Genomic DNA, 57,671 nt, shown 5'->3' on the forward strand with positions numbered 1-57,671 from the left:
AGCTCGCGGGTCGGATCGTAGGACACGTTGAGCAGGCGGGTTTCGGCCGCAGGCGCCGCCGAAGCCAAGGCCAGCGCGACAAGGATGGTCGCCGCGCGAAACACCGGGATCGTGAATTTCATCTTCGCTTATTCTTTCGGCGCGACCCTGGCGGGGGCGGCGCTTCGCCCTGCTCAGGGAATTGATTTTCTCTCGAAATTTCTAGCTTTGCCTATCGAATGGGTCAACTCGCGACCAGCCCCGGCGCGGGCTTGCGGAACAACGATCAGGCCGACGTCGGAGCCGGCGCCTGCCGGCGATCTGGCCCGGCCAGCGGCCGGGCGCGACGAAAAAACCAATACAGCACCCAAAAACCTTGAGGCTCCGAAAAGCGGATTGCAGCCTTTCGCAAACGATCGTGACCGCCCGCCCGGCGTGGAGGCGGAGTGTGGCGCGGTTAAGGTTGGGTGGAGCCTATCTGTTGCCGCCTCTTTCGTCTGCGCCGTGCCCCGCATCGGCCTCAGGCACAAGCAATTCACCGACGCCACCGCAGGCACGATCCGGCTAAAGTTGTTCAAGATCGGCGCGCTGGCGAAAGTGAGCGCGCGGCGGATCAAATTCGCGCTTCCCGCCGCATGCCCCGACGCCAACGAATGGCGCCTGGCCGCCGGCAACATCGCCCGCGCTGCTCCTGTTTGACGCATCGTCGCGAAGCGCGCAAGCGCGGCAACCCGACCCAAACCCCACCGGAGACACCGAAGCCCCCTCCCAGACAATCGATCCGAATTCCCGGGCGAAAAAGGCGCAACGGACGCCCGCGCCTTTACGATTACGGCCCGCCATGAACGGCCAAAGCTGCGGCGTTACCTGTCGGAGTTCGAGAAAGGCGTTCTTGGGATATCGACATCAGGCGACCGATCACGAACAATGAGTTTAGGCCCCTTCCTCGCCTAATTCGCGATAACGTGGCTGAATGCCTTCGTCCCGAACCGGCGCTCCCCCCTGCGCCTCGGCGCTCCAGTCCGACGTCGCGCCAGCGCAGAGCGCGGCGTCCCATGCCAGGAAGGCGCGCGCCACGCGAACGACCATTCCGCGCGCTTCGGTCGGCGCGTCGACTTGGCTCAGCAATCGGAACATCCTTGGCAGGCGTCGCGCGCGGTCGGCGAACGGAACGAGAATTGTCCATGCTCCGAACAGGTCGCGCTCCATGCGCGCTTCGAACTCCTCGCCAAACTCGCGCGTTCTGAACGCCATGCCGAGCAGGGTCTCGCGCGCGATCGCAACCAGTTCGGTCCGGCTCGACGGCTCGGCTTCCAGCCATCGCTTGATCGCCGCTCTCAGCGGCCGATGGAACTCCGTCGTCTCTCCGCGCAACAACAGGATTGTTTCAGCGGGATCCGCCCTGGGGCCGATTTCGACGCGTTCGTCCCGCAGTTCGCTCAGCCGCTTGTTGAAGCTGGCAAGATCTTCGACCCGCTCGAACGGCAGCAAGAGAAGCCGCTGGTTGAAGCCGCCCTCCGCTTCCAGGAGCTTGTTGAAACGCGCCGGCCAATCAGGCTGCGCCACGAACAGCGCCTCGACATTGGGACGGAAAGTTCCCTTGAAGCCAAACAACAAGCGATGCGTCAGATAGGCGCGCACCTGCGTTTCAATGACCCCGCGCGCCTCCAGCCATGCCGGCGGCGTGATCGGGCCGCGCTCGGGCGAGAAGGCTTCCGCAACCGCCAGGATCGAAGGCAGGAGCAGCAAAGGGCCATTTACATTGATCCCGGCGACGGCCTCCTGCAACAGGCGCCGGTGCGGCTCGGACAGGGGTCCGGGTCTGGCGAGCAGCGCAAGCCGCGTCAGCCAGTAGAGGCGCCCGTGGATGATCTGGCGCGCCGCGCGATCCCCCTCGGCGAATTCGATCGCGAGCGCGTCGATCGCCGCCGCGATGTCGACGTCTTCAGCATCCCATTGCGCGTCATCGGCGAGCGCCTGAATGACAAAGGTCGGCGGCAACCCGTCCGGCCGCGTCGGCCGGCGCCGGTAGAGCGCCAACGCCTCCGCCGCGCGCGCGCGCCTGACGAGCCGGCCGCCTTCTCCTTCGGTCTTGCCGTCGCCTTCGAGCCGGAGGCGCCACTGCGCGTCGCTCTCGAAACCCTCGACGCCCTCCGGGCTCGCTTCCGTATTGAAGAGACGCGCGCGCGCCGCTTCGGACAGGTCTTCCAGCGCCGCGCCCAGCGTCGAGGCGGAAAGCGTCCTCCCGTCGCCACGCGGCAGCTTTTCCCCGATCATTTCCGCGTAATAGGAGGCGAGCGTTCGGTCGGCGTCATTCGACTTGCCGTTGTGATAAGCGAGTCCGGCGCGGCGAACCTTTTCGATGAGCGCGGCCTGTTCCGGGTTCGCCCGCATCATCGACAGGATCAGCCGGCGCACTTCGGGATGGAAGGAGATCTGGTCGGTCGACAGGTCGATTCTGGTCAGCCAGCCCGCCGCCGCGAGGCCCGAATAGACAGCTTCGGCGGAAACGGGACCGGGCGCGTCGTCGACCACGGGCGCCACCACCGCGTCGAGGATGTCCCTCGTGACGAAGGGCGGGACGCAGGCCGCGAGCACATAGGGCCGCGCGGCGACCGAGGAGAGATGCCGCACGACGCGTTCGGTCAGGTACCGCGCGGCGACGGCGCCATCGACTTTTCCGCGCGAAATCGCATCGACGAAACCGGGGCGCTCGGCGTCATTCTCCCAGACCCCGGCGGCGATACGCAGCACGAGAGGCGATCGGGGCAGAACCTGCGCGGTCATCGCGGCGATCTTCGGATCGTCGACGCCCAGGGCCTGCAGCATGGCGACCGCATTCCTTTCGTCGAGGTCCGCCAGTTCGATCGGCGGCGAGACGCTCCAAAAATCAGACAGGGACGTCGCCAGCGTCTGAGGGCCAAGCGCGGCGGCGGGCGTGCGTCCGGCGAGAATGACGCGCAAATCCGCGACGCCCATCGACCCGCCGATGGTTTCGAACCAATCGCGGAGCACGGAGACATCCTCGGAACCGCGCGCGAAGATCAACTCCGCCGTGTCGATCAGCAGCACGAGCGGCCGCCCGGATGCGCAGACGCGACGCAACGCGTCGAATACCACCGATTGCAGGACGCTTTGCGTTTCCGTCGCGACGCTTTCGAGGCTCTCGAAGGAAGGCGCGGCCTCGAGCGTCAAGGATCGCCGGGCCGCGAGCTTCGCCGCCTGCCCGCGATGCGCGCCGATGCGCTCGCCAAGACTGACGATGGCGTCCTGCGCGGCGCCAGCGAGTTGGCGGGACCTTTCGCGCAACGTCTTCGCCTCTTCCGGCGACACGACGAGGCTCATCTGGCGGAACAGCGTGGTTACCAGCGCGACCGGATCGGCGGGATCGAATCCCGGCTGATCGCAGTCGATATGAACGAGCAGCGGCGGCGCCGGCAGACCTTGGAAGCGCCTCTCCAGGTGAGCGAAAAGCGTCGATTTTCCGGCGCCGCCGACGCCCCAAACATAGATGTAACGCCTGACGGGGAGACTATTCCCCGCCTCCAGAACCGCCGCCGGCGCCGTGGCGAATTCGACGAGTTGATCGAGTTCGCCTTCGCGCCCGAAAAAGGGCGCGGCCGTGATGCGGGCGATGTCGGCGTCCCGGCGGCGTCGGGCGAGCAGCGCGGCGACGCGTTCGCGCAAAAGTTGCGGATCGCCGTAGCCCTCGAAGTCGGGCGCCCAGGCCAGCGACGCCAGCAGCGCCGACAGACCGTCTTCGTCCAGGCGATCGATGGCGTCGGCCGATGGATCGCGGCGCGCTTTGAGCGCCTTGCGCAGGGGGTCGTCGTCATTGCCCGGCGAAGGTTCCAGCGCCGCTTCGAGTTCCGCCGGCGACGCCGCTTGAAGCGTCCGTCGCCGCACCGCGTCGCGGAGCCGCCATTTTCCGGGATGGACGATATTGGTTTCAACGTCGGGGGCGAGCGCCTCCAGCGTCTCCTCGCTCACCTGTGGCGCGAGGCTGTGCGGATCGGTCCAGCCGCGGACGGCCATGGCAAGGCGCAAATGCTCGGCCGTCGCCGCAGCCGGCGACGTTTCCGCCAAAGAGCCCGCGCTCGCCTCGAACCGCCCGTCGGCGATGCTTTTCAAAATGTTGAGGTAGGCGATCATCCCACCGCCTCCGCTAGGTCGGGGACCAGCATCCCGATGACAAGGAGCGCGGCTTCAGCCGTCGCAATGTTTGGCGCGGCGGCATGCAGCATCGCAGGGCTGTCGAACGCCTGCTCGGCCGCCGCGACCTCCTCGGCGCTGAACGCGGCGCCGTCGAGCCGACCGTTCGTCCGCAGAAAATCGGCGACATCGCGCCCCGTCAGATGACCAAGCGTCGTCAGGTCGATGATCCCGCCCCTGGTGTCGGGATCGGCCTCCAGAGCATCTTCGAGCCTGACCCGGCTGTCGCGCGACAAACCGCAAATGAGCAGGCGCGACCAGGGTGCTTTCGCCAGCGCCAGCGTCAAATGCAGCCAGCCCTCGTCATCATGGACGAAGGCGTCGGCGTTCTCGCCTGCGTCAATGGCTACGAAGAGCGGATGCGCCTGACGATCGTGCGCGCGGTCCCGCTGGCCCCAGCGCGCGAGCGCGGCGACGATATCCTCGACCGTATCGTAGCGAATCTGGCCGTCGCGCGTGCGCGTTGCGTCTTCGGCCCGCAACTGCGCTGCAAGCGCCCTGGCCATGTCAAGCAGGCTCTTGTCCGGCGACATGCCCTCCAGTCTGAGGAGATCGCGCTCGGGGCTCGCGAGCGCGGCCTCGAGCAGATTGATGGAGAAGCTCTTGCCGCAGCCCGGCGGACCTTCGACGGACATGATCCTTTCCGCCAGAGATCCATCCGACGCGGTCGCCGTTTCGAACCATTTGTTGAGATTGCGCCGCGCGATGTCTTTCGCGCCCAGAATCGGGTGGCGTGTGAACGGAACGGTCGCCGCATCGGGGGGGGCGCCGACAATTTTCTCAAAGGCGCGGCTCCAGGCCGACCCGAGGGCCTCGCCGCAAAGCTGCTGGCCTCGCCGTCCCAGGCGCTGCACCAGCGACGCCTTCTGAAGGAGAAGCCGCGGCGCCGCCTTCGCCGCCGCCAGGGCGGCCTGCGCCGCGATGACGTTCTTGATCGCGCACAGAAGAATGGCGCGATTGGCCTGCCCGCCGGGGGCGCCCGCCCAGGGGATGGAGCCTTCATGCAGGCCGATGGGAAGAGCGCCCTCGCCGGAGCAGCAACTCCCGCTCATGCCCGGTACGGCGTTCATGGAATGGATGACGCGAGACCCCCCCGGGATGACCTGCATCAGCGAGTCCGCGTCCATCGCCGGATCGCTGCCGCCGCGATAACCGATCACGAAAGAGAGCGGACCCTTGCTCGGGTTCTGGACGCCGTCGATGGGCACGGGCTTTGCGCCATAAATGGTCCGATCGAGTTTCAGCAATGCGAAGTCGAGATGCTTCTGCGGCTCGTCTTGCGCGTCATAGGTCGAAATCAGATGGTCCTGATTGCTGAAATAGGGTGGCGAGGAGGCGAGGAGGTTCTTGACCGACGCAATCTGTTCGCCGCCCTCCGTTTCTGGAAAAACCAGCTGAAGGTCGCCCGCCAGTCTTGGACCATATTCGACGCGCGCGTCGGTCTCGCGCTTCTCCAGCGCGACATGGGCGCAGGTGAGCGCCTCGTCCTTTCCGACGAGGAAGGCCGTCCCGAGATCACCGCCCGCCGCGCGCCGGACGCGCGCTGTCGCCTTGAAGATCTCGGAGAGCTTGCCCAGGATGCGCGGATTCGCGAGGCCCCTTGCCGAGTTGAGCACCGTATGCGGCGTTCCGCCGCCGCCGATGCGCTCGACGATCGCGTCGGCTTCGGACTTGTCGCGTTGATAATCATCGACCTCGGCATTGGCGACCGCGACGCACAATTCTCCAAGCAGACTCGATTTCCGCGCGGCGACGCAGAGCGCCAGCATCGAGGCGAAAGGCTCGCCGCGCGGATCGGAGGGATGGTCGAGCAAGGCCACTTCGACTGCGGGCATCCCTGCGAAACGCCTTTGCAGCATCCTGTAAATCGCCCGAAAGATCGACAGATCGAGCCGCGTCCACTCGGCGAGAATCCTTGCGTCGTCCCGCATCGCCGCCGCCATTCCGGCATCGATCGTCGAAGCGTCATTCATGAGAACAGGCCACCGAATCCCGGCAGGGCGTCTTTCAGCGCCGGAAACGAAAGCGCGAAATTGCTGTCGCTGTCATAACCCGTGAAATGCAGCCCGAATCCTGGCGTATCCGCGTCCTTGAACGCGAAGAGCAACGATCCGGAAGCGCCCTTCAGCGTCGTGGCGTCGTGGCCGATCGTGTTCTTGAGCGTATCCCGGACGTCCGAGCCGAGCGCCCGGGAGTAGGCGCCCGGCGCCAGCCGCTTCACGCCGAAGCTCCCGCCAAACAGCTGGGACGCAACGAAGCCCCAGTCGATCTTGTCCGAAACGCCTTCGCTGCGCGCCGGCGGACCAGGGAAGCCGATTGTCGCCAGCGTGGGTTTTTCACCGGTTACATATTCCGCCGCTGCCGACAGTTTGGCGCGCGTGTAGGGCGCGGCGGGCCCCCCGGTGGGCAAAGGCTTCCCGTCGACCGAGTCGCCGAGCTTCAGCAGCACCGCGTCGATGAAGCCAAACCCTGGCCCGGCGCGCGTCGGGTACACGGCCTCGACAATCTTGAAGCGACTGAAGTCCGCCCGGCCTGTTTCTCCGAGGAAATCGATTTCGAGTCCGCTCTCGATGGCGGCTCCGCCCGGCTTGTCTACGGCGAGGACGGGGTAACTCCGGCGCGCCATCGCGAGCACGTGGAAATTGGTCAGCACCCAGGGGCCCTGAGCGTCAACCAGCGTTCCCGTCCCGCAGTAACGATTGGCGTGCCCGCCGCTCGGCTGAATCCGACCCACCAGCGCGGCCACGGCCTTCAGTCCGTCGCGGCCCCCGACAAGGTCGTTGCGCCATCCGCGGATCAGCGGGTTCGCTTCGTCGATCCAGTTTTCCTTGATCATGAAGCTCGGCCGCGACCCGTCGGCCTTGATCACGGCCTCCATCGCCGCGACATCGTCGCCGGACAGGACCGCAGCCGGATCGATGACCTTGCGCAGGCCGGCGGCGCCATGCTCGCGCACAATGTCGAGCGCCCGCTCAAAATCCGCGCGGTCGGCGATTTCGCTCTCCGGCATGTCCTTGAATAGCCGCTCGACCGACTTTTCGAATTCGTCCGCGCTCGGCAGATCCTCGCCCGTCGACTCCAGCGCCGCGCGCTCCGCCCGCGCGCCGGACGACAACGCCTTGCCCATGCTGAGCGCGCGCTTCACCGCGTCGATGCGCGCAACGAGGGATGTGTCCTGTTCCGCCCTCGGACGCGGGATGGCCGGCGCGGCGGGAAAAGGCGCGGCGCCGGGTCTGACGATCGGAGGCGCATCGAGCGCCGCGCGGACCGTCGGCGTAAGCGTCGCTTCCAGCTCTTTCGAAAGCGTGACGGGCGCCGTCGGGTCGAGACGGCGCGCCAGCAGCGCCGCGGCAAGTTCGCCGCCATGGGCGAGCAGGGCGTCGTCGGCCATCCCCGGATCGGCGCCGATCGCTTCCGCGACGAAAACGCGCATCTCCTCGGCCGGCGTACGCGGCGTCGCCGCGACGGGCGCCTCGACGCCGCGGCCAAGATCGAAAGGCGCCTCGATCAGAGCCAGTGCGTCGATCACGCCGCCGCCCATATTGACGCCGTCCCAACCCGCCGGTCGTCTGGCGCTGGCGCGCGCTATGCGGCGAAACATGGTCTGAAGCGTCTCGCCCCGGGCCTCGGCCTCATCGATCAGCCTTTCGCGGCCATGATGCGCGATCCAGCAGGCCGCCGCGCCTGCGGCGAGCGCGACGGCGAAACTCGTGCCCTGGCCCTGGCCGACGCCGTCCTTCTCAATCGTCGCGCGATAGACGTTCTGCGCCGGCGCGGCGAATTCGACCTCGGGTCCCGACGAGGAGCCAGGCCATTTCTGGTCCTGCGCATTGACGCCGGCGACCGCGATGCACGCTTCGAGGCGCGCCGGGAATACGACGAGGCCGACGCAATTGCCAGCCGCCGCCATGACGATCACATGACGCTTGACCGCGCGTTCGATCGCCTCTCTCAGGGGCGAAAACGGCAAAGGCGGACCGCCAAGCGACATGGTGATCACCTGCGCGCCGTTCTCAACCGCCTTGTCGATCGCCGCCGCGATGGGAATTTCCTCGTGCAGCCAGACGCTGCGAATGGCGCGGATCGGCAGGTGACGCGCTTTCGGCGCGCTGCCGATAAACGGGTCGCCCGGGCCGGTTCCGCGGCTGACGACGACGCTCGCCGTTCCGGTCCCATGTCCGGGATTGAGCGCGAAACCGGATTGCAGAGGATCGGTGGCGTCGTTCGCCGGGCCGTCGCCCAAAGTGTTGAAAGCGGCGACGACATCGACGCCCGCGAGTTCCGGATGTTTGGTTATCCCCGTGTCCGGTTGCGCGATGATGATTCCTTCGCCGCGCGCCGGCCGCCCGAGCGCCTCGGAACGCGCCCAGGCGGCGAAAAGATTCATGCCTTCGAGCGCCCAGCGCGGCGGAAGCGCCGGCTCCGCCGGACTCCAGCACCCCAGCGGAAAATTGTCGAGGCCTTCGAGATTTTCCTGGCCCGGCTCGCGCGGCGTCTGATCCGGCGCGGCGACGCGCGGCAGATCGGGTTCGACGAAACGCGCTCCCGTCGCCTTGGCCAAAGCGCGGCCCAGTTCATGCGCCTGGTCGGGTCGCTGATAGGCGCGCGCAAGCGAGAAGGCGCGCCCGGAGAATTCCAGCACGCCGATTCCTTGCGGGAGCGCTGTCAGTGCGAAGGGCTCGTTGGGCAAGCGCCGCCTCAGCGCCTCGCGCGCGGCTTCGAGGCCGCCTTCGTTGGAAACGACGAGAAAGCGCGCGGGCGGCGTCCTGGATTGCGCCCCGTCCGCGCGCGGATCCAGTGTGCTGTCTATCAGGCCGCCAAGCTCCAGGGAGTCCGAACCCGTCATCCAGCCACTCCTCAATAAATCAATAAATTAAGGGCGTCTCAACGAAAGAAAAAGCCGGAGATTTACTGAATGTCTCCACCCGAACTAGATATAATGATGGCCCAATATGACGCTCCTGACAAGCGGCAAGGCGGATACTGTCGATAGCGAATCAAATTGGCCGGATTTGGTGGCGCCTCAAATATCCGAGAACGGGCTTATGGAAACTGGATAGATCGATAATTGGCTTTTCTGTTGCGCAGGCGAAGCTAGCGTGATCCTGCCGGCGCAAGTACGGCCGGCTAACCGGGATGATTCACAGCGTGTGATTTTTGGGGTGGCGGACATAGCTTAAGGCCATGATACCGCGTAGGATTCGGGCGCCTAAGCCAACCCTTCACGCGTTTCACGCCAGCCACGCCCGCCATGATCGAAAATACGATTCTGCCCTTCTCGTTTCCAGCCGTCGCGCGCAAGAAAGTCACAACTGATTTCGACGGCGGTCGGCTCACCTAGGCAATCAATTCAATTTTACTAAAAAGATCTGAATTACCTATGGTCATTCACCACAGGCGTCATCGACACGCAACGTTGCGGCTGATTTACAAAATCAAGCCATATTCCGCGCCGGGGCTTTCGCCAGAGCTTCGACCAGCGCCGCGTCGAGTTTGACGGCGTCGATTTCCTCGACGCGCGGTCCGGAAGTGTAGACCAGAAAGCAGCGGATGTTGCGGCCCGGATAAAGCAGCGCTGCGGCGGCGCGATAGAGCGCCATTTGCGCGACATGGGCCGCGGATTGGGCCGGCGGCGTGGATTGGGCCGCGCCGGTCTTGAAATCGGCGAGCCAGACCGCGTCGCCCTGTTCGGCCAGCCGGTCGATGGCGCCGGCGATCTCGACAAAGCCGCCGCCGGGCTTTTGCAACCGCGCCGCGATGCGCGCCTCGGCGACGGCGTTTTCGCCAAACAAAGGCGCGAGGCGCGGATCGTCGAGCACGCGAAAGACCTGGGTTGCCAAAAGCGCCGCCCGGTCCGGCTCGATTTTTTGCGCCGCCAGATCGCGCAAAACCGCATCGCGGCGCAAAGCCGGCGCCAACGCCGGAACGAACTGGAACAGGCGGTGCAATTGCCGCCCCTCTTCGAGCGCCCGCAGACGGGTCGCCGCCATGGCGCCGCCCTCGGCAAAATCCTCCTCCGCGCCATCGAGCGCGCCGGAGGGACGCAAGGGGGGGGCGGCGGAAACTTCCGCCGGCGCGGGCGCGAAAAGCCAGGAGGGCGGCGCGGGCGGCGCGCCGGCCGGCGCGGGCGCCACGGCGGGATCGGGCGGTTGGGGCAGGAATTCCGGCCCAAAGCGCAACACCTTGTCGTCGCCGCCCCAAGGCGCCGGCGCGACAAAACTCTCATTGGCCAGCGCCGTCGCGATCATCGCCCGCCAGCTTTCCGGCGAAAGCTCCTTCTTGCCGCGATGTCCCGCGATATAGAGCCGTTCCTCGGCGCGCGTCATGGCGACATAGAGCAGGCGGCGATATTCCTGCGCCGCCGCCTCGCGTCGCCCCTCCCGCGCCCGCGCGACGACCGCGCAATCGCTCGCCCGGTTGGGCGACCACAGCGGAAAAATCCGGCCGTCCAGGGCCGTCGCGGCAAAAAGCTTGCCGTCATGATGGCCGCCCGGCGCGGCGCAGGTGTCGGGCAGAAAAACGATCTTGGCTTCGAGCCCCTTGGCGGCATGGACGGTCATCACCCGCACGTAACGCTCCGACAGGTCCATATCGCGCTTGATCGAGACGTCGAGCGCTTCGACCTCGGCGAGAAAAGCCCCGAGCGAAGGCGCGCGTTCGCGCTCATGCGCCAAAGCGAGGTTGAGGAATTCGTCGAGCGCGTCGCCGGCCTCCGGCCCCAGCCGGGCGAGAAAGGCCCGCCTGCCGCCGCGCGGGCCGAGCAGGCGCGCAAAAAAGGCGAAAGGCGGCAAGGCGCGGCCCATGTCGCGCAACAGATCGAGCCTGGCGCAGGCCGCCTGAACCTTGAGATCGCCGGACGCCAGCATCGCCTCGTGCAGCGAGCCGGCGCGCCTTGGCGCGATGGCGATGAGATCGTCGTCGTCGAAGCCAAACAAAGGGGTTTTCAACACGGTCGCCAGATTGAGATCGTCGGCCGGCATCAAAGCCGCGCGGCCGATGGCGACAAGATCCATCACCGCGATATGTTCGGCAAGTTTCAGACGATCGGCGCCGGCGACGGGGACGTTTTTTTCCTTGAGCGCCCGGATCATCGCCTCGAAAAACGCATCGCGCCGGCGCACCAGAATCATGATGTCGCCGGGACGGACCGGGCGGCGCTTGCCCTCCGCCAGCACGGTCTCGCCGGAGCCGGGTTCGAGCCAGCGGCGGATGGTTTCAGCGATTCTCCGCGCGCTCGCCACGGGAGGGTCGGCCTCGTCGGAATAATCGAGCGGCAGTTTCCAGTCGCGCGGCTCCTCCTGCTCCGCCCGCGCGAGCACGTCCCAGATTTCGACGCGCGACGGCGCATCGCGCTTGAGCGCCTCATGGACGGTGTTGACATGATCGGCCTGCGCCGACAGGCCGCGATAATTTTCAGGATAGGAGAATACCTTGTCCACCGCCGCCAGCACGCCGGGCGCCGAGCGGAACGACAGGGTCAGTTCGACCGGCTCGAAACGCTTGCCGGCGTGCGTCGCGCGGCGCTGGAAATCCCCTTTCATCCGCGCGAAAAGATCCGGCGCCGCGCCCTGGAAGGAAAAGATCGACTGTTTCTCGTCGCCCACCGCGAAAAAGCTGCGATTGGCCCGGCTCTGCCCGGCGCCCGCGAAAAAATCCTCGCAGATGCGGGTGAGGATTTTCCATTGCGCGGCGCTGGTGTCCTGCGCTTCATCGACCAATATGTGATCGATGCCGGCGTCGAGTTTCTTTAACACCCATTGCGCCGAGGAACGGTCGAGCAGGCGCTGGGTGAAGGCGATGAGATCGTCGAAGTCGAGATATTGCCGCTCGGCCTTGAGCCTCTCGTAACGATCGAGAATGGCGTTGACGATCAGGCTCAGGCTCAGCGTGCGCTCCGCCGTTTCCGCCGCCTTCATCTTTTCGCGCATCCGGATCAGCCGGACCTGTTCGTCCTCGAGTTCGCGCAGCAACCCGGGGTGAGACTCGGCCAGCTTCTTGTTGAGAAGCGTTTTCGCCGGCTCGCCTTGCTGGGTGAAAAAGATGGCGGTGATTTTATCGAGCGCCTCGTCGAAATTCTTGCCGAGCCAGTCCGCATAGGCTTGCGAAAACAGCACGGCCTTCTTGGCGTCCGTGCTGGTTCCGCCGACCAGCACGCTGGCCAGATCGGGCCAGCGCGCCGGCGCCAGACCGCCTTCGAGCGTGTCGCGCAGGACCGTTTCGGGCGTGTCGTCGGGGCCAAGCCCCAGCGTCAGTCTCAGTGCCCTGTCAGCGTCCGATGAAGCGGCGGCGCGAAACATCGGCCTTTGGCGCAATGCCTCTTCGAGCAGCTTTGCGAAGACCAGTCCGGCGTCCTCGGCGATCCGCTCCAGCGCCGCCGCCATTTTCCCGTCATGGCGCGCCCGCGCCAGCACGTCCTGCCTGGCGCGGGCGATCAATTGCGCCTGTTCGACCTCCTCGACGATCGAAAATCCCGCCGCGACATTGGCCTCGAAAGGCGCGGCGTGCAGCACGCTTTCGCAGAAGGCGTGCAACGTCTGGATCTTTAAACCGCCCGGCGTCTCGACGGCGCGAGCGAAAAGTTTGCGCGCAGAATCGAGCTGGCTTTTTTCATCGGGCCGTCTGGCGCCGGTCGCCTCGATGGCGCTCGCCAGCCTTTCGTCATCGAGCGACGTCCATTCGCCCAGAGTCTTGAACACCCGCTCGGCCATATTGGCCGCCGCCGCCTTGGTGAAAGTCAGGCACAAGATTCGCCCCGGCGCGAAATCCGCCAGCAGCAGGCGCACCACCCTTTGCGCCAGCACATGGGTCTTGCCCGAGCCGGCATTGGCCGAGACCCAGGCAGACAGATCGGGATCGGAAGCCATGGCTTGAAGCGCCAGCGTCGATGACGGAATTTTCGGCGCTTTCATCCCTCGTCTCCGCCGGTCGCGTCCGCGCCCGAAGCCGACCATTCGCGGGTGCGCGCCAGATGATCGAAATCATTGTAGCGCGCGGCAAATTGCGGGTAGGGCCGCGCCGGATAGCCCTTGCTCAAAATGCGGAAGTCGTTCAGCAGGCCGATCAGCTGGGCGAAATGCCCGGCGATCAGATCGGCGAAGGTCCCCTTTTTCGGTTCGTCGAGATTTTGCGGTCTGGTCTTGTCGCCGCCGAGCGGCAGGTAAAAGGCCGTCTCGACCTTGCGTGGGCCAAGGCCGCGAAAGGCCCCGCGCTCCATCATCGCCGCCTCCAGCGTCAATTGCGGCGCCCAGCCGGCGCGCACCTCCTTGTTGGAGGGCGGCTTGCCGGTCTTGTAATCGACGATGACCGCGCCGCCGTTGTTCAGCAATTCGATGCGATCGGCTTCGGCGGTGAGCGAGAATGTCGAGCCGTCGGCGAGCAGCAGCGACAAATTGCCGCCAATCTCGACGACGATTCTTTCGATGTACGGACGCCGCCTGGCCTCGAAGGCCAGATAGGCCTCGAGCCCGCGCACCAGACGCGGCCAGCGAAAGCTCAGGAACTCCGCGTCGCTTTCGAATTCCGCAAGCTTTTCCCTTGCGGCGACGAGGAGAATTTCGCGGGCGCGCTCCGGCAAGACGCCGCTCTCATGCGCGCGCACGAATTCTTCCAGCACTTCATGAATGGCTTCACCGATTTCGCGCGGTCCCGGATTGGCGTCGAGCCCGGGCATGGGCTTCAATTTCAGGATATGTTCGGCATAGATCGCATAGGGGTCGCGGCGCAGCATTTCGATGCGCGTCACCGAAAGCCTTTGCGGACGCAATTCGAGCGGCGGCCGGGGCTCGGGACGGGCCAAAGGTTTTTCCGCCGGCGCGGCGTCGATTTCTTGCGCCAGATCGAGCCAGCGCGCGCCACGCTCCCGAAGCCCGGAGAAGATCTCGGGGCCGGCCAGAGCCTCGATGCGCAGCAGAAAGCGCGAGGACGTCGTCGGCGATCCGCCGCGCTTTTTCGCGCGGGTCAGAATCACTTCGGGAGCGCCGAACGCCTGCGCGAAATCATGCGCCGTCTGGCCGATGCGCCGGTCGGGCGAAGACAGGCCGAGCGCCGCGCGAAATTGCCGGTTGAGGAAGGAATCGGTCTCGCCGCGTGGCGGCCAGACGGTCTCGTCCAGTCCCGCCAGCACCATCAGGTCGGCGCCGATCAGGCGCGCTTCGAGCAGGCCGAGAATTTTCAGACGCGGATGGGCGCGCGCCGGGCCGCGCAGGATGCGCTCGCCGATCAGCGCGTCGAAAAACACCGCATAGCTTTCGCCGTGAAAGGTGAAAGCCTGATTGGCGGCGGCGGCCAGCTCCTCGAACATCGCAGCCAAAGCCTCGCCGTCGGCGCCGCCGGGAAAGGCCTGCTCGTCGCCGGCGACGATCAGGCCCAGCGTCTTTCGATGGGCGTCGAGCCAGGGTTTGAGGTCCGTCTCGCCGGCTTGCGCCAGAACCCGAAGCGACGCGAAAGCCATGTCAAGGCTCCGCGCGAAATCTTCCAGCGCCGACCAGTCGGCGTCGGAAATTTCCCTTTGGCGCGGATGGGCGTGGCGGTCGGCCGCCGCAGCGCGGGCGGGCGCGACGCAATCGGCGAAAGGCGGCGCCTGAAAGCCGGAGCGCAGCACCCCGATTTCGAACAGGGCGCAAAGCCTTTGCGCCCGCGGCCCGAACCCGAGCGAAAAATCGGGATGGGCGAGCAAAGGCGCCCAGTCGTCGGCGCCGCCGCACAGCGCGGCGAGCGCCAGCCGCGCCAGCACGCCGGCGCGCGAAGCGCCGAGCGGCGAGCCGCCGGAATCGTCGATCTCGACGTTCCAGCGCAACAATTCCGCGCGCACGCGCTCCCCCAGCCCCCGATCCGGCGTCACCAGCGCCGCTGTGCGGCCCGGCGTCTCCAGCGCCTCGCGTAGCGCAATCGCGATCGCCAGCGCCTCCTCGCGCTCGCCGTCGGCCTCGATCAGGGCGACCTCGGCCAGGGCCGCCGACACTTCCCTTGCGTCATTTCTGGCCCGCCAGAGCGGCCAGAGGTCGGTGCTGTCGGCGGGCCGGAAAGCCTCGCAGAGGAATATTTCGCGCGCCGCCAGCCGGGGCGCCCTTTCGCCAAGCGCCACGACATTTTCGCGCGCGACGCCGATGGTTTCGATCAGGCGCGCGAGAAAAGCCTGCGGATGGGTGGCGCAGGGCTCCTTGGCGTCCCGGATCGCAGCGAAGGATGGGTCGTCGAGAGTCTGGTCGAGACCGGGCAGCACCACGGCGCCGTTTTGCGCATGGGCGATGGCGGCGAGCAGCCGCGCGGTGACGATGTTCGAACCGGTCGAACCGATGGCGACGACCGGCGTGGAATCGCGCCCGACCGCCTCGATGGCCCGGGCGATCAGCGCCTGCTGGCGCGCCGCCGGATCGACAAAGCCGCGCTCGCTCTGGATTTGCGGCCAGCTGGCGATGGCGATGTCGAGAAAGCGCAAGGTGATGCGCCAGTAATCGTCGAAATCGCCGCCGAGCGCCTCCAGCCCGCGCCAGGCGACATTCTCGACGATCATTTCGTCGATCAGCGCCGCCAGTTCGCCGGACAGGTTCCAGGCGTCGGCGGGATGCGTGGCAACAAGCAGGCTTTCCTCGGCGTAGCGCGCCTCCCCATTTGCGTCGATGGAGACGATGGCTTGCCGGAGGCTGCGCCCCCATTTCAGAATCAGTTCGCCCAAAATCATCCGGCGCTCCATGTCTCCCACGGCGCGCGGAAAATCGGGGTCGAGCGGATTGTCGAAACCGGCCTCCCCGCTCTCGCCGTCGAGCGCGCCAAGGGCCAGGATGTTGGGCAGCAGCATGGCCGGGGCTCCGGCGCAGCGCGCCAGTTCCGCCGCCAGCGCCCGGCCGGCGCGCCGCGTCGGCACATAGATTTTTGCCCGGGCCAGCGCCAGCGGGCCGGAAGCCCGGTCGAGACCGGGAACGATGTTTCCATCGAGAAATGCCTCAGCGAAAGTCGCCAGAAAGGGCGCGCCCGGAGCAATGGTGAAAACACGCGGCGTCACGGGCAATTCCTCGTCGGGTCAACACACGAAACGATGGCTTTGGCGCCCCGCCTCACACGGCGACGGCGCTGGCGTAAATCCTTTCCGCTTCGCCGATCGCTTCGGGGTCGCCGACATGCAGCCAGCGGCCTTCGAGCGGCAGGCCGAACAGGCGCCCCTGTTCCGCCGCCGCGAAGAAAAACGGCGCGAGACGGAAGGGCGCGAGCGGACAATCGACGAACAGCGAACTCTTGATGATCCCGACGCCGGAATAGACAAAAGGCGCCGTCTCGCCCGGACCCGGCCGTCGCAGCCGGCCTTGCGCGTCGGCGAAAAAATCGCCGCGCCAATCGACGCCGACGCTGGTTCCGGTTTCGGCGAGCAGCAGCAGCACGTCCATCTTGTCGCCGTCCCAGGCGCACGCCAGACGCGCGAGCTGCGATCTCGGCTCTTCGATCCACAAGGCGTCGGTATTGCAGATGAAAAACGGCCGGCCGTGAAATTCGTCCAATACCTTGACGATGCCGCCGCCCTGGTCGAGCAGCGTCTCGCGCTCGTCCGAAATCTTGATGCGCGGCGCCGTTCGGTCGCGCAAATGATCCTCGATCTGGTCGGCCAGCCAGTGGACATTGACGATGGCCTCAGCGATTCCCGCCTCGTCGAGCCGGTCGAGCATGTGATCGAGCATGGCCCTGCCGCCGACGCGCACCAGAGGCTTCGGGACGGTCAAGGTGATCGGGCGCATCCGCGTGCCGAGCCCGGCGGCGAAGACCAGCGCCTTTTCCGGACGCGCGCTCAAGTGGCCGCCTCCTGGTCCTCATTGGCGAAAATCTGCGGCATCGCGGCGTCGAACCAGTTCTTCAGATCGGCCATGACCGGATGGCCGAGGTTTTTTCGCAGGTAATTTTTCACCCGGGGAATATGGGCGAGATAGTTCGGCTTGCCGTCCCGCTTGTCGAGCCGGGCGAAAATGCCGAGAATCTTGCTTGAGCGCTGCGCGCCCATCAGCGCATAGGCGCAAGCGAAGGCCGCCATGTCGAATTCCGGCTGCGCCTGTTTGCGCGCCCGGGCATAATGGCCGAGCAGCTTCAATTCCAGATCGTCGGGCACATCGACCCGCGCGTCCTGCAAAAGCGAAACCACGTCATAGGCGGGCGGTCCCAGGACGCAATCCTGAAAATCCAGCAGGCCGATCCGGCGCGCGCCCTCGCGCTCTGGCAGCCAGAGCAGATTGGGCGAATGAAAATCGCGCAGGCTCCAGGTCCGCGCCTCGGCGAGCAGCGGCGCCAGCAGGCCGCGCCAGATGTTTTCATATTGCGCCCGCGCGCCCGACGCGATGTGCCTGCCGCCAAGATGCGGCGCATACCATTAGGGCAGCAGATCGGCCTCGATCAGCAGCGCGTCGAGATCGTAGGGCGGGATTTTATAGGTTCCCCCGTCTATCGGCAGGCTTTCGGGCAGGTCGCGGGCGTGCAATTGCGCCAGCAGCGCCGCCGCCTGCGCGTAGCGCTCGAAGTTCGGCCCGTCGGGTCCTGCCACGCCCTCGGTTCCGAAATATTCGAGTACGGCGAAGCCGGTCTCGAGATCGGAGGCGTAGATTTCGGGCGCCGACAGATCTTGCGCGCGCAGGGCTTCGTCCACGGCGACAAAGGGAAGGATGTTTTCGGCGAGACGGGCGATGGCGCTATAGGGCTTGCCGAAGCGCACCGGCGGCCCGTCGGGGCGCGGCGGCGAAATCATCAAAAGGGCCTTTTCGCCGCTCGCCTTGGTCAAAAGCTCATAGGCGCGCGAAGAGGCGTCGCCCTGCAAATGTTCGCGTTCGGCCTCGTCCCAGCCCGAGCGCTCGAGCACCGATTGGGCGCCGCGCTTGGACAGGAGTCTTGCCGCCATGGCGCCGTGGCCGGTGATTTCGGCGCGGCGATAGTCCGCGCCGCGCCGCGCGTCGGTGAACAGCGCGATGTCGAGCCGGTCGCCGGTCAGCGCCGCGCCGGCGCGCTCGGCCCATTCGACCAGCACCAGCGCGCCCTCCGCCGCCTCGTCCCAACCGAGTTCCGCCAGTTCGGACGGGTCCTTGACCCGATAGAGATCGGCGTGAACGATGGGAAAGGCCGGCGTATCGTAAATCTGCAGCAGGGTGAAGGTCGGGCTTGGCGTCTCGAGTTCCGGGTCGCCGGTCAGGCGGCGGATCAGCGCCCGCGCGAAAGTGGTCTTGCCGGCGCCAAGCTCCCCGGACAGGGTCACCAGATCGTCGGCGCCGACCAGCGCCGCCACCTCGCGCGCCAGACCTTGCGTCGCCGCCTCTGTGGGCAATTCGGCGCGCCACACCGGCGCGATGACGGAATTCATGCCTCTTCCCTCGCCTCGTCCATTGTCGGCGGGCGCCTCTCCGCTCCGGCCTCCGCCAGAGGGAACAGACAGGTCACCACCGTTCCTTCGCCCGGCGCCGAATCGATCAGCACCTTGCCGCCATGGCGCTCGACAAAGGCGCGCACGATCGACAGGCCGAGGCCGACGCCGCGATGACGCGATTGCAGCGTGTGGCTCTCGAAGCGGTCGAACACCTTGTCGAGCAGTTCCGGCGGAATGCCCCGCCCCTGATCGGAAACCTTGAACACGATTTCCCCCTCGCGACGCAAGGCGGCGAGGGTCACCGTCTGACCCGGCTCGGAAAAGCCGATGGCGTTGGACAGAAGATTGAACAGGATCTGGCGGATGCGCTTGCCGTCGGCCCGGAAGGCGCCGATGCCCTTGCCGGCGACCACGCACAGTTCGACCTGCGATTCGGCCAGCCGGTCCTGCACGCCCGCCGTCGCCTCTTCGATCGTGCGCGCGATATCGACGTCGCCAAGCTGCAATTCCATGGCGTCGCGGTCGATGGTGGCGAGGTCGAGAATATCGTTGATGATCGCCAGCAGCGCCGCCGAGGATTTCATCACATAGCCGGCATATTCGCGCTGCTTTTCATTGAGCGGGCCGACGCCCTGGTCGCCGAGCAGCTGGATGAAGCCGATGATATTGGTCAAAGGCGAGCGCAACTCGTAGGACACATGGTGGACGAAATCGTTGCGCAATTGTTCGGCGGCGAGCAAAGCCGCATTCCGTTCGGTCAGCGCGCGCTCGACATTGACCCCGTCGGTCACGTCGATGAAGGTGAGCAGCGTGCCGCCGTCCGGCAGCGGCGCCGCGGCGCAATCGACGATCGAGCCGTCGGTGCGCGCCATCCGCCGCTGGAACCCCGTGCGCGCGTCATGGAGGCCCGCCACCGCCGAGCGCAGGTCGGCCCAGGCGCCCTCGTCCGGCAGCAGCGCCTTGCAGTCCGCCGTCACCGTGTCGATATGCGGTTTGGCGGCGAGTTGCGCCACCGGCAGGCGCCAGATCTTGCCGAAGGCCGGATTGTAGAATTTGAGCCGCCCGTCGGCGCCGAAAACCGCTACCCCTTCCTGCAGCGCGTCGAGCGTCTCGCTCTGCACCCGCGCCAGGGCGTTATATTGCGATTCGAGATTGAAGCGTTCGGTGACGTCGTCGAACAGATAGGTGACGCCGCCCTGCGGGTTGGCGTCGAAACCGACCCGAAGCGTTTTCCCGTCCGGCAGGTGCCAGACCTGCGGGGCCGGCTCCAGACTGTGATAGATTTCCAGCAGCGCGCTTTTCCAGGCGCGGTAGTCGGCCTGTTCGGGCAGCCGGCGGGCGGCGCGCAGGCGGTCGAGGATTTCCGAATCGCTCGGCCCCTGGTCGAGAAAGGCCTGGTCGAGCGACCATAATTGCCGATAGGCGGCATTGGCGAAGACCAGTTTTTTCGCGCGGTCGAAAATGGCGACGGCGGTGGCGAGCTGGTCGAGGGTGCGGATATGCGATTCCATCTGCCGCGCATGATCGACGCGTAAAGTTTCGAGCTCGGACAGATCGTCGGCCATGCCGGCGGCGCCATTGGGCAAGGGCGCCTCGATCACGTCCATCAGCCGCCTTTCGCCAGCCGCGACCACCGGCAGGCGCTGGCGGAAGACGTCACCCGCTTCGCGCGCGCGAACCGCCGCATCGCGCGCGCCGCGGTCCAGAAGTTCGAGATCGCGATCGATGGCCTCCTGGGCGGTCCGGGCGTCCACGGCGCGGGCATAGGCCCGATTGACCCAGTTCAGCCGCCGGTCCGTCCCGCGCGTCCAGACGAGATGCGGCGAGAGGTCGAGCAGTCCGCGCAGCATTTCGAGCTGCGCCTTCTGTTCGGCCTGGATCTCGCGCAGCCGCACCAGTTCGAGCCGCTCCCCGGAAACGTCGCGCACCCGCATCACCACGCGACTGCCGATGGCGCGGCCTTCGGCTTCGAGATGGCGCCCGTTGAGCCCGATCAGATTCTGGCAGAACCCCTGGCCTCGTTCGCGCAGCCGCGCGACATTGGCCTCCAGCGCCTGCGCCTGTTCGGGCGGCAGCCAGGCGCCGAAGCCAAGCGCGCGGCGCGGCGCCGGCGTGTCGAGCACCAAAGTCACGTCGCCCTCGATGTCGGGTTCGCCGCGCGCGCCGCCCCAGACCACGACGAATTGCGTCTCGGCGGCGAGAAAGGCGCGCGAGCGCTCGGCCTGCTGGCGCAAATGCTCGGCCCCGGCGAGCAGTTCCGCCTCGCGCCGGCTCCAGTTTTTCCGCCCGGCGAGCAGCAAGAGGGCGGCGCCGGCGGCGAAAACCACCAGTCCGGCCCCGAGCGAAAGCCGGGCCAGACCATTGGCGCCGTCGAATTGCGCCAGCGAAGCCAAAGCCTGGGCGCGGACGCCGGACGCAAGCAGGACCGGCGATACGGCGAAACAGGCCGCGAGACGCAGGCGCGCCGGTCGGCGCGCGATCTGGCTTTCTCGCTCGGACATGGACTCAGGGTTCCTCCATCCGCCGGACGCGCGCGCCTCAAACGAATCACCCCAATTTACCCCCTCGATTCGCCTCAGAGAAAGGGGAACGAATAGGAAAACGCCTCCGTGAAGGGTCACGGAGGCGCAGTATTTTTCCCGGCGCGTGTTTCGCGCGGCGAAAGCCTGAGCGAAACCGGCTCAGTAGCGGTAGGTTTCGGGCTTGAACGGACCTTCCGCCGGCACCGACAGATAGGCGGACTGGGCCGGGGTCAGCGTGGTCAGCTTCACGCCGATCTTGTCGAGATGCAGCCGGGCGACCTTTTCGTCGAGATGTTTGGGCAAGGTGGTGACGGTCTTGCCGTAATGGCCCTGCTTGGTCCAGAGCTCGATCTGCGCCAAGGTCTGGTTGGTGAAGGAGGCCGACATGACGAAGGACGGATGTCCCGTGGCGTTGCCGAGATTGACCAGACGGCCTTCCGACAACAGGATGATGCGCTTGCCGTCGGGGAATTCGACCTCGTCGACCTGCGGCTTCACATTGTGCCACTTGTAGTTCTTGAGGCCAGCGACCTGAATCTCCGAGTCGAAATGGCCGATGTTGCAGACGATGGCGCGATCCTTCATCGCCCGCATGTGATCGAGGGTGATGACGTCGATGTTGCCGGTGGTGGTGACGAAAATGTCGGCTCGAGCGGCCGCGTCCTCCATGGTGGTGACTTCGTAGCCTTCCATCGCCGCCTGCAGGGCGCAGATCGGATCGACTTCCGAGACCAGCACGCGGCAGCCGGCGTTGCGCAAGCTAGCCGCCGAACCCTTGCCGACGTCGCCGAAGCCCGCGATCATGCCGACCTTGCCGGCCATCATCACGTCGGTGCCGCGGCGGATGCCGTCAACCAGCGATTCGCGGCAGCCGTAAAGATTGTCGAATTTCGACTTGGTCACGCTGTCGTTGACATTGATCGCCGGCCACAGCAGCTTGCCTTCCTTCTCCATGATATAGAGACGGTGGACGCCGGTGGTGGTCTCCTCGGTCACCCCCTTGATGGCGAGGGCGTTGCGCGTATAAAAACCGGGATTGCTCTTGAGCCGCTTCCTGATCGCGGCATAGAGCACTTCCTCTTCCTCGTTCGAGGCGGTATCGAGAAACGCGACATCGCCCTGCTCGGCGCGCAGGCCCAGATGGATCAGCAGGGTGGCGTCGCCGCCGTCGTCGAGGATCATGTTCGGCTGGCCGCCGTCGCCCCATTCGAAGATGCGATGGGTATAGTCCCAATATTCCTCAAGGCTCTCGCCCTTGATGGCGAAGACCGGCGTGCCGGCGGCGGCGATGGCGGCGGCGGCATGGTCCTGGGTCGAATAAATGTTGCACGACGCCCAGCGCACGTCGGCGCCGAGCGCCTTGAGCGTCTCGATCAGCACCGCCGTCTGGATCGTCATGTGCAGCGAACCGGCGACGCGGGCGCCCTTGAGCGGCTGGGTCGGGCCATATTCGGCGCGGGTCGCCATCAGGCCGGGCATTTCGGTCTCGGCGATGGCGATTTCCTTGCGGCCCCAATCGGCGAGGCCGATGTCGGCGATGACGTAATCATGCGGAAGGTGGCTGCTGGTCATGGTTTTTTGGTTCCCGTGAATTTCGCGTTCTATAGCAGGCGCGCGCGACACAGACAATAAAGATATAAGCAACTCTTTATATGGTTTCGCAAAGCGGACCTCAATCTTTTGGCCGCCGCGCCTGCATCGCCCGGAAATCCAGCGCCTTGTCGCCGATGTTGAGGCCCATCTGGAAACTTTCGGCGATGCGCCGGGCGCGGGCGATGAAGAAAGCCGCGCCTTCGGGCGGCAGAACCTCGCGCGCCGTCGCCTCGAACAGGCCGAGCCAGGCCTCGAAATGCGCCGGTTCGAGTCCCATCCCGAAATGGGCGGGCAGCGGCCGGCCGCTGTAGCGCCCGCTGCGCAGGCCGATCTGCGACCAGAAATCGGTCAGCTTGGCGATATGCTCTTCCCAGTGGCCGGCAAGCCTTTCCTCGAAAATCGGCCCGAGCACGGGGTGCTTCCGCCCGGCCCCGTAAAAGGCGCGCACCAGATTCTCCATCATCGCTTCGGTGAGGCCGGCGGGCGGCTCGGCGTCGGGGGCGCGGTCGGCGGGCGGATGGACCATGATTTCTCCCTTTCGCAGCGGCCCCGGTCCCTGGCGCGACGGCGCAAGTCCGGGGCATGTTCGCGGCTTATAAGGGCCCAGGAAAAAATTGTCTTGGTTCCGCGACACACAACTTGCTACATGAAGGGGCGTCGCGCGGCCTTCCCGCAAGCCTTTCGCGGCGCTCCCGAAGGCTCTCGGGCTGGCGCGCGGAAAACGCCCCGCCCCGCAAGACCGGGGAATTTCAAAATGCAATCAAGGGTGCGCCAGTGAATTCGGGTCCGAACGAAACGCAATCCATGACCAGCGAAATCATCGACGTGATCGCCACAGAGGGCATGATCCCGCGCGAAAAACTCGAGGACGACGCCACGATCGAAAGCCTCGGCTTGAAATCGATCGACATCGTGATGATCCTCACCGCCATCGAGGAAAAGTTCGACGTCTATATCCCGATGGACGGCTCTTTTCAGGAAGCCAAGGATCTCAAGGGACTGGTCGATGCGATCAGCGCGCATATCCTGCGCGAAAAAGCCGCCAAATGAGTCAAAGACGCGTCGTGGTCACCGGCATGGGCGCGGTGTCGGCCGCCGGAATCGGGGCGCAACTGCTGTGGCGCGCCGCCCGCGACGGCAAGCCCTGCATCGGCCCGGTGCAGGTGCGCCAACCCTATGGCGGCCGCATCAAGATTACCGCCCAGGTGCGCGATTTCGACATCGAAGCGCTGCTCGGTCCTAAAATCACGCCCTTTTGCGATCCCTTCGCCGCCTATGCGCTGGTCGCCGCCGACGAAGCGGTCGCACAGGCCGGACTCGACCCGGAAGTGCGCCAGGGCGCGCGCTGCGCCGCCCTGCTCGGCACCGGAATCGGCGGCATGAACACCATCGACGACGGTATTTTCAACGTCTATTTCGCCGACAAGCGCCCCGAGGCGCTGACCGTCCCGCGACTCATTCCGAGCGCCGGGCCGTCGCAACTCTCGATGCGCTATGGCGCCACCGGACCCTGTTTCGCCGTCGCCAGCGCCTGTTCCTCCGGCAGCCAGGCGGTGGGCCTCGCGTTCCAGATGATCCGCGCCGGCATGATCGACCGCGCCATCGTTGGCGGCTCCGAAGCCTGCGTCACCAATGGTTCGATGCGCGCCTGGGAATCGCTGCGGGTGCTGACGCCAGACTTTTGCCGGCCCTTCGCCAAGAACCGCAACGGCATGGTGCTCGGCGAGGGCGCGGCGATGTTCGTGATCGAAGCCGAGGAGGTTGCGCTGGCGCGCGGCGCGAAACCGCTCGCCGTGCTGGCGGGCTACGGCACCAACGCCGACGCGCTCGATCCGGTGCGTCCCGACGCCGCCAGCGCCAGCGCCTGCATGGACATGGCGCTCGACGACGCCGGCCTGACGCCGCGCGACATCGACTATGTCAACGCCCATGGCACCGCGACGGTGATGAACGACGTCACCGAGGCGGAGGCGCTGAACCGCAGTTTCGGGGACCATATCGCAAAGCTGCTGGTCTCCTCGACCAAGCCGGTGCATGGCCATGCGCTCGGCGCCGGCGGCGCGCTCGAACTGCTGATTTCGATCCAGGCGCTGCGGGAAAACATCGCCCCGCCAAATCTCAATGTCGAAATCCAGGACCCCGCCTGCGCGATCCGGCTGGTCGGGCTGCAGGCCATCGAGGCGCCGATGCGCGCCGTGCTCTCCAATTCCTTCGCTTTCGGCGGGATCAACGCTTCGCTGATCGTCACCCCCGCCGCACCGGCCTGACGGGATGGACAGCGCCGCGCCCCCGATCCAGCGCGCCGGGCCATTGCGCGTCTCGGCCTCGCCCGACGCGGTGCGCCGGTTTCGCCGCGAGACCGGCTGGAGCGAGGCCGACGGCCCGCCGCCCGCCAGCTTTCCCGTGGTGTGGATGCGCCTGCCGGAAATCGGCGAGCCGATCAGGGCGGCGGCGCAAGAAGTCGGCCTGCCGGTGCACGAAGCCCAGCATTTCGACTATGCGCGGCCGCTGGAAACCGGCCGCGATTACGATCTGATGCTGGAATTGCGCCGCGAGGCGCATCCGGCCCGGCTCATCGCCACGGCCGAGGTCTTAGACCTCGACGGCGCCTTCGTCGCGCGCATCGTCTCGATTTTGCGGCTCATCGATCCGAAATCCGTTCCCGCGCCGGCGGCAAAGTCATGAGCGCCGATGTTGCCGCGCCGCTGCCCGGCGAAAAACTGTCTTCCCTGCCGATCGGTCCGTTTCGCGCCGCCGATCTCGCCTCTTACGCCGAGGCTTCGGGCGACGACAATCCGCTGCACCTCGACCTCGCTTTCGCCCAAAGCTTCGGCTTTCCGTCCCGGCCTGCCCATGGCATGAGGCTGTTGGCGGCGTTCGAGCCGCTGCTCAGCGACTGGCGCCCCGATCTGATGCTGATCGGACTGCGCGGCCATTTCCTGACGCCGGTGTTCGAAGAGGAGATCGCCACCCTGAGCGGCCGCGTCGCCAAGATCGAACCGACCGAAACCGGGTATATCGCCATTTTGCGGCTGATGGCGCATACAGGCAGCGGCGCCCCGGCGCTGATGGGCGAGGCGCGGCTGACGCCCGCCGCCAGGTAAAACCGGATCGTCAAAACTTTGCCGAAGAGTCGGATGGACGCGCGGCCCCGTTTTGACTAAGCAACAAGCCGCGCGCGCTCGAATCGAAAGCCCTGCCGATGACCGAATTTCTCGAACCCACCGATCGCATCATCACTGTTTTCGGCGGCTCCGGGTTCATCGGCCGCCATCTGGTGCGGGCGCTGGCGCGCGACGGCTGGCGCGTGCGCGTCGCCACCCGGCGTCCGGATCTGGCCTTTTATCTCCAGCCGCTCGGCGAAGTCGGTCAGGTTCATGCGGTCCAGGCCAATCTCCGCTATCCCGACTCGCTGGCGCAGGCTTTGCGCGGCGCCGTCGCCGCCGTCAATCTGGTCGGTATTCTCGCTCCCTCGGGCGCCCAGACTTTCGACGCCGTGCAGGCCGAGGGCGCCGGGGCCGTTGCGCAAGCCGCGCAGGCGGCGGGGATCCCCAATTTCATCCATTTTTCAGCCATCGGCGCCGACGCCAACTCCGCTTCGGCCTATGCGCGCAGCAAGGCGGCCGGCGAAGCGGCGGTCCTCGCCGCCGTTCCCTCGGCCAAGATCCTGCGTCCCTCGGTGGTGTTTGGCCCGGAAGACCAGTTTTTCAACCGTTTCGCCGCCATGGCGCAGAAAATGCCGGCGCTGCCGCTGATCGGCGGCGGCGCAACCAGGCTGCAACCGGTCTACGTCGGCGACGTCGCCGAAACCGCCGCGCGGCTGTTGAACGGCGCGGGCGCGGCGGGCGCGGTCTATGAACTGGGCGGCCCCTCGATCAAGACCCTGCGCGAAATCTTCGAATTCGTGCTGGCGACGACCCACCGCGCGCGCCCCCTGGTCGCGCTGCCGTTCGGCGTCGCCGGCGCCATCGGCGCGGTCTCCGAAACCTTGAACAAATGGCTGCTCGGCCTGATCCCGGCGGAATTTTCCGTCACCCGCGACCAGGTGGAGCTGTTGCGCCACGACAATATCGTCTCGGAAAAAGCCATCGCCGAGGGCCGCACTCTGGCCGGCCTCGGATTGACGCCGGAATCGGTCGAGGCGATCGTCCCCGCCTATCTCTACCGCTATCGCAAGAGCGGCCAGTTCGCCGACGAGCGCGCGGTATAAGGTTTTCCCCTTCGACGCGCCCTCCTTCGGGCATGGCGCCGTTTGGGCCGGGCGCACGTTCGCCGGCGGCTATTGCGCCACGGCGCCGATGATCTTGACGGGCGCGCCGAGCAATGTGACCAGCGAATTCGTCGCCACCGCCGCAGCGCCGGGGCCGCGACCCGCTTTGACTCCCGTGGCGAGAACAGAGCGCAGCTGCGGTCCGATCGTGGCGAGTTCCATGAACTTGCCGTGATTGACCGGATCGTTCGCCTGGACGTCGCTCAGATCGATGACCGTCGCGCCGAGCGCCGTCAGTTCGGCGGCGTTGGTCGCGTTGCCGACCCTTGTTTGGCCGCCGGCGATGAAACTCGAAATCCCCAGCGCCTTGTCGTCGCGGGAAAGGATCACATAGAACGGGTGGTTGATTTTGCCGAAGCTGCGCAACTGCGATTTGAACACGTCGAAATCGAGGTCGGGCGCCGCCAGCAGGATCACGCCGATCTTGGACTTGTCCTTGACGCCGTTGGTCAATTTCAATTGCCGGAACGCCTCGACCGTCGCCCAGTTTCCCATCGAATGGGCGAGGATGTTGATCTTCTCGGCGTTGCTGGCCAGCAGCAGCTTCAGCGTGTGGACGAGGTTGTCGCGCGCCACGGTGGCGCTGTTGTTGTCGTAGACATATTGGAAAGGATCGCCGCGCGACGCCCAGGTGAAGACCACGGGCACCGAGACCGTGGCGGAATCGTGCACCACCTGCGCCTGGGTATAGGCCGCCTCGGCGAATAAAGTGTTGAATCCGTGAATGAAAAGGAAGATATCGCGCTTGCCTTTCGGGCGCTGCGCGAGTTGCGCGTTCAGCGCCTGCAGGAACGCCCTGTCGCCGTCGAGAATTTCCGCGCTGCGCGCCACGAACTCGGTGTTGGGGTCGCCCGGCGCCGCTCTTGCAAATTCGACCGCGCCGGGAACATGGGTGGGCGGGACCGAAACCGTCAGTTCGGCGAAACTGAGCGTGGGCGACCTTTCGCCGTTGAACAGCGTCCCCGGCGTGGCGTCGCGCTGACGAGTCGTGGCGACGAATAAAGTGTGTTCGGTCGCGCCTTGCACCTGCGTCGCCACGGGAGCGAGAAACCCGCTTACCGGTCGCGGCGGCGCGCAGGCGGCCAAAGTCCCCGCGACCAGCAGCACGGCGACGACGGTCCGCGACCGGCGCAGCGCGGCGAAAGCAACGACAAAGCGCGTCCGTCGATCGGATTTTCGAACCAAATTCGTCTCCTGGACATGCACGCCGCTACCGACAAACCGAAACTTTCTCGCCAATACCATCAAATATGTCCACAAAAATCGTCGGGCGCCCGGCGGATCGTGCGAAGTTCGAACGGCGGCCGAAGTCCGGAAAGCCGAGGCGCGCCGCCGTTGACCCCGCCAGTTTAATTTCCTATCGCATTAGAAGGATGGATGATTGCAGCGAGGGCGACCATGGTCGAAACCGGGAACAGCCGCAAGCCGGACACAGCCTCGGCCGCGCCAGGCGTGAACCCGCCCTCGGCGCCCTCCGTCGCCAGGGCGCCCGCCGCCATCCTGACCATCGTCATTGCTTCGATTGTCGGGCTGTCGATGTGGTATCTGATGCGGCCGCAGCCGATCCTCATCCAGGGCGAGGTTGACGCGACCCGCATCGACATTGCCGGGCGGGTCAATGGCCGCGTCGGCAAACTTCCCGTGGCGCGCGGAGAGAATGTCGCCAAGGGCCAGCTGCTGGTCGAAATCGACAATCCGGAATTGATGACCAAACTGCGCGCCGCGACGGCGGCGCTCGGCGTGGCGAAGGCCAATCTGGCCAATATCGAAGCCGGCGTGCGGCCGGAACAGATCGCCCAGAAAAAGGCCGCGACGGACATCGCCAACGCCAATCTGCTGCTGTCCGACAAGACCTACAAGCGCGTCAACGAACTCGCCGCCGGCGGCAACGCGCCGCTGCAACGTCTCGACGAGGCCAGCAACGCGCTTCAGGTCGCCCAGCGCAGCGCCGAACAGGCGAAACTGGCCCATGAGGAGGCCGTAGCCGGCGCCACCGCCGAACAGAAGGCGATTGCGCGGGCGAATGTCGCGCAGGCCGAGGCGTCGATCGATACGGTGCAGGCGCAGGTCGACGAACTCGTCGTGCGGGCGCCGATCGCCGCGCAGGTCTATCAGGTCGGGGCCGAACTCGGAGAATTCGTTTCTCCGGGAGCGCCGCTCTTGTCCCTGGTCGATCTCAACGACGTCTATATCCGCTTCGATCTGCGCGAGGATCTGGTCCGGGGACTGAAGGTCGGCGACGAGATCGCGATGCAGGCGCCGGCCCTCAGCGACCGCGCCTTCAAGGCAAAGGTCAAGACCATCGCCGCGCGCGGCGAATATGCCGGCTGGCGCGCGACCCGCGCGACCGGCGATTTCGACCTCAGAACCTTCGAGGTGCGGCTCAGCCCCACGCCGGCCGTTCCCGAACTGCGGCCCGGAATGAGCGTCTACGCCGAAGCGCCCTCGCGCAAATGAAGCGGCCGCCCCGCCCCGGCCTCCTGCTCGTGATGGCGCGCGAAGCGCGCTGGATGCGCCGCGACAAGCATGCGCTGCTGCTGACGCTGGCCGTGCCGCTGCTGGCCTTCGCGCTGCTGGCCTATACGTTCAGCGGCGCCGTGATCCGCAATCTCGGCGTCGCCGTGGTGGACGCCGACCGCACGCCGACGTCGATCGAATATGTTCAGAAGATCGACTCCGCGCCCGGCGTCCAGGTGACTTTGCGCGCCGACGACCTGTCGGCCGCGATGGAGGCGGTGCGCAGCGGCGGCGCCCTTGCGGCAGTCTATATTCCCCGAAACTTCGAACGCGATCTGATGGCCAGCCGCCGGCCGCAGATCGTCTCGTTCTACAACCGGCAATTCTTCACGCCCGGCAACAACGCGTCGAGCGCGATCTCCGGCGCCATCGGCGCGGCGACGGCGGCGCTGCCATCCTTTGCGCCGCCGCAAGGGGGCGGCGCTCGAATCGGCGCCATCGCAATCGAAAAATATGTTCTCACCAATCCGGAGCTAAATTACGCCCAGTTCCTGCTTCGCGCGATCCTGCCGACCGTGCTGCACGTGATCGCGGCGATCGCCGGCGGTTACGCCGTCGGGTCCGAATTCGCCTCCCGCAGCATGGGGGCCTGGCTGCGCACGGCGGGCGGCAGCCCGCTTACGGCGCTGGTCGGCAAACTCGCGCCGCTGTTTGGCATTCTGGTTCTGATGATGGTGGTCGTCGCCGCGATCATCCACGGCGTGTTCGCCGTTCCATTCCGGGGCGACGCGATCCTCATGGGCGCGTCGGCCTGCCTGATGCTCATCTCCTATCTGGCGATGGGCGCCTTGTTCCAGCTGCTGGTCAGGAAGCTCGCGCTCGGCTTGAGCCTCACCGCCATCATTTGTTCGCCGGCTTTCGGCTTCGCCGGCATCGGCTTCCCGATCCTCGCGATGAACGGTTTCTCCAGGGCCTGGGGCGCGGCGCTGCCGCTGCGCTGGTACATGCAGGTGCTGTTCGATCAGGCGGTCCGGGGCTTGCCGGCCTCGGTATCGGTCGCGCCCTTCGCCATTCTCGGGGCGATCGCAACGATTCTGTTCGGGCTGGCGTGGCTGCGTCTCGCCGCCATTGCCGGTTCGCCCGCCAAGGCGGCGGCGCAGCCGGCGCGAGCGGTCGTAAAGGGCTACGGCGTCGCGAGCGCGATGATGGCGGAATTGCGCGCCGCGCTCAACGATTCCGGGGCGTTCGGCCTGATCGTGATCGCGCCCCTCGTCTATGGCGTCCTCTATCCGCAGCCCTATCTTGGACAATTGCTGCGCAACCTGCCCATCGCGGTCGTCGATCAGGACCAGACCGAAGTCAGCCGCCAACTCATCCAGGCGCTCGACAGCGACGAAGCGCTCAGCGTCGTCGCACGCGCCGGCGCCCTGGCCGAGGCGCAGGCGATCCTGGCGCGACGGGACGTCTTCGCCATCGTCGCCATTCCCAAGGGGACCGAACGCGACATTCTCAAGGGCGCCAGGGCGCGGGTGGCGGCCTATGTCGATTCCGCCTATTTCCTGCTCTACAATCGCACGCTTCAGGGAATTCTGGAGGCGACCGCCGCCGCCAACCGGGATTTATCGGCCGGCGCCGCCCGGGCCGACGGCAGCCTCGCCCGCGCGGCTCTCGTCAGGGCCTCGCCGGTCGAATTCGTGAACGAACCTTTGTTCAACCCGACGGGCGGCTATGCGAGCTATGTCGTGCCGGCTGCGTTCATTCTGATCGTTCAGCAAACTTTGCTGATGGGGGCGGCGACGCTCGGCGCGGTCGGTTTCGAGCAAGGCGGCGCCGCGGCGCGACGGCGGCGCGGCGGTTTCCGGGCGATGCTCGGCCAGGCTTTCGCCCACGCCAGCCTCGCCCTGCCCGGCCTCTTGCTCTATCTGATCGTGCTGCCGCGGGTTTATGGATTTTCCACTCTGGGACGGCCGCTGGATATGCTCCTGTTCGCCGTTCCGTTCCTTTTGTCGGCGAGTTTCCTCGGACAATTCGTCAGCCTGGGGTTCAAGCGGCGCGAGCGGGCGGTTCTGGTGTTCATCGCCACGAGCCTGCCGCTGTTCTTCATGGTCGGCGTGGCCTGGCCGATCGAGGCCCTTCCGGAAACCTTGCGCGTTTTCAGCCGCGCCTTCCCGAGCACCTCGGCCATCGACGGACTGGTGCGCATCAACCAGATGGGCGCGACGCTGGAGGACGTCCGGCGCGACTGGATCAATCTCTGGATCCTGACCGGCGCCTACGCGGGCCTCGGCGCAGCCGCCGCATGGCTGATGAACCGGGCGGAGACCACAGATGCAGGCTAGAATCGCGCGTCGGCTCATTTTTTTGCTGGCCCTGCTGGCGGCGGGCGGCGGGCTCGCCTGGAACGCCCTGGAACGGCGGCGCGCCGGCGCGAACGCGTCCGAAATAATCGGCGTCGTGCGCGAGACGGAGATCCGCATCGCCGCCGAAAAAGGCGGGCGGCTCGGCTCCATCGCGGTCGCGCCGGGACAAGGAGTCCGGACGGGCGATCTCCTCGCCGTCCTCGACAGCCCCGAACTGGCGGCTTCGGTGGAAGAGACGCGAGCGGCCGAGAAACAGGCGCGCGCCGACCGCGACAACGTCCTCGCCGGCGTGCGAAACGAGCAGATCGACACCGCCGAGCATAATGTGCGCATCGCCGAGGCGAATATCGGCCTCGGACGCAAGGAGTATGAGCGGACGCGCGTCCTTGCCGGCAAGAATGTCGCAAGCCAGCAAAAGCTCGATGAGGCGACGGCGTCGCTGCGCCGGGCCGACGCCAGTCTCGAACAGGCGCAGGCGTTTTATCGCCAGCTGGTCGCCGGCGCGACGGCTGAGGAACGCGCAAAGGCCGAAGCCGAATTCGCCCTCGCCAGGGCGAAGACCGCCGACATCGAAGCGGTTTTTGCAAAAACCCGCGTCCTCTCCCCCGTGGACGGCGTCGTCGGGGTCCTTGTCGCGACGCCGGGCGAAGTCGTATCGCCGGGCCAGGCGATCATGACGCTCAATGCGCCCGCGCGCCGATGGTTTTCCTTCACCGTGCGCGAGGATCGGCTCGGCGGCCTCGCCATCGGTTCGAAGACGACGGTCGCCGTTGCAGGCCACAGCGTGGCGGGCCGCGTCACGGAACTGCGCCCGCTTGGCGAGTTCGCGACCTGGCGCGCCGCGCGGGCGGTCGGCGACCATGACCTCAACAGTTTTCTGGTTCGCGTCGATCCGGAAACGCCGGACGATTCCATCGAACCCGGAATGACCGTCCGCCTCGCGCCCGCCGGATCACGTTAAAGCCTGTTCGACGAATTGCGTCGCGAGGATTGTGGGAGCGCCTTTACGGCGAGGATCGAACCGATTGCGGCGCTCTCCCTCGCGACAATGAATATTGGCGGCTGCTTTGGCAGGTCAGCGGTTTCGTCCGCGCTGAAACCGCCGCATGCTTCTGCTTTTGTGTTGCGCCAAAGTCGCGGCCGCCGGGTTTTTTCCGCGAATGCGCCGCCGCCGGCTTGACGCTTGTCGCAAGCCGGCGGACCAGGCCGCAGAAGAAAGCGACGACAGGATTGGGGAGAATCGGTCATTCCGGATCGTTTCGACACAGCGCCGGGGATTGATGCGAGGATTTGCTGTTCCGTTGCGTAACTCTTTAAATTCAGTTGGTTATAAAACTCTGCAAACGCTTCGAAATTCCGTCGAAGCCGGAGTCTATGCAGGCGACGATCCCGTTCTATCCATCAACGACTTATTTCAAAATGCGGAATTGCCAAAACTTCCTGCGCCTTTTTACCCGCACCGGACAGGTCAACTCTGCCCATAATTCCATTAAGTGCTTGTAGTTGCTTTATCATCGAGCCTAGCATGTCCTCCATTGTTTTCGAGGGAGACGCGCCATGAGACGTTCGTTGGCGCATTTGTGGCTTTCAGCAGGCGTCGCATCGATGGCGACAGCGCTTTGCATTGAAGCGGCGTGGGCGGAATCCCTCAACGATGAGGCGGCGCTCGCGGCCGGCGGCATCGGCAAATACTATGACGACGCCGCAGTCTACGCCCGAGTGCTGAATGGGCAGCCAGCCGGCGGCGTCGCCGCCTATTTTGTCGACGGAAACGCCTTCTCGGACGTGGTTGCGCTAACAAACAAAATTGAGGACAAGAAAAACCCTGGCCCTGACTGCACCGGGACTTTGATCGATGCTCGAACGATCCTGACGGCGGCGCACTGCAAGTTCGACCCGGCGACCGACGTGATCGTCACCACGTCGAAGGGCGTCTCCCAGAAAGTCCTCGTAACAAGCGTCTACTCCCACACGGGCTACCGCTCGGAGAGCGGGGCCGCCGACATCGCCTTGCTATCGCTCGCCAAGCCGGTGACCGGGATCACGCCCGCGACTTTGGTGACGTCGCTGGATTCGCCGCCGAGTTCAAAGTCGCTCGTCGGCAGACAGTTCGTCAGCGTCGGGTTTGGCATGATCGGCACGGGAACGAAGTCGCCCGGCAACAACACCGAATACTACCGGCTCGCGACGACCGGGACGATTGGCGCCTACGCGCCCGGGAACACTTTTATAAAAGTGGCGACCTACAACCCCAATCCGCCGGAAACCTGCTCGAACAAGGTAGGCACGCCAGACTGTATATGGGGACATTCAGCCCAATATTATTTTGCAGCTCAGTTCCAGAATCTCAATTCCAACAATCCTGCTCCCACTCCAAATCCAAATTATTTCGGTCGGACAAAAAGCTCAAAGCCGGGTTACTATACGTTCGAAGGCGCCGTCGCGGGCGGCGACAGCGGTGGCCCGCTTTTTGTCGTCATCGATGGCCGTCTGGTCGAAATCGGCATCGTTGGAGGGGGAAGCAATCCAGTCGGTAAAGACGGCCAGTATGGCGACGTCAATCTCTGGACGCCGCTCAGCCGGTTCTCCAGGTGGCTGGCGCGCAACAACCCATTGCGCACCGTCACCGCCGTTGCTGGGTCCCACGACTGGAGCGATGCCGCCGCCTGGAAGGACAACGCCACGGACCGTATCTATGGAAAGAAAGGCGTGGCGCCCGACAATACCGATTCGGCAAATGAAACGAACGTCGCCCGCTATTACAACGTCGAGTTGAGGAACGATGGGACCATCACACTCGACAGGAATGTGACCATCGACAAGCTGACCGTGTCCGGAATGGAATCGGTTTTGGTCCTGCAGACCGGAACCTCGCTGACAACGGTGCTGAACACGAGCCTCTCGGCGGGAAAACTCAGTTTCACTGGCGGCGCCCTGGTGTCTCCGGAAGTCGGCGTCACCGGCGGCGTCGTGACCGGAAACGGGACGATCGTGGCGACGGGCGGCAATACCGGGGTTTGCCCCACCGGCGTCTGCAACACCGGCGGCGTATTCGCGCCCGTCGGCACGTTGAAGATCGAGGGCAATTATACCCAGGGTCCGAAGGGGACACTCTCGGTTGTCTTCGGTTCCGCCGGGCCGGACAAACTGGACGTGAGCGGGGATGTCACCCTGGGCGGCGCGCTGCAGGTCAAGCTTGGCCCGTTGACCAGTCCGGTCAAGAGCGGCGTGACCTCTACAATTGTGGATCCGAAATCGGTGACCGGGAACTTCTCTTCGGTCACAACCAACCTGTCGGAGTTCATCAGCGACAAGGTCTCCTATGAGCAGAAAGACGTAAAGCTGTCGTTGATTCGCAGCGCCAGCTACGCCTCCGTGGCCGACCGGAAAAATCAGAAAGACTTCGCCAACGGCCTGAGCGCCGGCCTCGCCACCGAAACCCTGACGCCGGACATGAACGGCATCCTCGGCAGGCTCGACGGCGCCCAGACCGCCGACGAAGCCAGACATTTCTTCGATCAGGCGGACGCGGACGGGGGCGAGGAAGACGTCGTTGGCAACCAGCTGCTGGCGAACCTCGCGGCGAACCGCGTCGTCGGCGCCGCGCTCGACCGCCACCTCGAAGTGATGAGCGACGACGACGCGCTCGAAGCGCGCCGCGCGGCCGGTCTGCACGGTCTCAGCTTCGACTATGGCCGCGCCACCGGACTCGGACTGACCCCATCAGCCAGCGATCCCGCCCCCGGCGACGCCGCGCTCCCGGCGGCCAAAGGCCCGTCGCCGGCGCCGGCGCCCGGCGTCGGCGGATGGGCGCAGGCGATCGGCGGCTGGCAGAACCTCAGCGGCGACAACAACGCCTATGGCCTGTCGCAGACCCTCGGCGGGTTTGTCGGCGGCGTCGACATCAACCCGTTCGGCGGTTGGGACCCGAACTTCAAGGGCGGCGTCGCCTTCAGCTATCTGCATGGGTCGCTCGGCAGGGGCTCGGAAACCGGCTCGACCAACGCCTACAGCGGGTACGTCTATGCGACGCAGCCGTTCGGGCGGGCCTACGTCGAAGGGCGCGCGGGCTTCGGCATGACGCAAATGTCGACGATCCGGCGAATCACCGCGCTCGGCCTCGATCGAACGGCTTATGGCTCCGCATCCGGAAACGACTGGTCGGCCGCGCTCGGCGCCGGCTATCGCTTCAGCCAGCACCTTTTCAACATCGAGCCCTCGCTTCATGTCGCCTGGGATCAGGTCGGGCGCCGCGCCTATACCGAAACCGGCGCCGGCGCCCTGAACCTCGCGATCGAAAACAATATGCTCAACGCCCTGCAGTTTTCCGCCGGACTGCGGATCAACGCCAATTTCGCCCTCGGCAACGGACTCGCGGCCCAACCGGAACTGCGCGTCCGCTATGCCTACGACGCGCTCAATCTCGTCCCGGCCACCACGGCAAGCCTGGTGGGCATGCCGGGCATCCCATTCACGTTCGAAGGGGTGAACGTCGGACGCAGCGCCGCCGTGCTCGGCGCCAGCCTGACCGTCGTCCGCCGCAACTCCGTGGCCGTTTTCGCCGACTATAATGCGGAGTTGCGCCAGCACGAGACCGCGCAGGTTGTCATGGGCGGCGTGCGGATCGTCTGGTGAACCGCCATCGCGGAACCGCGGCGTGAAACGCAAAACGTCGCCGCCAACCGTTCGCCATCATATTCCCGATCGTCGCACCCGCGCGAATTGCGGCCGCGCGTCGAGATCGGGTTCAAAGATCTGTTGCTCCGCCCGCCTCGGGTTGCGGACCGGAGGGCTTCGATTCGTCGGCGTCGAGCCAGGTTGAAATCAGCTCCCAGGTCACGGCGAGGACGATCGGGCCCAGAAAGAGCCCGGTGACGCCGTAGGAGAGCGTCCCGCCGATGACGCCGAACAGGATGACGATCAGCGGGGTCGAGATCCCTCGAGTCATGACCAGCGGTTTTAGAATATTGTCGATGACATTGACCGGGAGCATGTAGAGCGTGAACAGCAATGCCGATTTTGTGTCCAACGCCATCCACGCCCAGCCCATCACCGGGAGTATGATCACCGCCCCCCCGATCTGCACGATCCCCAGCACCAGCACCGCCGTGGTCAGCAACGTCGCGCCGGGAACGCCGGCTACCGTGAACCCGATGCCGGCGAGTGTCGCCTGCAACGCGGATACGCCGACCACACCGCGCGCGACGGTGCGGATCGTGGCGCCGGTCATGCTGACGAATTTGTCGCCCCGCTCGGGCGAGAGCCGCCGGGCGACCGACCGGACCGATTCCACCATTTTGGGCGCCGGCGCGAACAAGAACCCGGCAACGCAGATGGCGGCGAACAGCCGCAGCGCGCCGGCCCCCGCGCCGGCGGCGATGGCGAGCAGTCCCGACGCGGCCGAATGCAGCTGCGGAGCGACCTTCGCCGCCGCCGCCTTCAGGTTGGTCGACGCCAGCATCCAGAATTCATAGAGCGGCCCGCCGATCAGCGGCCATGACTTGATCTCGGCCGGCGGCGGCGAAAAGATTTTGGGATCGACCCAGTCCGAAAGCAGCCGAAGCGAATCGACCAGCCCCCCGATCAGCCACAACGCCGGCCCGACGACAACCACGAGGCAAATGAAGGTCAGCAGGGCGGCGGCCAACTTCCTGCGTCCTCCGAGCGCGGAGGCGAGCCTTTCATAGGCGGGATAAAGCGCGACGGCGAGAATCACGCTCCAGGCGACGATCGTCAGAAAGGGCTGAACCAGCGTGAACGACCAATAGGCGAAGGCGCCGATGGCGCAAAACCTGAGAATCCAGTCGATGGAGACGGGTGGAGCGCTTTTCGACGCGCTATCCCGACGATTGGCTTGATAAGACATGCGCGCCCCCGAAACCCGCAAAAGATGAGCTTAACAAGCTCAACCCCTTATGCCGACGCGCAGACCGGGCGACGGGCGTTCCTGCAACACTTCGCGGCGGAAGCGGAACAGCGCCGCCGGGCGCCCGCCGGTGGCGTGCGACATTTCACCGGTCGCCTCGACCACGGCGGCGGCTTCGACGAGACGGCGGAAATTCTGCTTGTGCAGATGGCGCCCCGATATGGCCTCGACCGTGGTTTGCAGCGCGGTCAGGGTGAAACTTTCCGGCATGAGTTCGAAAATCACCGGGCGATATTTCATCTTGGCGCGCAGCCGGCCCATGGCGGTGGCGAGGATGCGGCGATGGTCGGCCTGCATGGACTCCCCCAGCGGCGGCCAGTTGGCGACGCCCGGCGCCGGTTCGCGCCCGTCGCGCGCGCTTTCCTCGACCAGTCCGGCCTCGTAGAGCAATTCATAGCGGTCGAGCACGTTGTCCTCGTCGAAACGGTCGCCCTCCTCGCCGAATAATTGCCGCATCCGCTCGATCCGGGTCAGACCGCGCCGGTGCGTCGAGGCGCCGGCGTCGCGCCCGCGCTCGACGAAAGCGCGCAAGCCCGGCATGATGGTCGAGTCGATCAAGGCGGGGCGGCCGTTGCGCCAGTCCTCCCAGGGGAAGAAGCGATACCATTCGCGAAAGCCCGCGCCCGGCGCCGTGGCGAGATCCTCGCGCAAAAGCCGGGTCAGCGCCAGATAGCCGACCGATACTTCATGCGGATCGCGGCTGCCGGCGCGGCTTTGGCGGCCCCGGTCGCCGAATGTATAAAGCTGTTCGACATAGCCGACCGGCACGCCGGTCTGTTCGGCCACCCAGGCGCGCAGGCCCATCTCGAAAGTGCGGTGATGGAGCGGATCGAAGGGACCGGATGGCAAGGCCGCGCCGGCGCCGCGCAAATCCCTGCCGTCGGCGCCGCGCGCCACCAGAATCAGCGGCGTGTCGCCGCGCACCGCGACAATGGCCGCCGTCAGGCCGATTTCGACGGCGATCGAAGGATGGGGTAAGTCTTTCATGCCGTCTCCATCCAGAAAACCTCGCCCTCGAAACAATCCGCGCCGCGCCCGATCGACTCGATCGCGGCCACCATCCGGCCATCGCGCGACAATAGCGCGTCGGCGAGTTCCACCAGCCGCTTGTTTGGCGTGGCGGACGGCGAAAGCCGTCGCAAATTGCGCGCGATCTCGATTTCCGGCGCAGCTTCGAGCGCGCAGAGCCCGATGAAAGCCGCCGCCGGCGAACGGCTGACCCCGGCATAGCAATGCACGACCAGCGGCCGGGCGCGGTCCCAGTTTTGGAAAAAGGCGATCAGGCTTTCGACATGCCGGCTTTCGGGCAGCACCTGCCCGGCCATTGGCGCAACGATGTCGGACAGGCCGATCGCCAGATGGCGGTCGCGCGCGATCGCCGCCAGCCGGGGCGCCCGATAGGGCGGGCTGAGCAGCGACACCAGCGAATCGGCCCCGCATTGCGCGACCACCTGCTCGACCCGGCTCAAAGGGCAGACATAGACGAGGCCCATTCACCGCCCCCCGTCGAAATCTTGGAAGCGGCGCAGAAAAATCGCCTGCGCCGCTTCCGGCGGCATTGGCGCCAGCAGGGTTTTCAGACGATTCGGCTCGATGTCCGGGGCGCCGAACAGCCGCGCCGCCTCGTCGGCGTCGAATCCGGCGTAAAGCGTGGCCTCGAAATAGGCCGAAATGCGGTCGGCCCGTTTGGTCAGGCGGCGCAGCGCCGGCGCGGGCTCGGGATTGAGCGAGAACCGCAGCAGGATGGCGCGCTCCAGCCGCGCCTCGAACTCGCGGTAGGCCTCGCCGAGCGCCGCCTTGAACGGCGAGATCATGTCGCCGATGACATATTCCGGCGCATCGTGCAGCAGCGCGAACAGCCGCCAGCGCGCAGGGGCGGCGGGATCGAGCAGGCCGAGCACTTCCGCGACCAGCACGGAATGCTGCGCCACCGAGAAAATCACCCCGCCCCGCGTCTGGCCGTTCCAGCGCGCGACGCGGGCGAGGCCATGGGCGATATCCTCGATCTCCACGTCGAGCGGCGACGGATTCAAGATGTCGAGCCGACGCCCGGAGAGCATCCGTTGCCAGGCGCGCGGGCTTTTGCCGTTCATCCGCGCCCCGTCTTTTGGTAAGCGAGCTGACAGGCCTCATGTCTATGGCAATCGACGAGGTGGTCGTTGACCATGCCGACCGCCTGCATGAAGGCGTAGACGATGGTCGGGCCGCAGAATTTGAAGCCGCGCTGCTTGAGATCGCGCGCCATTTTTTGGGAGGTTTCGGTCAGGGCCGGGACTTCCTCCATCGCGCGAAAGGCGTTGACGATGGGCCGCCCCTCGACAAAATCCCAGATATAGCCGGAAAAACCCCGGTCGGCCTCGATGTCGAGATAAAGCCGCGCCGCGCCGACGGCGCCGAGGATCTTGGCGCGGTTGCGGACGATGCCGGCGTCCTGCATCAGAAGCGCGATTTTGGCTTCGTCATAGGCGGCGATTTTCCGCGCGTCGAAACCATCGAAGGCGGCGCGGAAATTGTCGCGCTTGCGCAGGATGGAAATCCACGACAGGCCGGCCTGAAACCCATCGAGCAGCAGCTTTTCGAACAAGGCGCGCGAGTCGAATTCGGCCACGCCCCATTCCTCGTCATGATAGGCAAGGTAGGCCGGATCGCAGCCCGGCCAGGGGCAGCGATGCAGCCCGTCGGGATGTTCCCGAACGATTCGTTTCGGCGCGTCGGTCATGCGCCAGATTTAGCCAATCCGGAGGGTTCCGCCAATGGCGCCCTGCGGCGCGCCAGCGCGTCGAGCGACTTTCGGGCCAGAAAATCGCCGCCCGATCACATCAGCCGCAGCCGCGTCTCGCCGCTGACCAGGACCTGGCCGGTCTGCGCCGCTTCTTCGGCGCGGTCGAGGCGCAACAGCGCCAGGCCGCGCGCGCCGGCGCTCGATCCCATCACGCCGACACGCAGATCGCCAGCCATGACGGCGGCGCCGGGCGTCGCCGGGGCGCCTTCGAGAGTGACCTTGATCACCCGGTTGCGGGTCAAGCCGCGATATTGCATCCGCGCCACCACTTCCTGCCCGACGAAACAGCCTTTCTTGAAATCGACGCCATTGAGCTGGTCCATGTCGGCCTCATGCGGAAAGGCGTCGCCATAGACGAAATCGACGCCGCCCTCGGGAACGCCAAGCGCAATGCGATGCGCGTCATAAGCGGCGATTCCGGCGTCGCCGCCAAAGGTCAGCATCACCGCTGCGATGTCGGCAGCCGGCGCGACGAGGCGCGCGCCCATGTCGGGATGGCGGCTGTCCTGCGCGCCCTCGGCGACGACGCCGCCATAAAGCGCGATCACGCCAAGCGACTCGCTGAGGTCGGCGATCTCGACCTTCGCCCGCAATTTATACATCGACAGGCGCTTGACCAGTTCCGGGATTTTCTCGCGCTTGACGTCGAGCAGAATGGCGTCGGGCCCATTGGCGCAAGAATTGGCGGTCATCAGAAAATCGAACAGGATCTTGCCCTGTGGCGTCAACAGCGCCGCCCAGCGCGCCTCGTCGGCGCCGAGCGTCACGACATTGCCGGTGACCAGCCCTTGCAGGAAGGCGCGCGCTTCCGCTCCGCCGACGCGAACGATACCACGATCCGACAAATAAGACGCTTTCATGCCATTCCCCGTCGTCCGCCGGCCCGACGAGGTCCTGCCTCCGGCCTGTTCCGCCCCTGTTCCAGCCAATCCGCCCATTGTTTCATGGCGAAAGCCGTTATGATAACGCATGCATGCAAGCTTCGGTCCGTAGCCGCGGCAAAATTTCCGGAAAAAGCCTCCATGACTGCGAAAAATTTCGATTTCATCCTGCGCGGCGGCCTGGTGGTCAATCACGACGGCGTCGGCCCGCGCGACATCGGCATTCGGGCTGAAACCATCGCCGCCATCGGCGACCTGTCGCTGGCGAGCGCCGGAACGACCATCGATTGCGACGGCCTGCATATCCTGCCGGGCGTCATCGACACCCAGGTGCATTTCCGCGAGCCGGGGCCCACCCACAAGGAAGATCTCGAAACCGGCTCGCGCGCCGCCGTGCTTGGCGGCGTCGTCGGCGTGTTCGAAATGCCCAATACCAATCCTTTGACCACGACGCCGGAAGCGCTGGCCGATAAAGTGGCCCGGGCGACCGGGCGGATGCACTGCGATTTCGCCTTCTATGTTGGCGGCACCCATGAAAACGCCAAAGATATCGCGGAGCTGGAGCGCCTGCCCGGCGCCGCCGGCATCAAGGTCTTCATGGGGTCGTCCACCGGTTCGCTGCTGGTCGCCGACGACGCCGGCGTGACCGAAATCCTGCGTCATGCGCGCCGCCGCGCCGCCTTCCACAGCGAGGACGAATTTCGCCTGATCGAACGCATGGGCGAGCGCGTCCCCGGCGATCCCGCCTCGCATCCGGTCTGGCGCGACGTCGAGACCGCGATGGCCTGCACCCGGCGTCTCATCGCCATCGCCCGCGCGCAGCGCGCGCGCATCCACGTGCTGCATGTCTCGACCGGCGAAGAGATCGAGTTATTGAGCCGGCACAAGGACATAGCCAGCGTCGAGGTGACGCCGCACCACCTCACCCTGTCGGCGGACGACTACGCGACTTTGGGGACGAAAATCCAGATGAACCCGCCGGTGCGCGACAAGAGCCATCGCGAGATCCTCTGGCGGGGGCTCGACCAGGGCGTCGTCGATGTGATCGGCTCCGACCATGCGCCGCATACGCTGGAGGAAAAGGCGAGAGCCTATCCCGACAGCCCCTCCGGCATGACCGGGGCGCAGACGCTTGTGCCGATCATGCTCGACCATGTCGCGGCGGGGCGGCTGACGCTGCAACGCTTCGTCGATCTGACCAGCGCCGGCCCGGCCCGGCTGTTCCAGATCGCGCGCAAGGGGCGCATCGCGGTCGGCTTCGACGCCGACCTGACCATCGTCGATCTGAAGCGGCGCGAAACCATAAGAAACAGCTGGATCGCCTCGCGCTGCGGCTGGACCCCCTATCACGGCAAGCAAGTGACAGGCTGGCCGGTGGGGACCTTCGTGCGCGGCGCCCGGGTAATGTGGGAGGGCGAGGTCTTGGCGCCCTCGACGGGCCAGCCGATCCGCTTTCTGGAGGCTTTGTGACGCCGCCGCCCGGCGTCAGTCCTTTGGCGGCTTGCGGCATACCCGCAGGTAGGGGTGCTGGAAATCCCAGGTGCTGATCGGGACGCGTTTCCTGAAGACGCAGTTCTGCTTGCCGGCATGATCGGCATAGACCGTCATTTCATGCAACTGGTCGGCGTCGCGCCAGTTTCTCTCCAGATAGCCGTTTGGATCGTATTTATACAGACCCGAGGTCCAGTAGGAACCGGGGTCAATGGGGCCGGGATCGACATCCCAATAGGCCGTGCCATTGGCGTAGCGCATTTTTTGCGCCTGCGCCGGCGATGTCAACGCCCAGCTTGCGAAGACGGCGAGCGCCACAACGCCGGCCAACTGAATTTTCAAAAGCCAAGCCTGATGATTCATGCGATCGGCTCCTTGTCGCCGCGCCCGCCGACGGCGCCATGCCCGCATCCATTGCATATAGGCAAAAATTGCGGCGGCGCGAGACCCGATCGAAGAACAACGCTTCAGAATTTTTGTCCGAACAGCTGTTCGAAAAAATTGCCGCTTTCCGCGGCCGGACGCGGGCGGCGGCCCGGCGGCGAATTGGGAATGTTTTCCGGCGGCGTCGGCTCGTCGTCGCGTTCGGGCGCATCGGCCACGACCCGGCCGGGACCATTGATCGCCATCGGCGCGCCGGGATTTGACGTGTCCATATGGACGGCGGCCAGACGCGGCGGCGCGGCGGGCGGCGGCGTCGGCTGCGGCCAAAGCGACGCCGCCAGCCCCGCCGCCAGACTTTCGCTGCGCCAGCCCCCCGTCGGCAGGCCGGCGACGACCATTCCCTTCAACGCCTCGCGCATGTAGCGCGACCAGATTTCGACCGGCAGATTGGCGCCCGAGGCTTTTTTGGTCGGCGCATTATCGTCGTTGCCGAGCCAGACGCCGGTGACGAGCTGGCTGGTGTAGCCGACGAACCAGGCGTCGCGGTAATCCTGGCTGGTGCCGGTTTTCCCCGCCGCCTCCCAGCCCGGCAGGTCGGCTTTCTTGCCGGTGCCGATGGTCAGGGTCTGCTCCAGCATGGCGTTCATCATCGCCACATATTGCGGATCGACGACGCGCCCGTTGCTTGAGCCTTTTCGCGCGTAAAGCAGCTTGCCGTCCGCCGTCCGCACCTTGGTGACGATGTGCGGCTGCACGCCGATGCCGCCATTGGCGAAGGGGACGTAGGACGAAACCAGCTCCAGCGGCGTGACCTCGGAAGTGCCGAGCGCGATCGAGGCGTTGGGCTGCATTTCCGAGACGATTCCGAGCCGATGCGCGGTCTGGATCACCGCGCGCGGACCGACCTCCCGCCCCAGCCGCACCGACACCGTATTGAGCGAGAGAGCCAGCGCCGTGGTGAGGTTGACCGGGCCCAGGTATTTATGGGTGGAATTTTCCGGCCGCCAGCCGTTCACATCGATGGGCGCGTCGTCGCGCACACTGTCGGGCGTCAGGCCATGTTCGAGCGCGGTCAGGTAGACGAAGGGCTTGAAGGCGGAGCCGGGCTGGCGCCGCGCCGAGACCGCGCGGTCAAACTGGCTGTCCTCGTAATCGCGCCCGCCGATCAGCGCGCGGATGGCGCCGGCGCTGTCGAGCGAGACCAGCGCGCCTTGCGCCACGCCATATTTCCCGCCCTGCCGGTTGAGCACATCGACGAGCGCGCGTTCGGCGGCGGCCTGCATCGCCGGATCGATGGTCGAGGTCACGACAATATCCTCGTCGATGGCGCCGATGGTGTCGTCGAGCACGTCCATGACGTAGTCGGCGGCGTAATTGAGCGAGCCGCCGGCTTTCGCGCGCACCGCATGGGCCGGGTGGGACAAGGCCACCTGCGCCATGGCCTCGGTGATATGGCCCTCCTGCGCCATGGCGGCGACGACCTGGTTGGCGCGCTCGACCGCCGCAGGCTCATTATGATTGGGCGCTAGCTTGCTCGGCGCCTTCATCAGGCCGGCCAGCATCGCCGACTCGGGCAGGGTGGCGAGCCTGGCCGAATGGCCGAAATATTTCTGCGCCGCCGCATCGACGCCATAGGCGCCCGAGCCGAAATAGACGCGGTTGAGGTAGAGTTCGAGAATCTGGTCCTTGGAATAGCGATGCTCCAGCCAGAGCGCCAGAATGGCCTCCTGAATCTTGCGCGAGACCGTGCGCTCCTGAGTCAGGAACAGGTTTTTCGCCAATTGCTGGGTCAGGGTCGAGCCGCCCTGGACGCCGCCCCGCCCGAGCGCGTTGCGAAACAGGGCGCGGACAACCCCGACCGGATCGAGGCCCCAGTGGCTGTAGAAGCGGCGGTCCTCGATGGCGACGAAGGCTTTCGGCAGATAGGGGGGCAGGTCCTGCAGGCGGATCGCCGCCCCGCCGGTGTCGCCGCGATTGGCGAGCAGGGAGCCGTCGACGCCGAGCACGGCGATATTGGGCGGGCGCTTGGGCACTGCGAGATGGTCGATATGGGGCAGTTGCGAACCGTAATAAATGACCATCCCGCCGGCTCCGATCAGGCCCCAGACGGCAAGGACGAAGCCCCAATAGACCAGCCGGCCGAGGCCGAAACCCTTTTTGCCGCGCGCCGGCTTTTCGGTTCTTTGGGCTCGTCTCGGACCGCGCGGCTCCGCCTCGACGCGCGGCGCGCGGCCGGAATCGGCTCGGGCGGCAAAGCCAGGCTCGATTCGCTCGCCGCCCGATTTCTTTCGCGCCATGATGCCGCTGTCCGAGTCTGTAAGGTGAGGAGCATGGAGAAGTGAAAGGCGTGTTTTCAATTTAAAGGGGGCGAATTAAGGGCCGGTTAAGTGTTTTGCCGCCGCGCTCGATTTGGGGCTGGGCGCCGCATCGGCTAAAATCTTGGGCTCACGTCCTTGCTTTGGCGGCGCAGCCGCTGCAAAGTTGCGCCCCCGTAAAACCTCCGGTTTTTTCTGCATTCGGATTGCCGCCCCATGAAAGTCACGCTCGAGAGATCGGCTCTCCTCAAATCGCTCGGCCATGTGCATCGCGTCGTCGAGCGGCGCACGACCATTCCGATCCTCTCCAATGTCCTGCTCAGCGCCGGCGGCGGCGGATTGCAGCTCAAGGCCACCGATCTCGATCTCGAAGTCACCGAAACCGTCCCCGCCGATGTCGGCAAGGCCGGCGCCACTACCTTGCCGGCCCATGTTCTCTACGAAATCGTCCGCAAATTGCCCGATGGCGCCCAGGTGTCGCTGGAGTCGGGGACCGACGGCGGCCAGCTGCAACTGCGTTCGGGCCGCTCGCGCTTCAACCTGCAATCCCTGCCGGAAAGCGATTTTCCCGACCTCGCCGCCGGCGACATGAGCCATAAGTTCAAGCTCCCCGCGGGCGAACTCAAGCGGCTGATCGACAAGACCCAATTCGCCATCTCCAACGAGGAAACCCGCTATTACCTCAACGGCGTCTTCATGCACGTCGCCGAGGCCGACGGCGTGTCGGTGCTGCGCGCGGTGGCGACCGACGGCCACCGTCTCGCGCGGCTGGAGACGCCGGCCCCCGCAGGCGCCGCCGGAATGCCGGGCGTCATCGTGCCGCGCAAGGCGGTGGCGGAAGTGCAGAAACTGATCGAAGAGCCGGATCTGGAAGTCGGCGTCGAGCTTTCCGCGACCAAGATCCGCTTTACGCTTGGCGAAGTGGTGCTGACCTCGAAACTGATCGACGGCTCCTTCCCCGATTACGGGCGGGTCATTCCGGCGCATAACGACAAGTTTCTGACCGTCGAGCGCAAGGATTTCGCCGATGCGGTCGATCGCGTCTCGACCATTTCCTCGGAGCGCGGACGCGCCGTCAAACTCGCGGTTTCCGAAGGCAAGCTGGTGCTCTCCGTCACCAATCCGGATTCAGGGTCGGCGGTGGAGGAGCTGGAGGTCGATTACAACGCCAGCCCGCTGGAGATCGGGTTCAACGCCCGCTACCTGATCGATATCGCCAACCAGCTCGACGGCGACACGGCTTTGTTCAAGCTCAACGATTCCGGCTCGCCGACCATCGTGCAGGACCGCGAAGGCGCGAGCGCGCTTTATGTCTTGATGCCGATGCGGGTGTGAACGGCGCCGCTTGTGCCGGCAATGCCCCAATTCCCTATGCACCTGACTTTCCGGCCCGATATCAATGGATTGCGCGCCATCGCGGTGGTCAGCGTGGTCGCCTTTCATGTCGAGCGGCGGCTGGCGCCGGGCGGCTTCGTCGGCGTCGATATTTTTTTCGTCATTTCCGGCTATCTGATTTCGCGGATCATTTTTTCCGAAATTTCGGTGGGCCAATTCAGCTTGCGGCGGTTTTACGCGCGCAGGGTGCGCCGCATTTTCCCGGCTTTGGCGCTGGTGCTCGGCGCCGTCTGGCTTGGCGGCCTGTTATGGCTGCCGCCGCCGGCCCTGACCGTGCTCGGCCAGCATCAGCTCGAAGCCGCCGCCTATATCCTCAATTTCAGTCTGGCGGCGGAGGTCAATTATTTCGCCCCCTCGGCGCAAGGCAATCCGCTCCTGCATTTGTGGTCGCTGAGCATCGAGGAGCAATTCTACATCGTCTGGCCGGCGCTGCTGATTCTGGGCCTCCGCCTAAGGCTGCCTACCGCCGCGCTGATCCTTGCCGTCACGGCGCTGTCATTCGGGTTCAATCTCTATTCCACGCCTCGCGATCCCACCGCCGCCTTTTATCTCCCCTGGGGTCGCGTCTGGGAGCTGGCGCTGGGCGCCGCCGTAGCGCGCTTCGAGCTTTCGCGCGGACCGCCGCCGGGCGGCGCACGGCGAGGAGGACTGGCGCTCGCCGGAATCGCGCTGATGGCGGCGGCCATCGTGCTGTTCGACGAAAACCAGGCTTTTCCGGGCTGGCGCGCGGTGGTTCCGACGCTGGGCTGCGCCATGGTCATCGCCTTTCCGGGCCGCTGGAGCGAAAAACTCCTTTGCGCGGCGCCGATGCAATTTTTCGGCAATCTGTCCTATCCCTTCTATCTCTGGCACTGGCCTTTGCTGGCTTTCGCCTTTCTGCGCTGGGGCGCGCTGGCGCCGCCGGGCCTGCGGCCGGCGCTGGCGGCGCTGGCGCTGATTCTCGCGGCGCTGACCAATCGCTTCGTCGAGCGGCCGATCTTCGCTTTTTCCGTTCGGCGTCCATGGAAAACCGTCGCGGCGCTGGCGGCGGCGCTGGCGGCGCTCGGGCTGATCGGAATGCTGACGCGCGCCGAAAAAGGCTTCCCCGGCCGCTATCCCGCGCAGGTCGCGGCGATATTCGCCTTCCCGCCGCATGGATTCGAGCAGCAAGCCTATCGCGCCGGCCTTTGTTACGACGACCGGCGCGACGAACACCTGACGCCTGAGACGGTAGCGCAGGCCTTTGCGCCCCAATGCCTGCAAAAGGCCGATCCCGCCAAACCCACCCTCCTGCTGCTCGGCGATTCGCATGGGGCGCATCTTTATGCGGGGCTTAGCGCCGTATTCGGCGACAGGGCCAATATCCTGCAACTCAACGCCAGCTATTGCGCGCCGCTGATCGAAAACATCGAACCGGAAGCGGGGAGCAAGTCGGCGACGCCACGCTGCCGCGCCATCAATGACCATGTGTTCGCCCAGGTCGAAGCGCTGAAGCCCGATATTGTGGTTGTAGGCGCCTATTTTGGCGTCTTTCTGGACACGCCGGGCTGGGCCACGCGCGATTTTCTCCAGAATTTCCGCGCCGGCGCCCAGGCCTTGCGGGCGCGCGGCGTCGGCCGGGTGATCGTCGCCGGACAGATTCCGACCTGGACGCCGAGCCTGCCGCAGCTGGCGGCGAACGAGATTTTGCGCGACGGGAGGACGCCGGTCTTTTCCTCGAATGGTCTCAATCGCCAGAGTCTTGACGTTGACGCCGCCTTGCGCCGGCAGGATTTTGGCCCGGGCGTGTCTCTTATATCGTTGGCCGAGAAGCTCTGCGACGACAGAGGCTGCCGCCGCCGCCTTGGCGACGATCTGCCCGAAGATCTGATGGCCATCGATTACGGCCATTTTTCAACGCGCGGATCGGCTTATGTCGCGCGCGAAATTCTGGGCCCGGCGATCGAGCAAGCGCTCGCCGGCGTCAAACGCTGAAACACTTCACAGCGCCTTGCTCAAAAAGGTCCGCTCGGCGCCGGGCGGGAAATTCTCGATCCGCCCGGAGATTGCAAAACCGCATTTGCAGTAAAAATCCAGCGGACCCGCTTCGAACGTGTCGAGATAAAGCCCGACGCAGGCGGTTTCGCGGGCGAAATTTTCGACTTCGGCGAGGAGGGCGCGGCCAAGCCCGTTGCGGCGCCAATCCGGCGCCAGATAGAACTGGCTGATATAAAGCCAGCGCCAGTGGATCACGCCATTGACGCCGCCGATCCACTCGCCTCGTTGATCGCGCGCCGCCAGCGTGAAGGTTTTTTCATTGCGCGGGCCGTGGCTCCCGGCGATTTCCCGTCCCAGACGCGCCGAAACCAGTTTTGAAGCCTCGCTCCCGGCGACTTCCCTTGCGATATGAAAGGGCTTGGTCGGGACCTGTTTTTTTGTCATGGATCCGCGCATGAAAAAAGTTCTGGGTTTTCTCGCCGCACTCTGGCCGCTCGCCGGCATCGGCGCAAGGGCCGAGCCCGATTGCGCTTCCCCTGCCAGAATCGAGGCGCCGATTGGCGGACCGCTGCAACGGCTGCATCGCGTGGAAGATTACCAGGCGATCCTGCAAAGCTGCACAAACGCCGACAAGGAGCGGTTGGCCATCCGCGCCATGCGCGTCGGCGGCGAGGAATTCTTGCTGACCGTGGACTCGAAAAGTCTCGACACGAGCATCGAGCGCCGCACTTGCTGGACCTGCCGCGAACCGAAGGGGACGAGCCGCTTCCAGCAATTGGTCGCGCAATTCGCCGACGATCCGGGGAACAGGCTCAAACCCGGCGCTACATGGCTCGACAATGCGGGGCTGAAACATGGACACGGCGAAGGCGCCTTCCTCACCGCCGACCTCTGTCCGTCACGAAAATCGCTCGACCGCGACTTCCTGCAAAAGCTCGAAAAGGCCGGCCCCGCGACGCAGATCGCCCTGTCGGTCTCCGGCCTCTGGATCGCCCATCACCCCGAGGATTTCGACTGGCTGCGGCGGGAAAAGGCGGAAGGCCGGCTGGCCATCACCTTCGTCAATCACTCTTACACCCATCCCTACCGCCCCGGCCTGCCGACAGGGCAGAATTTCCTGCTCGCGCCCGGCCTCGACAAGGACCGCGAGATTTTCGACGTCGAAAGGCTGCTGATCGCCAATGGCGAGACGCCTTCGGTGTTTTTCCGTTTTCCCGGCCTGATTTCCGACGCCGGCTGGATGCAGGCGCTAAAGGACGACCATCTGATACCGCTCGGCGCCGACGCCTGGCTGGCGCTGGAGCAAAAGCCGCGCGAGGGCGCCATTATTCTGGTCCACGTCAATGGCAACGAGCCGCTGGGACTGAGCAAATTTCAGGATCTAAGCCTCCGGGGCGCTCTGCCGACGCCGTTCCTCCCGCTCACCCGGGCGCCTTGAGCGCCGTCTCGATAAAGGCGATGGCGTCGTCGAGGACCGGCGCGCGCCAGCGGAACGGACGCGAAAGGGTCAGCACCAGCCCGACGTGGCCAAGTCCCGGATAGATCCTGTTCTCGACGAAAACGCCGTTTTCCTCCAGAGCCTTCGCCATGTCGTCGGCGTTGAAGTCGGCGACCACGCCGTCCTTGTCGCCGCGCGCCAACAGCATGGGCGGCGCTTTCGCCGAGGCGAAGGCCAGGGGCCGCGCGCTTTCCGGATTTTGCGCGGCGGCGGCGAAAATTTTCTGGGTGCGCGGCCAGGTGGTCGGATCGAAGGCATAGGGACCGGCGAGACCGACCACGGCGGCGGGCGGCGGCGCGCCCATGGCGGCCTCGTCCAGATAATGCGGGTCGAGCGCCAGCAGCGCGGCGATATGGGCGCCTGCGGAATGGCCCATCAGCACGATGCGGCGCCTTTCCCTGGGCGTGGCGACATGGCGCTGCACCCAGGCATAGCTGAGCGCCGCATCCTCCATGAAATCGGGGAAGGCCGACTGCGGGAACAGACGGTAATCGGGAATCACCGCCGTATAGCCCCGCGCCGCCAGAGCCGCGCCGACGAAACGATAGACGGCGCGTTCGCCCCGCCGCCAGCCGCCGCCATAAAAGAAAATCACGATCGCCTTGCGGTCGATTTCCGGCGCCGGGCGGTAAATATCGAGCTTCTGGCGCGCCAACGGGCCATAGGCGAGGCCTCGGGCGACGGCGCCGTGCTTTTCCGCGACGATGGCGTTGAACAGGACGCCCGGCAGGCGCCATTCGGTGTCGGCGCGCGCGCCGGCCTCCGCATAGGCCGCGATCGCGCCCATCAGGGCGACGCTGACAGCCAGAGTTTTCTTCGACATTCCCGTTACGTTTCCTTCTGATAGGCGTTGCTCTTTGTTGCATACTGTCAGCCGCCGAAAAAGTTTCATCGGCCCGCAACCGCGCCGGCGACACGGCGCGGTTGTCACCGCAGACAGGAGGCTTGCTCGAAGCGCGCTCTCGACAAGGCATTTTGTTCGAAAGACTCTCGTTTCAAGCCATCCCGGCCCAAAGCATCTTGGCCGGCGGCGAACGCCATGCGAACTTGTCGGCCAAGACCAATCCGGGCGGGTCGGACGGATCCGATGAAACATGTCGACAAGCGTTTTCTTGCCTATCATGTGCTGCTGGCGGCCGCCGCCGGCGCGGTATTGCTATGGATTTCGCTGCGGGCCGCCGAATATGGCAAGGCGGTCCAGCAGGATTTCAAATTATCGGAGAGCGTCGGCCGGGCCGAGCGCGCGCTCGGCGACCTGATGGAGACCCTGCTCCAGTCCGAATCCGGGGTGCGGCGTTTCCTGCTGACTCCCGAGGACAAGTGGCTGGCGGACCCGGCCGGCGCCAAAGCCAGGGCATTGGCGGATGTCGAGAATTATCGGGCCGAACGCATGGCGGGCGATGGGGCGCCGGCCGTCGAGACCCTGCTGCGTCAGGAGGTCGAGGCGAAATTCGAGCATTGGTCGCGCATGGTCGAACTGGCGCGCGCCGAGGGCGCCGAGGCCGCGCTGCGGGTCGCCGCCGACGAGCCGGGCGCCGCTTCGATGCGCCGCATCGGCGACGCCGTGGCCGAGGCGCGCAACAACACTGGAATCCTTCGCCAGAAACGTCATGACGAAACCTCGCGGACGCTGCAAAGCCTGCGGCGGACCACCTGGGAGGGGATGGTCGCCATTCTCGCCTTGTCGGGCGCCGCCATTTTCGCCATCGCCACCCGCACCAGCCAGTTGATCCGCGCGCGGCACGACTTGCGCGAGGCCAACCGGCAGCTGGAATCGCGCGTGCGCGAACGAACCCGCGAACTCCAGCGCTCGAACGAGGACATCCAGCGTTACGCCCATGTCGTCGGCCACGATCTGCGGGCGCCGCTGGTCAATATCATGGGATTCACCCGCGAACTGGAAAACGCCGCCGAAGTGCTCAAGGCCTATGTCGACTCGATGCGCGCCGGCGCGCCTTTCGCGCGGATGGACGAGGTTTACGCCGCCGTCGACGAGGAGGCGCCGGAAGCCTTGCGCTTCATTCAATCCTCGCTCAAGCGCATGGACTCGCTGATTGCCGGCATTTTGCAATTGTCGCGGCTCGGGCGCGCGCCGCTGCATCCCCAGCGCATCGACATGGGCGAGTTGCTCGAAGACTGTTTGTCGCAGATCCGCAAGCAGCTGGTGGAGAGCGGCGGCGAGGCGAGCGTCGTCAAGCCGCTGCCCGACATTGTCAGCGACGCCAATGCGGTGAAGCAGATCTTCACCAACCTTCTCGACAACGCCGTCAAATATTTCGCTCCCGGCCGCGCCGGAAAAATCGCGATCAGCGGAGAGGCGCGCGGGGCGATGGCCTATTTCGAAATCCGCGACAATGGCCGGGGCGTCGCGGCCAAGGACCGCGAGCGCGTTTTCGACCTGTTTCGCCGCGCGGGTCCTCAGGACCGGCCGGGCGAAGGCGTCGGCCTCGCCCATGTGCGCAGTCTGACGCGGCGGCTCGGCGGCGAAATCCAGGTCGAGTCCGATGGCGTCACCGGTTCGGTGTTTCGCTTCTCGCTGGCGCGCAATCTCGACCGAATCGTGCAAGAGAACTAAAGGGCGAAAATTGAAGGCCGGAGAATGGAATGGCGGAGACCGTGAACACCAGCGACGCCAAGCCCGTCCTGATCGTCATGATCGAGGACGACGAAGGCCATGCCCGGCTGATCGAGAAACATATCCGCCGCGCCGGCGTCACCAATGACATCGTCGGCTTCCGCGATGGCGCCAGCGCGCTGGATTTTCTGCTCGGCGACGGCCCCGACCGGATGAAACCCGGCGCGCCCTGCCTGATTCTGCTCGATCTGAACCTGCCGGACATGACCGGGATCGACATTCTCGCCAGAATCAAGGGCGACGCCCAATTGCGCCGTTCCCCGGCGATCGTGCTGACCACCGCCGACGACCAGCGCGAAATCCAGCGCTGCTACGATCTCGGCGCCAATGTCTATATCACCAAGCCCCTGATTTACGAGCACTTCGCCAACACCATCCGGCAACTCGGCCTGTTCCTTTCGGTGATGCAGATCCCGGAGGTCGATTGACATGACGCAGGCGGCCGAGGGAAGGCATCCCATCCGAGTGCTCTATATCGACGACGATCCGGCCTTCGCCGCCCTGACGCGCAAGGCGCTGTCGCGGCGCGGGCACGAGGTCGCGCATGTCAAGAGCGGCGCCGAGGGGCTAAGTCTGCTCGCCGAAGGTAAAATCGACGTGATCGCGCTCGACCACATGCTCGAAGGCGAGACCGGCTTCGACGTGCTGCGCCGCCTCGGACCGCGCGAAAGCCGCCCGCCGGTGGTCTATGTCACGGCGGCGATCGACGCCCAAACCGCGATCCAGGCGATCCGCGCCGGCGCCGACGAATATGTCGTCAAGGATTCAGCCGAGGCCTTTTTCGATTTGCTGGTCGTCGCCATGGAACAGGTACTAGAACGCTGGCGCCTCAGGGAGGTGCAGGAGCGCAACGAACGCGAAGTGCGCGTCGCGCGCGACCGCGCCGAAACCCTGTTGCGCGAGGTCAATCACCGCATCGCCAATAGTCTGGCGCTCGCCGCCGCCATGGTGCGGATGCAGGCCGGCGCGCTGACGGACCCCGCCGCCGTCGCCGCCCTGAACGAGACGCGGCGGCGCATCATCGCCATCGCCGGCGTGCATCGCCGCCTTTACGTATCGGACAAGGTCGGCCAGGTCGAAATCGACGACTATCTCGGCCATCTGACGGCGGAACTGGCGGAATCCCTGCGCGACACCGCTCACGACCACCGCATCGCGCTCAGCGCCGAAAAATTCGCCATTCCCATCGACAAGGCGGTGACGCTCGGCGTCATCGTCGGCGAACTGGTGACCAACGCCTTCAAATATGCTTATCCGCACCAGCGCCGGGGCGAAATTCGCGTCGCCGTCGGCCGGGCCGGCGCCAAAGGCTTTGTCAGCGTCGAGGATGACGGCCAAGGGTTCGACGCCGCGGCGCCAAGCCAGGGCACCGGGCTGGGGTCGAAAATTCTCTCCGCCATGGCCCGGACCTTGGGCGCAACCCTGACGCAGAACGTCGGCGCCAGCGGGGTGCGGACCCGGCTCGAATTTCCGCTGGCGTGATTTTCCTCAGCCGCAGGCGATCACTTTCTTTTTGCCGTGACCGTCCCTGTCGCGCAGGTCCGCGATCTTTTCGCGGCCCTTGCGCGCGTCCGTTGCGGAATCGGCCTCTTCGCGCGGAACCAGCAGGCATTGTTCGGGAACGGTCCGTTCCATGACCGTGGCCAGAATGATCGGCTCGGGGCGCGGCGTCTGGACCCTCATTCCGGGCTTTTCAGGCCGCGCCGCATGAGCCGCCATTCCGGCCAGACCGCTCCCGAGCGCCAGAACCAGTGAAAAACGCAAAATTTGGCGATTCCATTCACCCATGACCAACCCCTCCTGCAGAGCCTCGACCCAATGACCAATACGACTGAAAATTAGAATAGTTCCGCTCGTCCTCAGGCGATTTGACACTTTTTTTACCTCCGAAGCCGGAGGCCGCGCCCAAATGGCTTCAGCACAACCATTGACGCGTAAACCGGACGGCGCGACAAAAGTTCCGCAACAATTTTCGGGCAGGATCGCGCTCCTGCCGAATCGCTCAGGTTGAAGCCTCGGGGATTGGGCGGGGGCGCGAGGGCGCCGCCGAACGGGAGAGGGAGTCGTCGATCGCGAGGAGCCGCGATCGACGAAAAAGGGAAAAATCCGGCGTCTCGGGGAGAAACGCACCAAATGGCGGGAATATTGGCCAGAACCTTGGCCAGAGCCGAAACCCCGGACGCGATCCAGCCGCAGGGCTGGCTGATTGTCTGCGACTCCGGCGCCTCCCGGGTGCGGCGCCATTCGAGCAATCTCGCCGGGCTGTTTCCCGCCTGGCCGGGACCGTTCATCGGCGCCAACTTGCGGGAAATACTGGGTCCTCAGGTCACGCACAGCCTCCGCAACGCTCTGTCGCGCTTCGCCTCCCCGGCGCCGCCGGCCTTGCTTACGGGATTGCTGCTTCCCGGCTGCGCAGGCGCCTATGATCTCGCCGTCCACGCGATCGAAGACGAAACCGTGATCGAAATCGAACCGGCGGCGCCGGAAAACGACCGTTCGCTGCTGGACCGTCTGAGGGCGTTTATCGCGCGCCTCGCCCAGGCCGGCGATCTCGACAAGACCTTGCAGGCGGCGGCGCGCCTGTGCTTCGCGATGTTGCAATATGATCGCGTCGCGGTGCTGCGCCTCGACGCGCTGGGGCGGGCGACCCTCGTCGCGGAGCAAAAAGCCGGGGACCTCGACTCCTGGTCCGGCTCCGCCGGTCCACCGGCGATTTTCAGCGAGGAAACCCGCGCGAAATGGCTCGCCTGTCGCCTCCGGCTGCTCATCGACGCCGATTCGCCGCCTGCCGCCATCCTCGGCGCGCCCGAGGCGGGGGCGCTCGACCTGACGCTGGCTTTCTTGCGCGCCCCCAGCCCCGACGAGCGCGCTGTCTTGCGCCAGAGCGGCGCCGCCGCGGCGCTGGCGATCGCGATCGTCGTCGATGGCCTGCTGTGGGGTCTGGTGTTCTGCGCGCACCGGACGCCGCGCCATCCGGCGATGGAACTGCGCGCCGCCGCCGAACTATTCGGCGAATTCCTCTCGCTGCGCCTGCAGGTCCTGTCGCCGCAGCGGACCGCACAAAAACGCGCGGCGCGGCCAGCGGCGGCGCTTGACGGGTTGCGGGTGATGATCGTCGAGGATCAGGCGCTGATCGCGATGGATCTCGAAGCCTCGCTCACCGAAACCGGCGTGACCGTCGCCAGCGTCTGCACCAGTTGCGCAGAAGCGCTGATGGCGCTGGAAAGCGTCGAGATCGACGCCGCCATACTCGATTACCATCTCCACGGCGAAACCTCGCTCGCGGTGGCGGAGGCGCTGGAAAAACGGGCCATTCCGTTCATTTTCGTCACCGGGGAGAGCCTGTCGGGCCAGGGCGACGACCCGAAGCCGCTGACCCGTCTCGCCGGCAGGGCGCTGGCGCGCAAGCCCTATGAAATGGGGCGAATCATGGCGGCTCTCGGCGAGGCTCTGGCGGATCCTGAATGAGGCCGGCGCCCGATGAAGGCAGAGGCTGGACTTCTCTCCTGGGCCGCGGCTCCGGTCGCCTTCCGTCAGTCGCCCGCTATGCCGCCGACGGCGACGCCGGTGATCTTGCCGGCGGTGTCGAATCCGAACAGGAGGCTGGTCGCATCGCCGCGCGGAAAGACGAATTTCACGATGGCGAACGTCTGATCGCCGTCCTTCCTGGTTTGCACGATTTCGGCGCGCAGCGGCGCGGCGCCGTATTCGTTGAGGTCGTGCGCCATCCCTGCGACTGCCGCATCGGTGACCTGGGACGCAAAGGCGGTCGCATATTGAGAGCGGTCGGTCCGTCCGGCCATCATCTCCGTGAACCAGCGCATCGCCCACGCAGAGAGGCCAGCCGAATCGGTCGGCTCGGAGACAGCCGGGATTTCGCCGGCGCGAACGGTCGCGACCGGAGAGGCTGCGAACATGGCGATGGCGAAGGCGGCGGCGACGCGTCGCACCCGCTTGGCCGTGCTTTGAAATGAGACCTCGGATCGTTTCATCAGCCTTCGCGCTTCATGAAATCGAAGCATGGGGCGGCCAGGACCGCCCCTTCCATTTGCTCACGATCAGCCGCCGCCGCCCTGGACATGCGGATCGCCATGCTTCTCGATCTGCTCCCTCAACAGCGGCGCCGGGTCCTCGGGACGCTGGAGATTGGGGATGAGATCGGTGGAGGCGCCGCCGACAAAGCGCTTGATATTCGGGAACTTGATGATCGTCTTGTCGAACTCGATCATCACCGGGCCCGTCAACCCGGCGATCCAGCCATTGTCCTGTCCGGCATATTTTCCCGGCGAGGCCTGCCGAACCGTCGACGGCGCCGCGCCATTGAACGTCATGTCATATTTCTCGAACGGGTCCATGGTCAAATTGTAGATAGCGGGAACGGCGCCGAGGTCCGACTTCACGCCGAGCCAGGAGTCTCTGGCGGTGTAGAGCATCTTCCAGGCGATGTTGAGCCACGGCTCCTTGGGATCGCCGGCGATATCGACCCGGGTTCCCTCAAAGACCTCGCCGTCGATATAGATCCAGGACCGGCGCGCCGAATGCTCGGCCTTTCCCAAAATGTAGGCGCTGTTGTCGATCGAGTCGAAATAGATCGGTTGGCCGTCATTGCCGACCCATTCGTGCGGCGGAGGCGTCAGGCCGACCATGGACGCGAGCGTCGCCCAGGCGTCGATATGCGACATCATC

The 57,671-nt window shown here is 65.7% G+C and carries 44 protein-coding genes (1 of these 44 running past the window's edge); 19 read left to right on the plus strand and 25 right to left on the minus strand.

Annotated features, from left to right (window positions below):
• The first annotated feature begins 84 nt into the window (after positions 1 to 84).
• On the plus strand, positions 85 to 678 hold the full coding sequence (locus QZY01_RS06855) for a transposase (protein WP_294535031.1): 594 nt from the start codon (positions 85 to 87) through the stop codon (positions 676 to 678).
• Between the two features lie 234 nt (positions 679 to 912).
• Here the strand turns inward: QZY01_RS06855 and QZY01_RS06860 are convergent, their stop codons facing one another.
• The 11 genes from QZY01_RS06860 to QZY01_RS06905 all read right to left on the minus strand — a co-directional run bounded on the left by QZY01_RS06860 (position 913) and on the right by QZY01_RS06905 (position 23,161).
• The gene (locus tag QZY01_RS06860; RefSeq protein WP_294535034.1) at positions 913 to 4,131 is read right to left on the minus strand and encodes a hypothetical protein; all 3,219 of its coding nucleotides are present in this window, start codon (positions 4,129 to 4,131) and stop codon (positions 913 to 915) included.
• A complete protein-coding gene (locus tag QZY01_RS06865; RefSeq protein ID WP_294535036.1) occupies positions 4,128 to 6,164 on the minus strand; it encodes a serine protease in 2,037 nt (678 codons plus the stop codon). Before QZY01_RS06865 ends, QZY01_RS06860 begins: the two co-directional genes overlap by 4 nt.
• On the minus strand, positions 6,161 to 9,037 hold the full coding sequence (locus tag QZY01_RS06870; RefSeq protein WP_294535039.1) for a S8 family serine peptidase: 2,877 nt from the start codon (positions 9,035 to 9,037) through the stop codon (positions 6,161 to 6,163). The genes QZY01_RS06865 and QZY01_RS06870 overlap by 4 nt, the downstream gene beginning before the upstream one ends.
• Before the next feature lie 589 nt (positions 9,038 to 9,626).
• Entirely contained in the window at positions 9,627 to 13,100 is a 3,474-nt protein-coding gene (gene addA / locus QZY01_RS06875; RefSeq protein WP_294535042.1) for a double-strand break repair helicase AddA, read from the minus strand.
• Entirely contained in the window at positions 13,097 to 16,192 is a 3,096-nt protein-coding gene (gene addB / locus QZY01_RS06880; protein WP_294535044.1) for a double-strand break repair protein AddB, read from the minus strand. Before addB ends, addA begins: the two co-directional genes overlap by 4 nt.
• A 52-nt stretch (positions 16,193 to 16,244) precedes the next feature.
• The gene (locus QZY01_RS06885; RefSeq protein WP_294535046.1) at positions 16,245 to 16,970 is read right to left on the minus strand and encodes a nucleotidyltransferase family protein; all 726 of its coding nucleotides are present in this window, start codon (positions 16,968 to 16,970) and stop codon (positions 16,245 to 16,247) included.
• Positions 16,967 to 17,509: a phosphotransferase gene (locus QZY01_RS23855; RefSeq protein WP_342394883.1), complete on the minus strand. Its 543-nt coding sequence runs from the start codon at positions 17,507 to 17,509 to the stop codon at positions 16,967 to 16,969. Before QZY01_RS23855 ends, QZY01_RS06885 begins: the two co-directional genes overlap by 4 nt.
• A 30-nt stretch (positions 17,510 to 17,539) precedes the next feature.
• Positions 17,540 to 18,517, minus strand: a complete 978-nt coding sequence (gene tsaE / locus QZY01_RS23860) for a tRNA (adenosine(37)-N6)-threonylcarbamoyltransferase complex ATPase subunit type 1 TsaE (RefSeq protein ID WP_342394882.1) — start codon at positions 18,515 to 18,517, stop codon at positions 17,540 to 17,542.
• Positions 18,514 to 21,021 carry a PAS domain-containing sensor histidine kinase gene (locus QZY01_RS06895; RefSeq protein WP_294535049.1) on the minus strand — a complete coding sequence of 836 codons (2,508 nt, stop codon included), beginning with the start codon at positions 21,019 to 21,021 and terminating at the stop codon, positions 18,514 to 18,516. Before QZY01_RS06895 ends, tsaE begins: the two co-directional genes overlap by 4 nt.
• A 180-nt stretch (positions 21,022 to 21,201) precedes the next feature.
• Positions 21,202 to 22,614: an adenosylhomocysteinase gene (ahcY, locus tag QZY01_RS06900; protein ID WP_294535053.1), complete on the minus strand. Its 1,413-nt coding sequence runs from the start codon at positions 22,612 to 22,614 to the stop codon at positions 21,202 to 21,204.
• A 100-nt stretch (positions 22,615 to 22,714) separates the two neighbouring features.
• Entirely contained in the window at positions 22,715 to 23,161 is a 447-nt protein-coding gene (locus tag QZY01_RS06905) for a group III truncated hemoglobin (RefSeq protein WP_294535055.1), read from the minus strand.
• Positions 23,162 to 23,439: 278 nt separating this feature from the next.
• Here QZY01_RS06905 and QZY01_RS06910 point away from each other — a divergent pair, with 278 nt between their 5' ends.
• The 5 genes from QZY01_RS06910 (at position 23,440) to QZY01_RS06930 (ending at position 26,845) form a co-directional block, all read left to right on the plus strand.
• Positions 23,440 to 23,685, plus strand: coding sequence for an acyl carrier protein (locus tag QZY01_RS06910; protein WP_294535058.1), 246 nt, complete (start codon positions 23,440 to 23,442; stop codon positions 23,683 to 23,685).
• Entirely contained in the window at positions 23,682 to 24,902 is a 1,221-nt protein-coding gene (locus QZY01_RS06915) for a beta-ketoacyl-[acyl-carrier-protein] synthase family protein (protein ID WP_294535060.1), read from the plus strand. The genes QZY01_RS06910 and QZY01_RS06915 overlap by 4 nt, the downstream gene beginning before the upstream one ends.
• 4 nt (positions 24,903 to 24,906) lie before the next feature.
• Entirely contained in the window at positions 24,907 to 25,320 is a 414-nt protein-coding gene (locus QZY01_RS06920; protein ID WP_294535062.1) for a hypothetical protein, read from the plus strand.
• Complete coding sequence (locus tag QZY01_RS06925) at positions 25,317 to 25,739, plus strand: MaoC family dehydratase (protein ID WP_294535065.1); 423 nt, start codon at positions 25,317 to 25,319, stop codon at positions 25,737 to 25,739. The genes QZY01_RS06920 and QZY01_RS06925 overlap by 4 nt, the downstream gene beginning before the upstream one ends.
• Positions 25,740 to 25,837: 98 nt before the next feature.
• Complete coding sequence (locus tag QZY01_RS06930; protein WP_294535067.1) at positions 25,838 to 26,845, plus strand: complex I NDUFA9 subunit family protein; 1,008 nt, start codon at positions 25,838 to 25,840, stop codon at positions 26,843 to 26,845.
• Positions 26,846 to 26,914: 69 nt separating this feature from the next.
• Here the strand turns inward: QZY01_RS06930 and QZY01_RS06935 are convergent, their stop codons facing one another.
• Positions 26,915 to 28,090 carry an alpha/beta hydrolase gene (locus tag QZY01_RS06935; RefSeq protein ID WP_294535074.1) on the minus strand — a complete coding sequence of 392 codons (1,176 nt, stop codon included), beginning with the start codon at positions 28,088 to 28,090 and terminating at the stop codon, positions 26,915 to 26,917.
• Between the two features lie 213 nt (positions 28,091 to 28,303).
• Between QZY01_RS06935 and QZY01_RS06940 the strand changes: the two genes are divergently transcribed.
• From QZY01_RS06940 to QZY01_RS06960, 5 genes are all read left to right on the plus strand, one after another.
• Entirely contained in the window at positions 28,304 to 29,362 is a 1,059-nt protein-coding gene (locus QZY01_RS06940) for an efflux RND transporter periplasmic adaptor subunit (RefSeq protein ID WP_294535076.1), read from the plus strand.
• On the plus strand, positions 29,359 to 31,701 hold the full coding sequence (locus QZY01_RS06945; RefSeq protein ID WP_294535079.1) for an ABC transporter permease: 2,343 nt from the start codon (positions 29,359 to 29,361) through the stop codon (positions 31,699 to 31,701). Before QZY01_RS06940 ends, QZY01_RS06945 begins: the two co-directional genes overlap by 4 nt.
• Positions 31,691 to 32,683 carry an efflux RND transporter periplasmic adaptor subunit gene (locus QZY01_RS06950; RefSeq protein WP_294535082.1) on the plus strand — a complete coding sequence of 331 codons (993 nt, stop codon included), beginning with the start codon at positions 31,691 to 31,693 and terminating at the stop codon, positions 32,681 to 32,683. The genes QZY01_RS06945 and QZY01_RS06950 overlap by 11 nt, the downstream gene beginning before the upstream one ends.
• Before the next feature lie 145 nt (positions 32,684 to 32,828).
• Positions 32,829 to 33,206, plus strand: a complete 378-nt coding sequence (locus QZY01_RS06955; protein WP_294535085.1) for a hypothetical protein — start codon at positions 32,829 to 32,831, stop codon at positions 33,204 to 33,206.
• A gap of 121 nt (positions 33,207 to 33,327) precedes the next feature.
• A complete protein-coding gene (locus tag QZY01_RS06960) occupies positions 33,328 to 36,357 on the plus strand; it encodes an autotransporter domain-containing protein (RefSeq protein WP_294535087.1) in 3,030 nt (1,009 codons plus the stop codon).
• A gap of 112 nt (positions 36,358 to 36,469) precedes the next feature.
• Here QZY01_RS06960 and QZY01_RS06965 read toward each other — a convergent pair whose 3' ends face one another.
• The 6 genes from QZY01_RS06965 to QZY01_RS06990 form a co-directional block, all read right to left on the minus strand.
• The gene (locus QZY01_RS06965; protein ID WP_294535089.1) at positions 36,470 to 37,588 is read right to left on the minus strand and encodes an AI-2E family transporter; all 1,119 of its coding nucleotides are present in this window, start codon (positions 37,586 to 37,588) and stop codon (positions 36,470 to 36,472) included.
• A gap of 39 nt (positions 37,589 to 37,627) precedes the next feature.
• Positions 37,628 to 38,635, minus strand: coding sequence for an NAD regulator (locus tag QZY01_RS06970; protein ID WP_294535092.1), 1,008 nt, complete (start codon positions 38,633 to 38,635; stop codon positions 37,628 to 37,630).
• Positions 38,632 to 39,141 (minus strand): protein tyrosine phosphatase, encoded by a 510-nt coding sequence (locus tag QZY01_RS06975; RefSeq protein WP_294535093.1) that lies wholly within the window; start codon positions 39,139 to 39,141, stop codon positions 38,632 to 38,634. The genes QZY01_RS06970 and QZY01_RS06975 overlap by 4 nt, the downstream gene beginning before the upstream one ends.
• Entirely contained in the window at positions 39,142 to 39,741 is a 600-nt protein-coding gene (locus QZY01_RS06980; protein WP_294535096.1) for an HD family hydrolase, read from the minus strand.
• Positions 39,738 to 40,367 carry a DNA-3-methyladenine glycosylase I gene (locus QZY01_RS06985; RefSeq protein WP_294535099.1) on the minus strand — a complete coding sequence of 210 codons (630 nt, stop codon included), beginning with the start codon at positions 40,365 to 40,367 and terminating at the stop codon, positions 39,738 to 39,740. Before QZY01_RS06985 ends, QZY01_RS06980 begins: the two co-directional genes overlap by 4 nt.
• Positions 40,368 to 40,462: 95 nt before the next feature.
• Positions 40,463 to 41,290 (minus strand): folate-binding protein, encoded by an 828-nt coding sequence (locus tag QZY01_RS06990; protein WP_294535102.1) that lies wholly within the window; start codon positions 41,288 to 41,290, stop codon positions 40,463 to 40,465.
• Positions 41,291 to 41,452: 162 nt separating this feature from the next.
• Between QZY01_RS06990 and QZY01_RS06995 the strand changes: the two genes are divergently transcribed.
• Entirely contained in the window at positions 41,453 to 42,781 is a 1,329-nt protein-coding gene (locus QZY01_RS06995) for a dihydroorotase (protein ID WP_294535105.1), read from the plus strand.
• A gap of 15 nt (positions 42,782 to 42,796) precedes the next feature.
• On the opposite strand, the gene QZY01_RS07000 is transcribed toward QZY01_RS06995, so the two are convergent.
• Positions 42,797 to 43,165 carry a hypothetical protein gene (locus QZY01_RS07000; protein WP_294535108.1) on the minus strand — a complete coding sequence of 123 codons (369 nt, stop codon included), beginning with the start codon at positions 43,163 to 43,165 and terminating at the stop codon, positions 42,797 to 42,799.
• 104 nt (positions 43,166 to 43,269) lie between these two features.
• Positions 43,270 to 45,483 (minus strand): PBP1A family penicillin-binding protein, encoded by a 2,214-nt coding sequence (locus tag QZY01_RS07005; RefSeq protein ID WP_294535110.1) that lies wholly within the window; start codon positions 45,481 to 45,483, stop codon positions 43,270 to 43,272.
• 234 nt (positions 45,484 to 45,717) lie between these two features.
• On the opposite strand from QZY01_RS07005, the gene dnaN reads away from it, so the two are divergent.
• Together dnaN and QZY01_RS07015 are read left to right on the plus strand one after the other, a co-directional pair.
• Complete coding sequence (gene dnaN / locus QZY01_RS07010) at positions 45,718 to 46,836, plus strand: DNA polymerase III subunit beta (protein ID WP_294535112.1); 1,119 nt, start codon at positions 45,718 to 45,720, stop codon at positions 46,834 to 46,836.
• Positions 46,837 to 46,857: 21 nt separating this feature from the next.
• Positions 46,858 to 48,849 carry an acyltransferase family protein gene (locus QZY01_RS07015; protein ID WP_294535114.1) on the plus strand — a complete coding sequence of 664 codons (1,992 nt, stop codon included), beginning with the start codon at positions 46,858 to 46,860 and terminating at the stop codon, positions 48,847 to 48,849.
• 6 nt (positions 48,850 to 48,855) lie between these two features.
• On the opposite strand, the gene QZY01_RS07020 is transcribed toward QZY01_RS07015, so the two are convergent.
• On the minus strand, positions 48,856 to 49,296 hold the full coding sequence (locus tag QZY01_RS07020; RefSeq protein ID WP_294535117.1) for a GNAT family N-acetyltransferase: 441 nt from the start codon (positions 49,294 to 49,296) through the stop codon (positions 48,856 to 48,858).
• A 10-nt stretch (positions 49,297 to 49,306) separates the two neighbouring features.
• On the opposite strand from QZY01_RS07020, the gene QZY01_RS07025 reads away from it, so the two are divergent.
• Positions 49,307 to 50,290, plus strand: coding sequence for a polysaccharide deacetylase (locus QZY01_RS07025; RefSeq protein WP_294535120.1), 984 nt, complete (start codon positions 49,307 to 49,309; stop codon positions 50,288 to 50,290).
• On the opposite strand, the gene QZY01_RS07030 is transcribed toward QZY01_RS07025, so the two are convergent.
• Complete coding sequence (locus QZY01_RS07030) at positions 50,274 to 51,173, minus strand: alpha/beta hydrolase (RefSeq protein ID WP_294535122.1); 900 nt, start codon at positions 51,171 to 51,173, stop codon at positions 50,274 to 50,276. The genes QZY01_RS07025 and QZY01_RS07030 overlap by 17 nt on opposite strands.
• A 264-nt stretch (positions 51,174 to 51,437) precedes the next feature.
• On the opposite strand from QZY01_RS07030, the gene QZY01_RS07035 reads away from it, so the two are divergent.
• Genes QZY01_RS07035 through QZY01_RS07045 form a run of 3 tightly spaced genes read left to right on the plus strand, consistent with a single transcriptional unit; the run spans position 51,438 to position 54,467 of the window.
• A complete protein-coding gene (locus QZY01_RS07035; RefSeq protein WP_294535124.1) occupies positions 51,438 to 52,925 on the plus strand; it encodes an ATP-binding protein in 1,488 nt (495 codons plus the stop codon).
• A 29-nt stretch (positions 52,926 to 52,954) separates the two neighbouring features.
• Positions 52,955 to 53,413 (plus strand): response regulator, encoded by a 459-nt coding sequence (locus tag QZY01_RS07040; protein WP_294535127.1) that lies wholly within the window; start codon positions 52,955 to 52,957, stop codon positions 53,411 to 53,413.
• 1 nt (position 53,414) lies between these two features.
• Positions 53,415 to 54,467 carry a response regulator gene (locus QZY01_RS07045; protein ID WP_294535129.1) on the plus strand — a complete coding sequence of 351 codons (1,053 nt, stop codon included), beginning with the start codon at positions 53,415 to 53,417 and terminating at the stop codon, positions 54,465 to 54,467.
• 6 nt (positions 54,468 to 54,473) lie between these two features.
• On the opposite strand, the gene QZY01_RS07050 is transcribed toward QZY01_RS07045, so the two are convergent.
• Complete coding sequence (locus tag QZY01_RS07050; RefSeq protein WP_294535131.1) at positions 54,474 to 54,773, minus strand: hypothetical protein; 300 nt, start codon at positions 54,771 to 54,773, stop codon at positions 54,474 to 54,476.
• Between the two features lie 357 nt (positions 54,774 to 55,130).
• On the opposite strand from QZY01_RS07050, the gene QZY01_RS07055 reads away from it, so the two are divergent.
• Positions 55,131 to 56,453, plus strand: a complete 1,323-nt coding sequence (locus QZY01_RS07055; RefSeq protein WP_294535134.1) for a GAF domain-containing protein — start codon at positions 55,131 to 55,133, stop codon at positions 56,451 to 56,453.
• A 65-nt stretch (positions 56,454 to 56,518) separates the two neighbouring features.
• Here the strand turns inward: QZY01_RS07055 and QZY01_RS07060 are convergent, their stop codons facing one another.
• Positions 56,519 to 56,977 carry a hypothetical protein gene (locus tag QZY01_RS07060; protein ID WP_294535136.1) on the minus strand — a complete coding sequence of 153 codons (459 nt, stop codon included), beginning with the start codon at positions 56,975 to 56,977 and terminating at the stop codon, positions 56,519 to 56,521.
• A gap of 66 nt (positions 56,978 to 57,043) precedes the next feature.
• Positions 57,044 to 57,671, minus strand: partial view of an arylsulfatase gene (locus QZY01_RS07065; protein ID WP_294535139.1) — the 3' portion only. 1,064 nt of this gene lie beyond the right edge of the window; 628 of the gene's 1,692 nt are visible here — the last part of the coding sequence; its start codon lies off the right edge, out of view; the stop codon is at positions 57,044 to 57,046.

The sequence above is a fragment of the uncultured Rhodoblastus sp. genome, from assembly GCF_903903185.1.
Lineage (GTDB): Bacteria > Pseudomonadota > Alphaproteobacteria > Rhizobiales > Beijerinckiaceae > Rhodoblastus.

Bases quoted from the DNA above. Each gene is read 5' to 3' on its own strand.
- dnaN (WP_294535112.1), top strand. From the start codon at position 45,718: ATGAAAGTCACGCTCGAGAGATCGGCTCTCCTCAAATCGCTCGGCCAT.
- QZY01_RS06895 (WP_294535049.1), bottom strand. From the start codon at position 21,021: ATGTCCGAGCGAGAAAGCCAGATCGCGCGCCGACCGGCGCGCCTGCGT.
- QZY01_RS06965 (WP_294535089.1), bottom strand. From the start codon at position 37,588: ATGTCTTATCAAGCCAATCGTCGGGATAGCGCGTCGAAAAGCGCTCCA.
- QZY01_RS06925 (WP_294535065.1), top strand. From the start codon at position 25,317: ATGAGCGCCGATGTTGCCGCGCCGCTGCCCGGCGAAAAACTGTCTTCC.
- QZY01_RS07020 (WP_294535117.1), bottom strand. From the start codon at position 49,296: ATGACAAAAAAACAGGTCCCGACCAAGCCCTTTCATATCGCAAGGGAA.
- QZY01_RS07025 (WP_294535120.1), top strand. From the start codon at position 49,307: ATGAAAAAAGTTCTGGGTTTTCTCGCCGCACTCTGGCCGCTCGCCGGC.
- addA (WP_294535042.1), bottom strand. From the start codon at position 13,100: ATGAAAGCGCCGAAAATTCCGTCATCGACGCTGGCGCTTCAAGCCATG.
- QZY01_RS06915 (WP_294535060.1), top strand. From the start codon at position 23,682: ATGAGTCAAAGACGCGTCGTGGTCACCGGCATGGGCGCGGTGTCGGCC.
- QZY01_RS06945 (WP_294535079.1), top strand. From the start codon at position 29,359: ATGAAGCGGCCGCCCCGCCCCGGCCTCCTGCTCGTGATGGCGCGCGAA.
- QZY01_RS06985 (WP_294535099.1), bottom strand. From the start codon at position 40,367: ATGACCGACGCGCCGAAACGAATCGTTCGGGAACATCCCGACGGGCTG.
- QZY01_RS07045 (WP_294535129.1), top strand. From the start codon at position 53,415: ATGACGCAGGCGGCCGAGGGAAGGCATCCCATCCGAGTGCTCTATATC.
- QZY01_RS07035 (WP_294535124.1), top strand. From the start codon at position 51,438: ATGAAACATGTCGACAAGCGTTTTCTTGCCTATCATGTGCTGCTGGCG.
- QZY01_RS06960 (WP_294535087.1), top strand. From the start codon at position 33,328: ATGGCGACAGCGCTTTGCATTGAAGCGGCGTGGGCGGAATCCCTCAAC.
- QZY01_RS06980 (WP_294535096.1), bottom strand. From the start codon at position 39,741: ATGAACGGCAAAAGCCCGCGCGCCTGGCAACGGATGCTCTCCGGGCGT.
- QZY01_RS07040 (WP_294535127.1), top strand. From the start codon at position 52,955: ATGGCGGAGACCGTGAACACCAGCGACGCCAAGCCCGTCCTGATCGTC.
- QZY01_RS07060 (WP_294535136.1), bottom strand. From the start codon at position 56,977: ATGAAACGATCCGAGGTCTCATTTCAAAGCACGGCCAAGCGGGTGCGA.
- QZY01_RS06990 (WP_294535102.1), bottom strand. From the start codon at position 41,290: ATGAAAGCGTCTTATTTGTCGGATCGTGGTATCGTTCGCGTCGGCGGA.
- QZY01_RS06910 (WP_294535058.1), top strand. From the start codon at position 23,440: ATGACCAGCGAAATCATCGACGTGATCGCCACAGAGGGCATGATCCCG.
- QZY01_RS06975 (WP_294535093.1), bottom strand. From the start codon at position 39,141: ATGGGCCTCGTCTATGTCTGCCCTTTGAGCCGGGTCGAGCAGGTGGTC.
- QZY01_RS06905 (WP_294535055.1), bottom strand. From the start codon at position 23,161: ATGGTCCATCCGCCCGCCGACCGCGCCCCCGACGCCGAGCCGCCCGCC.
- ahcY (WP_294535053.1), bottom strand. From the start codon at position 22,614: ATGACCAGCAGCCACCTTCCGCATGATTACGTCATCGCCGACATCGGC.
- tsaE (WP_342394882.1), bottom strand. From the start codon at position 18,517: ATGAATTCCGTCATCGCGCCGGTGTGGCGCGCCGAATTGCCCACAGAG.
- QZY01_RS07030 (WP_294535122.1), bottom strand. From the start codon at position 51,173: ATGTCGAAGAAAACTCTGGCTGTCAGCGTCGCCCTGATGGGCGCGATC.
- QZY01_RS06955 (WP_294535085.1), top strand. From the start codon at position 32,829: ATGCTTCTGCTTTTGTGTTGCGCCAAAGTCGCGGCCGCCGGGTTTTTT.
- QZY01_RS06940 (WP_294535076.1), top strand. From the start codon at position 28,304: ATGGTCGAAACCGGGAACAGCCGCAAGCCGGACACAGCCTCGGCCGCG.
- QZY01_RS06865 (WP_294535036.1), bottom strand. From the start codon at position 6,164: ATGAATGACGCTTCGACGATCGATGCCGGAATGGCGGCGGCGATGCGG.
- QZY01_RS07000 (WP_294535108.1), bottom strand. From the start codon at position 43,165: ATGAATCATCAGGCTTGGCTTTTGAAAATTCAGTTGGCCGGCGTTGTG.
- QZY01_RS06970 (WP_294535092.1), bottom strand. From the start codon at position 38,635: ATGAAAGACTTACCCCATCCTTCGATCGCCGTCGAAATCGGCCTGACG.
- QZY01_RS06930 (WP_294535067.1), top strand. From the start codon at position 25,838: ATGACCGAATTTCTCGAACCCACCGATCGCATCATCACTGTTTTCGGC.
- QZY01_RS07050 (WP_294535131.1), bottom strand. From the start codon at position 54,773: ATGGGTGAATGGAATCGCCAAATTTTGCGTTTTTCACTGGTTCTGGCG.
- QZY01_RS07005 (WP_294535110.1), bottom strand. From the start codon at position 45,483: ATGGCGCGAAAGAAATCGGGCGGCGAGCGAATCGAGCCTGGCTTTGCC.
- QZY01_RS07015 (WP_294535114.1), top strand. From the start codon at position 46,858: ATGCCCCAATTCCCTATGCACCTGACTTTCCGGCCCGATATCAATGGA.
- QZY01_RS06920 (WP_294535062.1), top strand. From the start codon at position 24,907: ATGGACAGCGCCGCGCCCCCGATCCAGCGCGCCGGGCCATTGCGCGTC.
- QZY01_RS06860 (WP_294535034.1), bottom strand. From the start codon at position 4,131: ATGATCGCCTACCTCAACATTTTGAAAAGCATCGCCGACGGGCGGTTC.
- QZY01_RS06950 (WP_294535082.1), top strand. From the start codon at position 31,691: ATGCAGGCTAGAATCGCGCGTCGGCTCATTTTTTTGCTGGCCCTGCTG.
- QZY01_RS06870 (WP_294535039.1), bottom strand. From the start codon at position 9,037: ATGACGGGTTCGGACTCCCTGGAGCTTGGCGGCCTGATAGACAGCACA.
- QZY01_RS06995 (WP_294535105.1), top strand. From the start codon at position 41,453: ATGACTGCGAAAAATTTCGATTTCATCCTGCGCGGCGGCCTGGTGGTC.
- QZY01_RS06855 (WP_294535031.1), top strand. From the start codon at position 85: ATGGTCGCCGCGCGAAACACCGGGATCGTGAATTTCATCTTCGCTTAT.